The organism is Kosakonia oryziphila, from assembly GCF_900094795.1.
GTDB lineage: Bacteria > Pseudomonadota > Gammaproteobacteria > Enterobacterales > Enterobacteriaceae > Kosakonia > Kosakonia oryziphila.
On the sequence record NZ_FMBC01000014.1, the window covers coordinates 45,284 to 101,391 of the forward strand.

The following is a 56,108-nucleotide window of genomic DNA, read 5'->3' on the forward strand; positions in this document are numbered from 1 at the left end:
GGTTGCCGGGTAGTGGCAGGGTATACGCTGGGGATCATGCTCGGTATGGGTGTGATCGGCGTCTGGCTCGGGATGTTCCTCGACTGGGCGGTACGCGGCGTCTTCTTCTACTGGCGTATGGCGAGCGGCAGGTGGTTGTGGAAGTATCCCAGGCCGCAGAAAAGCGCCATTTCTGCGCAACCTGGAGAATAATTCGGCAAACGCGCCGAAAAACGCAAATCAGACTTTGACAAGGGCCAGGGGCATCGCTAATATTCGCCCCGTTCACACGATTCCTCTGTAGTTCAGTCGGTAGAACGGCGGACTGTTAATCCGTATGTCACTGGTTCGAGTCCAGTCAGAGGAGCCAGATTTAGAAAAGCCCGCTCAGGGAAACCCGAGCGGGCTTTTTGCTTTTATTGCACTGCGCATAAGAAGCATCAGGTGTATTAGCTCAGACTTGATCTGACGGTTTTCACTGGCAGCACACAATCAAATCTGGCAGTCTGCTTTGAGCGCAGGCTGTGTGAAAACTCATAGCTTTGAGTAGCCAAACAATATTTCTCATCTGTGTTTTGAGAATGCTGTTTAGTTAGCAGTCATCCACTCTGCAAGAGAATCGAGTGGCCGGAGTGACTTGTCAGCAGCGGTAACGTATTCACCGCCGCTGACATTCCTTTTTTAGCGATGCAGGCGTAATGCACTGGCAATAGAGGATATTGCCGCAATGGCGCAGGCAAGACCAAACACAAAAACAGCAAATTGTGCGCCGGCGAGACCGGTTAAACCGTTCAACAGCGCGATGACCATCGCCACCAGCGCCGCGCCAATGGACTGTCCTGCCGTCCTGGCCGTGGATAGCACGCCGGAGGCCGTTACGGTGCGATTTGCTGAGACATTGGCAAACATCTCCTTGTTGTTTGGCGGCAGGAATAAGCCATACCCCACCCCGCAAACGGCGACGCGCCACAGGAAATCATTCACCGTCGCGGCGTGCGGCAATAGCGCCAACGACCCTAAGCCAAGACAAAAGATAACCACCCCGGCGGTAGAAATTTGCGTCGGATTAAAACGGTTTGACAGTCTTCCCGCCACCGGGGCGCAGAAGGCGACAGCCACCGGCCACGGCGTAAAGATAAACGCCGATTCAAGCACTGAATAGTGATAGCTATGTTGCAACACAAACGGTAAGCCGACCAGCGCCATTCCCTGAGCCACGAACATAGAGACGGATGAAAGCACCGCAAAGGTATATTGACGTGAGCGAAATATATCCAGCGGCAATAACGGGTGCTTTGCTCGCGTCTGGGCGATAAAAAAGAAGGCAAATAATGCCACTGACGCCACCGCGCAATAGATCAGCGTACGGCTCTCCCAACGGCCAATTTGATCCACAGCCACCACCATTAAACCTAATGCCGCTGCCGAACTCAGAGCCCCTGCCCAATCAAAGCCCTTCTCCTTTTCGTTATCCACCCCTAATGAAATCAAGGAGAAGATAATCGCAGTGCCGCCAAGCGGGATATTGATATAGAAAAGCCACGGCCAGGAAAGATACGAGATGATAAGTCCGCCCAACGCCGGACCGATAGCCGTACCAACCGCGAAGGCCAGCGCATTCAGACCGAATATCGTTCCTAGCGCGTGGGGTGGAAAAATAACCCGATACAAGCCCAGCCCCACGCTTATCATGACTGCATAGCTTACCCCTTGCAGTATCCGCATGGTAACCAGTACACCAAAGGTCGGCGCAAGGCTACAGCCCAGCGAAGAGAGCGTAAATAACACCATTCCCGCCGTGTAAAAACGCTTCTCACCGATTCTGGTGCCCAGCGACGCGCAAATCAGCATCGTCGCCGCGCTGGCTACCTGATAGCCGTTGGTGATCCAGATACTGGACGCCGAATCGACCTGTAACGCACTGGCAATTGTGGGCAATGAGATATTGACAATAGAGCTATCCAGCGCCGCCATCAGCACGCCAATTAATATGGCCGCGGCGGCTAAATAGCGCCTCGGCGCCTCAAAGCCTTGATCAAGAGTACTACTACTTACCAACGACATATCCGCAGGTCCTTTATTAGAATGAAATTACGCGTACAGACTTTCGCTCGCGACGCTCGCCCCTTCGAGATAGGTCAACATCCCAAGCATCAGTACCTCCTCAGGCCGGGCGATAACCGGCGAGCGCGGCGTTTTCCACGGCTGCTTGCTGCCGTTTATACGGATGCTCCGCAGGAAGCAGTAAGCGGTGAGTACATAAAAGCGATTTCGCATATTTTCGCCCATTAGCGGCAGCAGTCCGGAAATGCCGCCAATTTCCGGAATTTCACTGAGAATATTGCCGTAATCTTGTTTCGCCAGAACAAACATGAGCGCGTCAGACATCGGCACCATTTTCACCGCGTCTTCAACTTCGGCCGCCAGCTCATGCCAGAACGAAAATGCAAAGCGCGAAAAGCCGAAAAGCGGATCGAGGCCACTGACGGAAAAATCAGGATCGATGAAGTGAGTCAATGAACGTTCTTCGTCATAAAGCACGTTGCCAAAATGAAAATTGAAATGAGCCTTTTCAACCGATCGGAATGCTTCACCGCGCGCCATCTCGATTGCTTTTTCGATAACCTCTCTGGCGGTAATGCTAAAACGGACGCCATTCAGTAAAACCGGCTTATCAAACAGATCGTGCGCAAATCGCGTAGCTTCCCACTCCTCCTGCAACCTGGCTGGCATATCGCTGACCTGTGCAGGTTGGTTTTCTATCTCCAGTCCAATCGCGGTTTGGATGTTCTCCAGGGCATTCAGAACGATTTTGCGCCGCGCCGCGAGCGTTCTTTGTTCATCAAGCACGATAGCCGATAGCGGAAGAGAGGCTTTCTTTTCCAGAACATAAAACTGACGTCCGGCGGCTAACCCCTCGTGTAAAACCGGCACCATCAGTTCCGGGTAAAGAGCATGTAACTCGCCTATTTGCTCAACCTCGGCCTTTAGCTTGCTATTAAAATCAGGGGACATGGCGGTTTTCACCACAAAACCAGAATTTAAAAAATCAACGGTATGGGAACGTGTCATTTTTCAATCTCCTGAAAGGTCGCCACTGGTAGCCCTTGGGCAATATTGCGCGCAACGGCGCGAACAACTGCGGTATACCCCACCGAATTGTTAACAAAGGACTGGATAATCACTTCGCTCAGATTCTGCTTCGCCAGATATGCGGGGCGAAGAATGAGTAAATGGTTGGCGTCAGAGAGAATTGTCGAACAGCGGCGCTCATAGGCATAAGCGCGTCCCCCGAGGGGCGACCGCGAGGCCATCACCACATGAGGATGCAGCTTGTTCACGCGCTCAATGGCAGCTTCAATTAAACCTGTCGTTAAAGCGCCGTTATCTTCCACGATAAAGCGGTTAATCTGATAACCAGGCGCATGAACTGGCGCGCGAAGCGACACCGTATTCACCAACGGCGCCCACGGCATAACTTTTTTCTGGCTCATGGCAATTTGCGAGAAGCTGGGTCGCAGATTGTCGCGGGCATCCTGCATACGGCCTTCAAACGAGCGAGTGCCAAGCACGCCATTCGGCGTATCTGGATGCACAATATCGGTTTCAACCGACACAATTTGCGAAGCGTTGCCATGGATAGCATTTAGTGCCTCAACCACAACACGTAATGAAGCATGCATCCCGTTGGTCTGGCAGGAACCCAAACAGTACATACCAGAACTTACTACCTTACGCTGAATCGTACTGATATCGTCACTCGTCAGATCGCCAAGGCAGCCATAGATACTTTTTAGGCTATCGGCCTCAGCGACGCCCAGTACTACATTGGCCAGCTCCTGCATATTGCGAGCCACAGGACTGTTCTGATCCATATCCTGTTTGCTGGTGGCAATAAAACCGATATCAAAGCGCCCGTCTACGGGTGGGCAGACTTTGGCTAAATCGCCAAAGAAAAAATGAATTTCACGACCGTCAATTTGCAGCGTATCGTCATTGATTATCTCGACCCGGGATTGGATGCCAGGTTGCGCCATCGCCAGACGCGCCACAATGCCATCAATCGGACGTAACTCCGGATAGTGTTTATCAGTAGCAGGCGGATTCGTCACTACGGTCTGCACCACGAAACCATCATTCTGCGGATCGTTTTGAATCAACAGGTTTGCGCCAATCTCTGCACCACAGCCAACCAGTATTGCCTTTTTCACTTCATTCACCTTTAGTGTTATAAATTTATGTCAATGATTCAGAAATGGATTAATGCCAGGAAAAAAGTTTCAGGAACTCATTAACAGACATAGTGTCAAACGCCGAGTCAGAGGTCAGGATATCGGCCAGTCTGTCCGCCCGATCGCGTAGCGGGCTGTCGGAAAGATTCAGATGGAATTTGGTTAGCAGTGCGTCAAAACATTCCTCACGGCGGCGGACGTGGCCCAGCGGATATTCAATAAGCTCGGCAATCTCCTCCGTCATTCCACGACATTTAATGTACAGCGCATTCGGGATCGCGCGTTTTTCCGGGGCGTAGTAGCTTTCGGTAAACGAAGGACGTTCAGTGCAGGTAATTTTGTGGCGTAAAGCTTCCAGTTGCGGATCGCAGGCCAATGGCTCATGGAAATCCCTAATCGTCAGATTTCCAGTTTGTAGCCCTACCGCTACCATATATTGCAGGCAGTGATCGCGATCGGCTGAGTTATTCAGCACACCTGATTTATCAATAATTTGAATCGCCGGACGCGTCGTTTCCACGCGAACATATTCGATTGATTCAGGTGAATAACCGGAAGCAAGTATTTTTTCACGCAGGTTAATTGCCGCCTCTACCGCGGTCTGAGCATGATATTCAGCAGGATTGGGAACTTTAAACAAAATATTATTGATGACGAAGTCTGAGAGATCTCGTGTCAGGTTGAACGACTGACCGCGTAGCACCGCATCATCAAATCCCCAGCGTTTAGCCGTTAACGCCGTCGGATACCCCATCTCATCGGCCTGGGCAAACAGCGCAAATTGCAGGCCACGAGCGGTGGCATCGCCGGCAGCCCATGATTTACGGGTGCCCGCATTAGGTGCATGACGGTAAGTTCTGAGCGCATGGCCATCAATTATCACGTTGGAAAGCGCACTCAGCGCCTGATCCTTAGATAATCCTATGATTTGTGCGGCTGCAATCGCCGAAGCCACCTTGACCAGCACGACATGATCAATACCTAGCGCATTAAAACAGTTCGACAGGCACAGTACGCCATGAATTTCATACGCCCTGACCATGGTGTTCAGGACCGCCGCCATACTCACCTCTGGCTGGGCGCTATCGGAGAGGCTCCGCCACGCGGCAGCGGCCAGGATTGCCCCAAGGTTATCGGACGGATGTCCCCACTCTTGCGCCAGCCAGGTATCGTTAAACTCAAGCCAGCGGATCATCGAACCAATTTGAAAAGCCGCTTCGATTGGCCCTAACCGCAATGGCGTCCCCATCACCGGGACCCCCTGAGGGTTGCGACTGAATTGCGCGCTGCGCATGAGTCTGGAACAGTCGGTATCTGTAGAGGCGGCTATCGCGCAGCCTATTGAATCCAGCAAACAAAAACGCGCCATCCAGAGCGTCTCATTATTAAAGGCTGTTTGCTCGTAGGCATAATCAACCAAATCGATCATTATTTTATCAAACTCAGCGTGCGCCATGTTTTATCCCATAAACGAAAAGAAGGTTTCATCAATACGAGTAATAAAGGCCAGAAAAGCGAGATAACCGAATACAAGTAGCTATGTAACCAATTGATTATAAAATAGATAATTGGCCTTACTGATGAAATCGTAATTGGCGTGGCAATAAAAAACCAGCGAATAAAATCGAGGTATTCATCGAAAAGGTTGATACCTTAATGATATTCAGCAGAGCATGGCTCATTGCAATGGAGATTCAGGGCATGCGAATTGATATACGAATAAGCTTATTGATGTCGAACGCCTTCGCTGTGACGCTCTCTGGCCAGCACTACCAACACTGGCAATTAGAAACATGATGACAAAACAAACGTTACAAATTATAAATGCGATTGCAACATTAAACCAACTTTTAGCATAAGGTCTCAAATGAAGCTAAGTGAACTTCTTGCGTTCGTGACGGTGGTGGAGACAGGGAATATAACCCAAGCCGCAGAGCGCCTGAATCGAGTGCAATCAAGCATTTCCCACCGAATTCGAAGTCTCGAGGACAACCTGGATGTCACCCTGTTAGACAGGAAAACCGAAGGATGCACCCCCACAGCGCAAGGCCAGATACTTTATGAGTATGCACTCAAAATTCTGAACCTGGCGGACGATTGCAAAAACAACATTTCCTACTCTAAAAGCAGTCAGTTGACGATAAGAGTTGGAATAATTGAATGTTTACCCCCCTATATTATTAGTTCCTTGATTGATTTAGGCCAGGAGCTGGGCTGGAACATCGACATATCAATCGGCAACACAATTAGTTTACTCAGCGCCTTTGATAAAAACGAATTTGATGCGGTAATTATTGGCGCCGGGTTTTCCAATACGCAACATGCACGTTCCACATTGCTCTCAAGTGAGCTGGTAATTATCACCGAGAAAAATCAACCTCCCATTACTGATATCTCCAGTCTGGATGGCGAAGTCTTTTTGCTCAGTAGCAAAAAATGTGCAACTTCTACGCGCAACTTCAATGTGCTGTTCAATGAAGGCAATATCACGCCAAAACGTGTCGTTGAATGCGGATCTTATCCAGTGCTTTTCTCAAGCATTGCTGCGGGTAAAGGGGTATCGTTGGTGTTGCGCTGTTCTATTAGTAGTGAAGTTAAGAGCAAGATTAAGATTCATCAGCTCCCCGGGCAGTTCAATGACTTCAAAATAGAGTTGGTGTACCGAACAGACTGTGCCTATCTGGATATCGCCAAATTCACCGGTATGATGACCTCTGTGTTCCAGGATCCCCGGCTGCGCGATATCGGTTATTAACTAACTCATATGAACTGCAAGAATTATGCTCGCACCATATTATAAAATACACCAACCTATTGAAGACGAGCGGTAAGGGTGATTAGTGGGGATATGTTGTCATTCAAGGAAAATCTCGTAGAAAGCTGCGGCTTTCATACTGATTAAGCAGTGAAGCGTGGGAGTGCATCTCATTGACGCATGCCTCCCACCAGAAATGCTGAATATTCAATCTGTCATCACGAGGGTTCGCGCAGGCTGACCAACCTTCTTTCCCGAAACTTTGCCAGGATCGTTTTCATCATTGGTACTTCGAAGTATTTGTATAAAAAAGCGGCGAAAGCAATTGACAGAACCAGCGCAACAGCGATGAGCCCAATCCCTTCAGCTAAATCAAATTTTCTTCCTGCCGTTAAATTCAAAAAATAAAACAGTACTAAGAAATGAACCATATAGAATGCATAAGAAATATCTCCTAACCAAACCGAGGTTGGCGAATTCAATGCAGTTTTTCTGGTTTTCAAGTCATCGCCAGCAAAAGAGGTAATTAACAAGCAAACAGGAATGATAAATACGACACTCATACTGAATTGGTATGGAATATACATAGAAGCAATATACGTTACCACCAGTAAGGCAAGTGATGCCGTTTTCGACAACATAATTGCCCGTCCATTGATGAGCAGTCGTGCAGCAAACATACCGGCCAGAAACTCAAAAATACGCGCCGGAGGGAAAATATACGAAAACCAGAAATGGTGTTGAGAAATAGGGAATGCTCCCATCATTTTATTCGGTTCAGCCCACAGATAGATCGCTATCTGTACTGCTAACGATGCCGTGGTGACCAACAACAGGGCCAGTAAATCATGCTTTGCCGGGATCGTCTTCATGATCCGGTAAAGGAATGGAAAAGAGAGATAAAACATCGCTTCGATGCACAAAGACCAACTCGGCCGGTTACCGACAAAAAAGTAATGTACATCGTTAAACCAGGTATTCACCAACAGCAGATTGGTCGACCATAATTTATATTGATAAATACTGACTGCACCAATTAAAAATGCAACCAGCCATGTCAGGAAATGCGTTGGATAAATTTTAGCAAAACGCCGCAGATAAAAATCACCAACGGTATCTGTATCTTTCGCGGACCATACCATGATAAACCCGCTCAAAATAAAGAAATATGACACTCCCAGCCAACCAGCTTTACCGACAATAACGGTATAGATATGTTGAATCGTCGGATTGGCGAATGGGGCGAGATCGCTGGGCAATGATGCATGAAATAAAAAAACTAAAAAAGCAGCCCAAAACCTGCTTCCGGTGATGGAAGGAAGCTTAGGCCGCACTGAAAATGCTCCTGCCGCTATTGATTGCATCCCAGGCGCAGGATGTGCTTCACCGTAAAGCTCATCACTACTCATTTTTTTTGTTATTATAGCACTCATTACACTCCTCCACAGATGGTATTTTTATATCGCCAAGTTATTCTGAAATAGAAATATGATTACTGGTATAAAAATTAATAACGGCAAAGCAGTATCGACTCGGATTAATGTCTATTACTTATCGGCAATAATACTATATCCTGAGTTAAGCTTTTTAATATAACCAAAACCTTGCTGACCAAAATGCATACCGCCGACAAGAATATGATCGGAACAGGCCATCTCAAGGATGCGCACTCGCGTCTCCGCTGCCAACTGTGGAGCATAATCAAAGGCGATAGTGACTTCCGGTTTTAATAGCTGAATATGTGGGAAATGCACAATATCCCCCCAAATCAATAGACTGTTATGACTGCCGACAATGCTATAGCCGGTATGTCCCGGAGTATGGCCTTTCAAGGGAATAGCACGTATGCCGGTAAGCACTTCACCGTCATCAATTAGCTGAAGCCGATCTTGATACTGTTTAAAAACGCTGCGCGCCAACAGGAAATTACCTTTAACGCGATCGCTGACCGTCGCAAACTGGTTATCGTCTTGCAGATAATCATATTCATCACGGCTGATGAATAGCTCCGCGCGAGGAAATATAGCTTCTCCCTGAGCATTGACCAGGCCACCAATATGATCGGGATGAGCATGAGTGAGTAGAACGGTATCAATATCATCTGGTTGCAAGCCCAGTTTAGCTAAATTATTAACTAAACCGCCCCCCCAACCTTTAATGCCACCTGCACCACTATCAATGAGGATATTCTTCCCCTGCTGTTGCACTAAAAAGGTATTGATATGAACTGAATTTGGTTCCTCAGGACAGGCTTTTTGCTGAATGGCCCTGCACTCCGCTTCATCTACATTTGCCAGTAGCCCGAAGTCAACCTGCAAGTAGCCATCGCTAACCGCAGTCACTAAGACATCCCCAAGGTCCTTCATTGGCAATTTTTCATTCATATTTTATCCTTTAATTTTTAGCGAAAATATTATTGGCTTGATAAATGAAACAGCGAATTCTCGCCACCACGCCGATCCTTTCTTTAATTAACAAATCAACCTGATGTAAAAATTCATTCATCACCGGCTCGCTACGAAATATTTCTTGTCTGAGTTTTGCCTCGACATAAACCGGCGTACCATAACCGATGTCAGCAGTGAGATAAGTAATGTGGATATTATTGTCTTTAGCCTGCAGTATCTCTTTGGCTAGATTTGCCAGGGCAGTCGAAAATTCAGCAAAGGCGGCGGAATCCAACCGATATTTTGCTGATGTAGATACAGTAATGCTGGGCATTTAGAAACTACTCCTGTGATAGGTATTTTAGCAACGTGGAACTACACGGTATGGGTGGTCACCAGACGCATGCGTTTAATCACATCTGGATTAACTACCGTGCCCAACTCGGCATCGCCTCGGCGGAGTTTATCCACCCATTCCATTCCTTTGGTGACCTGGCCAAAGACGGTATAGTTTTGATCTAAATATCGAGCACGGGTTGAGGTGATAAAAAATTGATGGCAAGCACTGTGCGGATTTCGCGATCTGGCCATGCCAATAGTGCCGCGTTCAAACGGCAGATCATTAATCTCGGCAGCCAGTTTTGGCATTACGCGGGGATCAAACCGCGTATTTTGTAGCGGCTCACCAGTTTGCGCCATAAACCCATCAATAACCCGAGCAAAAGGCATACCATCATAAAATTTAGACTGTACCAGTGTCTTAACCCGCGCCACGTGATTAGGGGCAATATCAGAAAATAACTTTATCGTGACGATGCCACTATTCAACTCCATCTCAATAGTATCATCTGCAGAACCTAGCCATTTTAATGCGGCAGGCAGCGCGACGGCGCCCGCACATAATCCCAGGCAGCCGCCAATAAATAACCGACGATTCATATCATTTACTCCATTCTGGCGACAGAAATTACCGCCTGCCGCTGCATTTGCTCATTAGCCGCGCTGATTGGCCCCTTATCGGGGCATTGATTCATTAATGCGTTTGCGCTTTCTCAATAAATGTAATGATCTCCTCGGTAAGCGCATCCGGTTTTTCTAAATTAGGTAAATGTGAAGCACCGGGGATAACATGTAATTCGGCATTACGCTTTTGCGCCAGACGTTGCGCGTAGTCTTGCGGGGTCAGCTTATCTTCCGCTCCTCTGACTATAACCGCGCTGACGCCGGGGATATTCATATTCGTCAAATCAGTATCGGCAATAGCTAAAGAACACCCCGAGAAAGCTTCGACCGTTGTATTGCGCAGCATTTTCCTCAGGCCATCAGCTTCAGGCGAGTCGATAAATTGCGGCGTGACCCAATTACTGATAATTCCTCTCTCAAGATGCTCAAGACCATGCTGGAAAACATCCTCCGCCCTTGCGCGCCATAGCGATGGCGGAGCGGCATTCACCAGCGAAGTATCAATAATCACCATCCCCTGTACGCGTTGTGGTAATTTGAAGCCAATCCATTGTGCTATCGTGCCGCCAATTGAAACACCTACGACATAGAATTTATTGATTTTCAGATGATCGACGACAGCAATAACATCATTGGTAAGATCTTCCATTGAAAAAGGTAACGCGTCGACCGCACTTAGCCCATGACCGCGAATATCCAGGCGGACTACTCGATAACGCTCGGTTAATCGCGGCATTTGCAGATCCCAAAGATGCATATCCGTTCCTAACGAGTGAAGAAGAATCACTGTCGTCGCATTTTCCGGGCCCTGTACATCGACGTGCTGAGTTAATTTCAGTGGTCGGATAAACATTTAAAATCTCCGTATGCTTATTTTTACTTTTATCATTTACTCCGGATGTCGATACACAGCCTCAGGTGCGCTGTTATATCAATGGAATCTTTATCTGTTTAAGCTATCCTGCAAGCGCACTTTTCAGGAGAATCGCAAAGATATTTCCCGCATTAACATCGGATAAATGTTCTTATCTTGTTAGCACTAATAATATTATTAGAGTAATTTTATCCTGTGCTCTAACGGATAATTTCGATATCGCTATCGAATTTATTGATGCGTAAAAGAAACGTATCCCATTCCCATTCCCATTCCCCTTCCTACTACGCTTAACGCTCGATCTCATAAAAAAGGCTCAACCATGAATATTGATTTATCAGGGAGAATCACGCTGGTGACGGCATCTTTGGGGCTGTTTTTCATGCAATGGGCTACACGCCAACGGTGGCCTGCATCGCTGCATGGCGGGCTACTTTACGAGGATTACAGTCGGCGTGGGCAACTGAACTGAAAAACGCGATGAACATGAGTACAAACAAACCTGTTTTCATTGCAAGCCCCTCAGTTGATAACAACACGTCACAAGTCAAATGTAGCCACTCTCACCGCATTCTATGCGGAGGCGGATCCCGGCCCGGACAGGATCCGGGCCAGCGCAATACAGTAGCGACAAAGTTCAGTGCATTCAGGATCAAAACGTGGAGAACTAACAGGAAGTCTGTCAACGGTCAGGCTTTCGACAAGATGGGGGGGAACGGGCTCTAACATATCGGGCCGGCTTTTTGGTGTTCAGCAATAATCAGCGCCAGGTTGCCCCGGCGCTTTTAATTAGTTTGCCTGCACGCACAGCGGTGCAGTGGCAGCAATCAGCCACTCGCGGGCGTTGCTGCTGACCCGCGGTAACAGCGTTTCACGCACCTGCTGGTGATAATCATCCAGCCACTGCTTCTCCTGTTCGCTCAGCAGGCTCCACTCCACCTGGCTTAAATCGATGGGGATCAGCGTCAGGGACGAGAAGCGGCAGAAACCGGGCTGGCTTTCCACCACTTCCGCCTGATTTTCGATACGAATACCATAGCGATCCGCCAGATAGTAACCCGGTTCGATGGTCAAAATATTACCGGCGCTGAGCGGCCACGGGTTGACCTTTTTCGCAATGCGCTGCGGCTGTTCGTGGATCAGCAACTGGTGGCCGACGCCGTGTCCGGTGCCGTGATCGAAATCCAGCCCCAGATCCCAGAGCGCGCGGCGGGCAAAGGCGTCAAGCTGATGGCCGTGCGTACCGGCAGGGAATTGCAGGGTAAACATCGACAGAAAGCCTTTCAGCACGGCGGTGTAGTGCAGGCGCTGTTGCGCATCCAGCGGGCCAAACGACAGGGTACGCGTGGCGTCAGTGGTGCCGTTCTGGTACTGGCCGCCGGAATCGTTCAGGTAGAAGTTCGCGCCAGTGATGGCTTTGTTGGTTTTTTCGCTGCTGTGGTAGTGGCACATGGCAGCATTACTGGCTGAAGCCGAAATGGTACTGAAACTCTGCTCGATAAACCCGGCCTGTTGCTGGCGAAATTCCAGTTGCTTCTGCTGGGCTTCCAGTTCGGTGACCGGGTTACCCGCAGCTTCACGCGCCGGAACTTCCTGCGCCAGCCACGCCAGAAAATTCACCCACGCCGCGCCATCCTGCTGGTGGCTTTCACGGTAGCCCGCCAGCTCAATGGGATTTTTATGCGCTTTGATAAAGGTGATCGGATCCGCGCTCCACAGCACTTCGCCACCCTGTTGTTCGATGGCAAAACGCAGTGCGACGGGGGCAAAATCACCGTCGAGCAGGATCCGTTTACCTGGCGCAACCTGCTGGCAGCGCGGCAGAAAGGCGTCGAAATCACTCAGCGTCAGCGTGGCCTTCACTTCAGCAGACAGCGCCGTTGTTTTTCGCGGATCGACAAACCACTCCACCGCGCCATCATGGCTCAATAGGGCAAAAGAGTGTGCTACCGGGTTCATCGCAATGTCGGAGCCACGAATATTCAACAGCCAGGCAATGTTATCCGGCAGGGTGATAGCAAGAAAATCCGCCCCTTTTTCTGCCAGCACTTGCGCAATGCGTGCGCGTTTATCGGCACTGCTTTCGCCGCTGATGGCGACGGGCATTTCACGGATCACACCGCAGGGTGCCGCCGGGCGATCGCGCCAGATGGCATCGAACGGATCGCGCGTCAGCGCCACCAGTTCGCAGTGGGTTGCGTCAAGGGCGGTAAACTGGCTGTTGACCATCAGCAGCGGTTCGAAACCGATACGGCTTCCGGCGGGCAACGCAGCAAGAACTTGATCCAGCGGCTCGTTGTGCAGGTGATGAATTTCAAAGGCGTGCAGATCCACTTCGCTGCGTACCTGTACCTGGTAGCGACCATCGACAAACATTAACGCGCGATCGCGCAGTACCAGCGCCAGCCCGGCTGAGCCAGTAAAACCGGTGAGCCACTGCAATTTATTATCGTGTGGGGCGCAGTCTTCGCTCTGATGCGCATCGGCACGCGGCACAATGATACCGTCAAGCTCCAGCGCGACGAGCTGATCGCGTAACGCCTGTAACGGTGTTGCGGTTTGCATAGTTAATCCTTTTTCTTATCTGAACGGCGGTTCGTTAAAGGTGCGCAGCTTACGGGAGTGCAGGCGATCGCCCTCCGCCCGCAGCAGGTCAATCGCCCGAATGCCAATTTGCAGGTGCTCGGAAATGGCCCCTTCATAAAAACGGTTCGCCTGGCCGGGCAGTTTGATCTCGCCGTGCAGCGGTTTATCCGATACGCACAGCAGCGTGCCGTAAGGAACACGGAAGCGGTAACCCTGTGCGGCGATGGTGGCGCTTTCCATATCAATCGCCACGGCGCGGCTCAGGTTAAAACGCAGCGCCGAGGCGGAATAGCGCAGTTCCCAGTTACGATCATCGGTAGTGACTACCGTACCGGTACGCAGGCGCTGTTTGACCTCTTCGCCTGGCATATCGCTTACCTCTTTGGTGGCGTCATACAGTGCGCGCTGTACTTCGGCGATGCTCGGGATCGGGATATCCGGCGGCAGTACCGCATCCAGCACATGGTCGTCGCGCAGGTAGGCGTGCGCCAGCACGTAATCGCCAATCTCCTGGCTTTCACGTAATCCGCCACAGTGGCCAATCATCAGCCAGACATCCGGGCGCAGCACAGCGAGGTGATCGCAGATGGTTTTGGCGTTTGACGGCCCGACGCCAATATTCACCAGCGTGATCCCCTGGCCGTCTGCGGTTACCAGGTGCCAGGCGGGCATCTGATGCTTTTTCCACGCCAGATCGGAAATTGCCTGCTCCGGCGCTTCGGTATCGGCGGTGATCCAGTGCCCGCCCGCGCAAGAGAGCGCGACATAGGGGCTTTCTGGATCGAGGATCTGGCTGCAACCCCAGCGCACAAACTCATCCACATAGCGGGTGTAGTTGGTGAACAGAACAAATGGCTGGAAATGCTCGGCCGGGGTGCCGGTGTAGTGGCGCAGGCGCGCCAGCGAAAAATCCACACGGCGGGCATCAAAATGCGAAAGCGGATACAACTCAGTCGGGTGGAACAAGCCATCAGCGGTTTCATCGCCAATTTGCGCCAGTTCGGTGGTCGGGAAGTGGCGCGTCAGACCAGCGCTCATCGAGCGATCCAGCGTCAGCTCGGAACCATCAATCACATACGGGTAGGGGATCTCATGGGCTGAGAGGCCAACTTCGATCTGCGCCCCGTAGTCCTGGCACAGTAACGTCAATTGTTCGAGTAAATAGGTGCGAAACAGTGCAGGGCGGGTGATGGTAGTGGTATAGCAGCCGGAGTGGGTGAAGCGGGCATAAGCGCGGGTTTTTGGCGGTTTCGTCGCGCTGCCGTTCCAGCTTACTGACAGCGACGGGTAGACGAACAACCCCTGTGCGCGGACGTCTGCTGCCGGGAGTTCACCATTTTCAATATAGCGGCCAATGGCGTGGCGCAGTGCATTGACCGAACGGTCATACAGCGCCTCCAGTTGATCCAGCGCTTGCTCCGGTGTCAGGTGTGCGCCTTTATTCATCGTTATCTCCTTGTCTGCTTCTACGGCGGTTCCCGATAGTATGTCACAGGAGTGTGAAACAAAAGCCGCGCGGGCGGGGGATTCAGAGGAAACGGGGGCAGCGCCCGGCGCAACAGTGCGCGCCGGGAAAGGGATTAGCCGCTGATTTTCACCAGCGTGCGGCCCTGGATTTTATTTTGCAGGAAATCGGCAGCGGTTGCTGGTACCTGTTCCAGCGCGATTTCCGTTGCCGCTTGCTGGTAGTAGCTCTGTGGCAGGATGCGGGCGAGGTTTTCCCATACTGCCGGACGTTGCGCCGTCGGCACCATTACCGAATCCACGCCTTGCAGGCGGACGTTGCGCAGGATAAACGGCATGACGGTGGTCGGCAGATCGAAACCGCCCGCCAGGCCACAGGCCGCCACGCAACCGCCATAGTTAGTCTGCGCCAGCACTTTCGCCAGCACATGGCTGCCAACAGTATCGACCGCGCCGACCCACAGTTGTGTCTCCAGCGGACGCGTCTGTTCGAAATCGCTGCGCGGCAGGATCTCGTCAGCACCCAACTGGCGCAGGAAATCGTGGGTGGATTCGCGGCCAGTGACGGCGGCAACGCGATAACCCAGCGCTTTCAGCAGTACCACGGCGGTGCTGCCCACGCCGCCGCTGGCGCCGGTGACAAGCACTGTGCCGTCCTGCGGTTTCACTCCGGCTTTCTGCAATGCCATGACGCACAGCATGGCAGTAAAACCGGCGGTGCCGATGATCATCGCATGACGTGCGCTTAAACTTTCCGGCAGAGGAACCAGCCAGTCACCTTTCACGCAGGCTTGCGCCGCAAGGCCGCCCCAATGGTTTTCACCCACGCCCCAGCCGGTCAGAATAACCGCCTGGCCCGGCACAAAGCGCGGGTCGCGGCTTTCGCTGACGCGGCCCGAAAAATCGATGCCCGGCACCATCGGGAACTGGCGAATGATTTTGCCTTTACCGGTGATGGCCAGCGCGTCTTTATAGTTGAGACTGGACCAGTCAATATCGACCCGGACATCGCCCTCGGCCAGCGCGGGCAGCGCCACGTCTTTGATTTCTGCCAGGGTTTTATTCTCAAGCTGTTCCAGAACTAATGCTTTCATGACTGCGTTTTCCTCGTCGGATAACGTTGATTATTCGGCAGTTTTGCCGTTCTGTGCAGGTGTTATTTTGCTGTAATGCTGTGCCGGAAGAACGCCCAGAACTGGTTGAGGGGATCCACAGAGCGGAACAGTTTGGCGCGCATCACTGCACCTTCCCAGCCAGACCAGAACTGGCGCGCCAGTTCACGGGGCTGTGCGTCTGTTGCCAGCTCGCCGCGCAGTTTTGCCTCGTTCAGGCAGCTTGCGACACGGCTTTCCCACGCGTCGAGGATCGCCCGCAGGCGTTCGGGGAAGGTTTCTGGTAAAAGTGGTGTTTCCTGTAGCAGGTTGCCGACCAGGCAGCCGCGACGGAAATCGTATTTCGCCATCCCCTGGCCGGCATGCAGCACAAAGGCTTCTATCCGTTGCAGCGGGGCGTGTTGTGTATCGAGTAAAAACGTGTCGAGTTTATGCGCGAAGAAGCAGCCATAGGCGTCGATCACCGCCATACCGAATTCATGCTTGCTCTTGAAGCAGTGGTAGAACGAGCCTTTTGGCACGGCGATGTTTTTGATCACCGCATCAATTCCGGCTGCTAAATAGCCGGTTTCGGTGATCACTTCGAGACCGGAACGAATCAACTCCTGGCGAGTATCTGTGAAGTCACGTTCCACCTTTGGCGGACGCCCGCGACGGGGTTTTTCCAGCGCTGCCGTTTCGTTACTCATAATTTAGACCGATTGGTTTTAATTCGCTACAGGCTACGCCGATGATAAATGCTAAGCAAGCTAAGGGCATGAAAAAAAGCCCGCAAAAAATCGCGGGCCTTGCAGAGGTATGTTACCGACGGGCGTAGTGGCTTCCCTTGCGCACCCGTGGGTAGACCGGACTAGGCCGTCGTATTGATATTACGACCAATTGCCGGGTTGGACGGTAACTGAGGGATCTGCTGAATGATATCGGAAGCCATCGACTTCTGAGCATCCAGCGCCTTTTTGAGCACCAGCGTACTGACCTGCCCATCAAGCTGCCAGGAGTCCAGGCTGCTGGCCAGAGAGGCTATTTGTATCGGGTCCATTTCGATCATCCTGTGTTGTAGAACAAACAACCAAAGAACAGTTATGAATATAACTGCACAGAATTTATCGGCAGCAGGTGATGAATCTTTAGGCGGAGCACGGGGATCTCCTCAGAGGACAAAATCAGTATGTCGGAAGGTCTCTAAAAGTGAATGGTTCGTTTTGCAGGGATGCTTACAGAACGAGCTTTACCAGTATTTTTACCAGCAAATGAGGATGGCTTTGAGTGGTTTTGAATGAATGAGTGTGAAACTAAAAAAGGGTGATAACCAATTGATCAAAAGCAAAAAGCCCGCTCGTAAGCAGGCTTCTTAAATCTGGCTCCTCTGACTGGACTCGAACCAGTGACATACGGATTAACAGTCCGCCGTTCTACCGACTGAACTACAGAGGAATCGTGTGAACGGGGCGCATAGTACTGGCCCCGTACTGGTGTGTCAATACTAAATTTAACCTGCTGATTCAATTGGCTAATTAAAGCGCAATGTGCAGTTTTAATGTATCTGATTTATCCCTTCGGTGTAACCACCGGCCTGGCCGCGCAAGCGGTTGAGCGGATCCTGCTGGTAGAAGTGGCAGAAGCGCTGCCATAATGCCGGGAAACGCGGGGCGAAGAGTTCGGGAGCGCTAAAGAAATACTCCGACAGCACGGCGAAACATTCTGCGGGATCGGTTGCGGCATAGGCATCAATGCTGGCTGCGCTTTCTCCTACCAGATCGATTTCATCCTGAATATTACCCATGGCGGCGCGTAAATCATGCTCCCAGCCGGCCACTTCACGCAGTGGGATCAGCGGGATGCCGCTTGCTCTGTCGCCGTTACGTGTATCCAGCTTATGCGCCACTTCGTGGATAATCAGATTAAAGCCGGAAGCATCAAACGAATCCTGAATGTCGAGCCAGTTAAGGATGATCGGCCCCTGTTGCCAGCTCTGACCGGATTGCACCATGCGCTGGTTATGCACGAGGCCGATATCGTCTTGCCACTCATCGTCCACCACGAACGGTGCCGGGTAAATTAACACTTCGTGAAAACCATCCAGCCATTCAAGGCCCAGTTCCAGCACGGGCAGACAAAAGAGCAGACTAATGCGCGCGCTCTTTAAGGCATCCAGATCGAATCCTTGTAGCGGAACCAGCCGCTTTTGCTGTAAAAAGCGATCCGCAAGCTGAACAAGTTTAACCTGCTCATCAGGCGATAGATTTGCTAATACCGGGGCGTTTAGTGCTTCTTCCCACGGGAACGCCGTCTCATCAGCGGAGTCTTTTGTTTTCCAGGGCCACTTAATCATCGTTTTGCTCGCAAACTCGCCACTTGAACCAAATTAACGGGACAGGGTCTGTTAAAATGCCAAATTACCTGGCATCATGGCAGCCATCTGAACGGAGAGATGCCGGAGCGGCTGAACGGACCGGTCTCGAAAACCGGAGTAGGGGCAACTCTACCGGGGGTTCAAATCCCCCTCTCTCCGCCACTTCACCCAATCGGTTGTTTCTTACTGATTTCCTTCCTAAAATGCCTCACTTGTACTGCATGAATGTTACACATCATGGACAAACCTGTCATGTGCACACATCTCATAAAACGTAATGCGATTAATTATTTTTTACTCTCGGATTTCTCTCGCTCTGATAGCGCATTTTAGCAGACGCAAGCGCTTGTACTGCCCGCTGATCATCGCGAAGAGAGCCGTTGGCGTCGGGCGTCTTTTACGCTAAAACATGGTTGTATCGTTGAATATACCACGGAGCTTCTAAGAAAATGACTTTAAAACAGAGGTTAATTGTGGTGAACAATCGTAGCAAGATACAATAATCATTAATTTGTAATGTTGTTATTACTTGTGCCCGATTAACTATTAATAATAGGGAACTTCCAGCAACGCGATACGTAAGTAAGCATATTTCTCTTCGACCAAAATAAATGAAATTCGTACTGTCATTACATTAATATGTACTCGTTACTGAGAGGGTGTGAGCGAATCCCATGTCTGTTGATTCTGCGGTTAACCGCCAGTCCCGAACGATACATGTTAATAAATGCTGTGGCAACGTAACCGGCAGGTTATATTGCCACCGGATCAGAAACGACGCTCATTATTTGTTTACCATGCGTCATTTAAGGATGTGATACAACGCTACGAGTGCGAGTAGCGCTTTTGCGGGCTGGTGCAGTCATTCTCTTTGTTCAGCCGCTGGATGATGTCCTGGCGCAACAGGAACTTTTTGATCTTACCGGATGATGTTCTGGGCAGCTTATCGACAATGACGATGTGCTCTGGATATTTATACTTCGCCATCCGCTTACGGCTGAAAAAGGCTACCACATCCTCCAGGCGTACTGCTGGCTCCCGCGTTTTCAGCACCAGGTAAGCACATGATCGTTCTCCCAGACGCTCGTCGGGCATCGCCACCACGCAGGCATCCTCAATAGCCGGATGCTGTAACAGCACATCTTCCACTTCACGGCTGCTGATGTTCTCGCCGCCGCGAACGATGATATCTTTTTTACGCCCGGTAATGCTGATATAGCCCGCGTCGTCCATCCGGCAGAGATCGCCACTGTAGTACCAGCCTTCGTTATCCAGCGCCCGGGCGGTCAGTTCCGGCTCATCCAGATAGCCCATAAACACATTCGGGCCGCGCGAGGCCTCTTCTCCTTCCATACCGCGCGGCAGCGTTTTGCGCGACTCATCCACCACCTTAATTTCCACGCCAGCAGCGGCATAGCCATCGGTATTCATCATGCGCGGCAGCGGATCATTGAGATTCACCACCGCGTGCGGCGAACTCTCCGTCGAACCGTAAATGCTTAACAGCTTGATCCCAAGCTGTTGGCAGCCCTGCGCCACTTTTTTGGGGATAGTCGTTCCACCGCAAAGAAAGAAACGTAGCGATGACAGATCGGTGGGCTGTTTGCCGACGGCGCACAGGATGTCATACACAAACGGCGTGGCGCCGAGTATACAGGTGCAGCGCTGTTGCTCCAGCAGTGCCAGACAGGCCTGCGGGGTGAAAATATCCAGCAATACGCTGCGAGCACCGATCAGAAAAGGCGCGGTGACACCGTGCAAAAAGCCGGTTGCATGGCCGAGTGGTGCAGGCATCAGAAACACATCCTGCCAGGTGAGATTCAACCGCGCGCAGTAAGCCCGTTCACTGGCGAGAATATTGTTGTGGGTTAGCATCACGCCTTTCGGCATTCCCTCGGTGCCGGAGGTAAACAGCACGGCGGCCAGTTCATCACCGTGAACGTCGCGCGGTGCGAGCAGTGGGGCGTTCTCCTGCATCAGTTGGCGGAAGCCAAGCGACGTGGTTGCCGGTGCCAGCTTATCCACGCCGACAATGCGTTGTAGCCAGGGCAACTGGTTTTGTAGTGGCAGGATCAAATCGACCAGACGCGTTTGCTTAAACAGCGTCGGAGCAAAGAAGATTTTTGCCTGGCATTTATTTAATACCCATACCAGTTCCGCTTCACGCCAGGCGGGCAGCAGCGGCACAGACACCGCGCCGGTTTTCAGGCAGGCCAGATAAATCACCGTGAATTCACACCAGCCTGGTAGCTGAAACGCGACGCGATCGCCCGGTTGAATACCGCTGCTAAGCAACCATGTCGCCAGGCAACTTGCCGCGTGATCAAGCGCCGCATAGGTGTATGAATCACCATGATTATCCACCACGGCGAGTTTGTCCGGCATCGCGCGCAGGGTCTGGTGCCAATAATCACCCAGCGATGCATCGCCCCAATATCCTTGCCGCCGGTACGCTTCCCGACGTTCAGCATTAAACGTTATCGTGACACTCATGGACTCTTCCTGGCCAATAAACCGTTAAACGTAGTGGATGTCTTTGCATGAATTTCAGACGGATTAGGCGTTAGCCGTAGCGGTAGTCAACGCCAAAGGTGCCTGCCGGGTAGTCCCAGTGTTCGAGAATGCTTTCCCCGCACAGCACACGGCAGGTGCCGCATTCAAGGCAACCTGCGCAGTCGAAATGGATATTGCCCTGCGCATCCTGCTTGTAGAGGTTGGCAGGGCAGGCGTTCAGCAGTTTGCGAAACTCATTAATGTTGGGGTTATCGGCCAGAATAATGTGCGGATGGCCTTCATCAACATGGAATTTATTGACGCCCAGCTTGACGTCAACGTTAACGCTATTTTCCTGGCTCATAGTGCGGTCGCCCCTTTGATGCCGTCTTTCAGTAAATTCAGCAGGCCGATTTTCTTCATGTGGGACATCATCATTTTGCGCACTGGCTGATTCGGGCTACCGTCAACCGTGAACATATCATTCATGATGCCTGCCACCATTTGCGGATACTGGGTAAACAGACGCGGGTTTTCCATCAGGGCAGGAAGCTTGCGGAAATGCTGCATATCGCGCATCACGAAGCTCTGCTCCAGCGCGCGTTTATAGGCCGAAAGTGCGTGAGCCGAAAAATCCTGTTGCTGTCTGGTGGCAATCACGGTATTGGCCGCCGCTTCCGCCGAAGCGATGGCTAAGTCCATACCGCGTACCGTATAGCCCAGATTGAGGCACAACCCGGCAGCATCGCCGACGATAATCACCCCATCGCTGACCAGTTGCGGGATCATCGCCAGACCGCCTTCCGGCACCATATGCGCCGAGTATTCCAGCAATTGACCGCCCTGAATCAGCGGGCGAATGGCTGGATGCTGTTTAAAGTCCTCCAGCATTTGCGGCACGCTTTTCCGGGCCAGACCCATTTCTCCCAGCCCGCAAACCAGACCAATCGATACCGACTCACGATTAGTATAGAGAAAACCACCGCCCATCAGGCCATTTGACGGCGAACCGGCAAACAGCCAGGCTGCGCCTTCGTTCCCGCAGAGATTAAAGCGATCGTCGATTTGTGTGGAGGACAGGCCAATCAGCTCCTTCACGCCCACGGCATAATGGTGCGGCGAGGGCACCGGCACCATTCCCAGCGAGCGTCCCAGCAGTGAATTGACGCCGTCAGCGAGGATCACCACATTGGCCTCAAGAATGTCGTCACCTGCCTGCACACCGGTAACCTGATTGCCTTCACGGATCAACGCATCCACCCGGACACCCGGAATAAATTGCGCGCCCGCTTCTTCGGCTTGTTCCATCAGCCACGGATCGAGTCGGCTACGCAGCACGGTATAAGAGGCCTGTTCCGCGCGCTCAGATTTCTCGCGTTGAAAATCGAGGGTGACGGCGTTGTCATCGGTTAAAAAGGAGATTTTCTCCCGCGTGACCGTGCGCTCAATGGGCGCGTGTTGTGCGAATCCAGGCATGATGCGCTCAATACTGTGCGCGTAGAGCCGGCCTCCGGTCATATTCTTACTGCCTGCGTTGTTGCCGCGTTCAATAACCAGTACATCCAGTCCGGCTTTGGCCATCACATAAGCCGCCACCGTTCCCGCCACGCCCGCGCCCACCACGATGGCGTCAAATTTTTCATCCGACATGCGTTATGCTCCCTTCCCGCAGCGCCTGCGGAATATGTACCTTAGTGGCTCAATTCACCTATCAGGGCCGGGACGACTTTGTAGATATCGCCCACCAGACCGTAATCGGCGTAATTGAAGATCGGCGCATTTTTATCTTTGTTGATGGCGACGATCACTTTGGCGCCATTGCCGCCGACCATATGCTGGATCTGCCCGGAAATCCCCAGTGTCAGGTAGAGATCGGATTTCAGCAGTACGCCGGAGACGCCAACATAACGTTCGCGCTCCATCCAGTTTTCACCTTCGGCAATCGGGCGCGAGCAACCCACTTCCGCACCAAGCACGCTGGCCAGTTCTCGTACCATCGCAAGGTCTTCTTTCGCCGCCAGGCCACGGCCAACGCCCACCACGCGCTTCGCTTTACTTAGATCCACACTACTCAGCGTTTTCGCGCGGCGTTCCAGGCAACGGATCTCGTGGCGCGGAGCAATATAGTCCGCAGTGACAACCGGGCAGGTGTGTGACGCATCTGCGGCGGCAGGCTCCAGCGCGCCAGAGGCGAGGGTAATGATGGCGAGCGGGCCGTTGAGTTTTTCTTTGCCAAACGCCAGACCACCGTACATACGGTGTTCCGCCCAGACGCTGCCGTCGGCAATGGTGATCGCCGTGGCGTCGTTAACCATCGCCGCGTTCAATTGCACGCTCAGCCGTGCGCCCAGCGCTTTGCAACGTTTTGTCGCCGCCATCAGTAGTAATGATGGCTGACCTGCGGCGTCCTGCTCGATCCGCGCGGCAAGGGTCTCTGCGAAATTTTCAATGCATTGCAGTTCGGAGTGGGGTTCAAGCACTATCACGCTGTCGGCGCCAAGAGACTGGACTCGCTTGACCTGTTCTGCGCCATAGACGATGGCATGTACTTGCTGGCCCCAAAGGCGTGCGCCGGACAGTAATTCGGCATAGCGTTCTGCGTTATCGCTCAGTACCCATACGTGGGTTAATTGACTCATGGTGTTCTTCTCCGTTGAGCTTAATTGAGGGCTTTTTTCACGAGTTCAGCCAGTTCGGCAATCGCTTCGGGTGAATCATTGTCGAGGATGATGTGTTTGCGCGTGGTGGCTGGTGGTACGGTGATTTCCATCAGCTCCGCCTGCGGTGAGGACGGGTTCCAGCTAATGTCGCTGGCCTGCCACTGGTTGACTGGTTTTTTGCCCGCGCCAAGGATGGCTTTCATCGAAGGAATACGTGGGACGTTAATATCAGATGTGACACAGAGAACGGCGGGTGGCGTCAGTTCGATCACTTCGACCTCCTCTTCTAGCGTGCGCTCAACGCTGAGTTTGTCGCCGTTACGCTGGATGTTGCTGACGGCGTTAATCACCGGCAGTTGCAGGATCTCACCCACCAGCAAGCCAACCTGTTGGGCGTAGAGATCCCCTGAACCTTCGCCAAACAGCATCAGGTCAAAGCTCATTTTCTCTGCCGCCACCGCCAGCGCTTGTGCAATTTCTTTCGGCAGGGCACGCTCCAGGCGTGCATCCTGCAACATAAACAGGCTGTCCGGGCCGCGAGACAGTACGTCTTTACGTACTTTTGAATTTTGCAGCAGCGAACCGCCAACGGTCAGGGCGGCAATCTCATCACCATCGCTGACGAGCTGCATCGCTGCTTCGATAGCATTGAGATCGAACTGGCTGATCTTCGCTGCCGCATTGTCAAAGCTGAGCGAGTGGTCGGGCGTGACCACGATGTCCTGTTCCTCAGGTACCAGTTTGAAGCAGGTTATTATTTTCATGGCATCTCCTGTAAGTCGCGAGCGAATATTGGGCGTAGTGTCAATATCGACGGAAAGTAAAAAGTCACTGGAAATAGTGTGCGATAGCGGGATGCGCTTTTCGACGGGACAAGCTGTTTTCGTTGCTAACAATCTTGCAAAAAAAAGTGAGATAGCCATGGCAAAATAAAAGTAAGGGAAATTAATTTTCAGGCGTAAATATATTATCTTGCATGCCGGGGAAATAATCTTGTTCTGCAACAGCGGAGAAGTATTGAATAACCGCAGTAGTCGCTCTATTTTACCCTTATTATTTTGTTCAGACTTATTCTTAACATGTGAGGTTGTCATGTATCAGCGATGCTTTGATAATGCCATGGAACCCCCCTTTGTGCAGGGGGAAACGCCCCGATTTTCGCGTTTTGTCATCAGCGATGACCCGACCTGGGAATCCGGGCATCATGTTCACGATAATGAAACTGAGCTTATTTTCGTCAAAAAAGGGGTGGCACGATTAATTATTGATTCGTCGCTGTATGTCGCGCACGAGAACGATATTGTGGTGATTGAGCGAGGTCGGTTACACGCTGTCACCTCCGATGCAAATGCACCTGCGACTACCTATACCTGCGCGCTGTATGGCTTTCGTTTTCACGGCTGGGAAGAGAGTCAACTATTGCAACCGCATTCGTGTCCGGTCATTTCTATCGGGCAGGCAAAAGAGGTGATTACCAGCATTTTTAATGAATTGAGCGTAATGTTGCCGCAAAGTAAAAATACATTAACATCTTCTGTCTATGATGCATTTGCTTATGCGCTGACGGTGTTATACTTCGAAAACTTTAAAAATGCTTACCGATCGGAGCAGGGGTATATTAAAAAAGATGCATTAATTAAAGATATTCTGCTTTATCTGAATAACAATTACCGTAAAAAAATAACGCTCGAACAGTTGTCAAAACAATTTCGCGCCAGTGTCAGTTATATCTGTCACGAATTTACTAAAGAATACCGTATTTCTCCTATCAACTATGTGATTCAGCGGCGGATGACGGAAGCTAAATTTGCACTGACCAATACCGATAATTCACTGGCCGAAATCTCTTTGCGCGTGGGATACGAAAACGTCGATCATTTTGCCAAGCTTTTTCTGCGTCATGGCGGTTGCTCACCCAGCGACTATCGTCGGCAATTTAAAAATAACGTGGTTGAATCAGAGTATCTGTCCGATTTTTACGTGCCGGAAAAAATGCTGTATTAATTTATCTGTAGCTCCCGGTGTCCCGGGAGCTACAGCATAGTTTTAATCCTGGTAGTCCTTCAGAATCTGGCGTCCGGCGATGTAAATCATAATCTCGTCAGTGCCGCCACCGATGCGTTCACAACGTACATCCCGCCAGAAACGAGAGACGCGCGCTTCATCGGTATAACCCAGTCCGCCCATAATCTGGATGGCATCATCAATCACCTCCAGTGCGGTACGGGCGCAGTACAGCTTCGCCAGTGCAGCGCTGGTGCGCAGGGACTGCTGCTGATCGGCCTGCCAGGCTACTTTCAGTACCATATTGCGCATGTTCTCAACTTTTACCGCCATTAGCGCCAGTTTTTCCTGAATCATCTGGTTATGGCCAATCGGTTTACCGAAAGCAATGCGTTGATTGGCATAGCGCGCAGCATCTTCAAACGCGCACTCGGCAAAGCCGGTACTGCGGGCGGCGTTGATCAGACGTTCCATCTCAAAGTTATACATCACGTTGAGAAAACCCATTCCTTCTTCGCCTACCATATCGCTCTCTTCAACTTCGACATTGTCGAGATACACTTCGCAGGTGCTGAGCATATGCCAGCCGATTTTGTGCAACGGGTTAACTTTAATCCCTGGTTTTTTCGCGTCCACCCACCACAGCGTAAAGGCTCTTTTCGGATCTTTAGGCTGCGGATCGCGCGCCAGCACCAGCATGTAAGGGTATTCCTTTGCCCCGGTAATAAAGGTTTTCTGCCCGTTCAGGTAAACCTTACCGTTTTTGCGTGTGTAGCTGGTGGTAGCACTGTTGTTATCGGAACCTGCTCCCGGCTCGGTTAATGCCAGCGCATACGCCGGATCGCCGGTTTCCATCGTACTTTCCGCCGTTTTCCGTAGCTGCTCAGCGGAGCCGAAACGACGCATGCTATGGATGCACTGGCCGTTGGTTATAAGGAATGCCGGTGCACCGCATTTTGATACTTCCATCAGCGCCAACATCTGCGTGACATAATCTGCCGGGATGCCGCCGAACTCTTCCGGCACGCCGAGCATGGAGATGCCGTTATCGGCGAGTGCACGCATAAATTCGCGTGGGTAAGTTGCTGTCAGATCGCAGGTACGGAAATATTCTTCCGGGAAGTTGCTGGTAATGAGTTCCCGGATGCTGGCAAGCAGCAGTTCCTGCTCTTCGGTTAAAGAGAAATCCATTATTGTACTCCTGTTAATTGGCCGCTTCGGGTAACACAAATCCCATGGTGGCATCGATAAATAAGCGTGGATCCATCGGTTTCAGGTCGGGAGAAATCACCGGCGTGAACGCCATTTTGTCCAGAATGTCTTTTTGCAGATCGATGCCCGGCGCAATCTCTATTAAATGGAGACCGTCCTCTTTCAGGGTAAATACTGCGCGTTCGGTGATATAACGGACGTCCAGCCCGCGTTCGAGGGCAATTTTCCCGCTGAAGGTAATTTCAGGCAGCGTGCTAATGAATTTTTTCACCCGTCCTTCCTGCACAATGCATAACTGGCCGTCGGTAATCTCGGTTTTCAATCCGGCGGCAGTCAGTGTGCCGCAGAACACAATTTTTCGTGAGGTGGCGCTAATATCAATAAACCCGCCGGTGCCCATGATCTTGCCATTGAACTTATGCACGCTGACGTTACCGTATTGATCCACTTCGGCAAAGCTCAGGTAACACACATCAAGGCCGCCGCCGTGGTAGAAATCAAACTGCGAGGTCATATCGAGAATGGCGCGGGTATTGACGTTGGCGCCAAACGCTACACCTTGTGAGGTGATGCCGCCGACTGGCCCGGTTTCCACCGTCAGAACGAAATCATCGGCACAGCCTTCTTCACGCGCCACCAGCCCGATGCAGTCGGCAATACCGACACCCACATTCCCCACCGCGCCTTTGCGCATCTCAAATAAGGCGCGGCGCGCCACCAGCTTGCGCTGATTGAGGGGCAGGGTAAGCTGTGTACTGTCGTCGAGCGTGAAATCACCAGAGATAAAGCGGTTCACCGGTGCGCCGCCGTACAACTGCGTCTGATTGGGATCCACCACCACGATATCCACCAGATAACCCGGAATACGCACTGATTTCGGATGCAGCGTGGCTTTTTTCACCATTTTCTGCACCTGCATCATCACAATCCCGCCGTTGTTATGTACTGCCTGCGCCAGCACCAGTGCATCCAGATACATCACCTCATCTTCAAACGAGGCGTATCCTTCGCTATCGCAGGTGGTGGCGCGGATAAACGCGATGTCCGGGGCAATGGCTTTGTAGTAGAGGTACTCTTTGTTATCGATCTCTACCAGTTTGATCAGATCTTCCTTGGTGACTTCATTCAGCTTGCCGCCTTGCTGACGGGGGTCAACGAAGGTGCCCAGTCCGATATCGCTAAGGATACCGGGCTGATGGGCCGCAGCGGCGCGAAGTGTCTGTGTTAATACGCCTTGCGGGTAGTTATAGGCGGCAATTTTACCTTGTTCTGCTAGATCGGAGATGCGCGGCGATTGTCCCCAGTGTCCGCACAGCGCCCATTTCACCAGGCCTTCCTGTGCCAGCGGGCTGATCCCGCGATCGGCACGGTCGCCAAGCCCGGTTGGGCTGATAATGGAAAGGTTTCGCGGTGTTTGCGTCTGTTTATATTTGTCGGCTAACGCGGTGATCAATGTGGTGGCTTCGAGAATGCCACCACCTGCGCCTAAGATGCACAGTGTGGCTTCGTCGGGAATATAGTCCACCGCTTCCTGTGCTGACAGTACAGTCACGCGCCCATTGAGGCGTGAGGGTCTTTCAGGTTTCATAATGACTCCAGGGATGCCCGTGTGATGCGGATATCCGGCTTTATTCGCCGGTGTTCAACCGTGAATTAAAGCCGAGCGCGTCCGCTGAATATTTGAAAATATTCATCTCCGGGCATTATTTAATGTAGGGCGAAAACGTTTAGTTCCGCCTGAATATACTCTCTCAGGCCTGATGTAATATCGTTAAGGCAATACGCAGATCGCTAACGGATATTTGTCCTGGTGCCGAGGCCTTTTTCACCGCGCCAAATGTTGCGGCCGAACCGAATACTTCACCTGCCAGCCGTGAAATGACCCCGGTTTTTGCCATCGACATGGTGATAAGCGGGCGGTCGGCATAGTGCTCGTGCATCTCAAGTGTTGCGGTAAGCAGGGTTAGCACATCGGTTTTGTTCTGCGGCATCAGCGCGATTTTGGGAATATCGGCACCCAGTTGCTGCATTTTGCGCAGGCGCCGCACAATCTCCTCCGCCGGTGGCGTGTTATGGAAATCGTGGCTGGACATGATTACTTTCACGTTTTTCGTGTGTGCATGTTCCACCATGGCTTTGACCAGCGCCTCGCCGGTAAACAGCTCAAGATCGATCATGTCGACCAGACCACTATCCACTGCCGCGCGGTTGAGCGCCATATACTGCTCTGCCGATAGCGCCTGTTCGCCGCCTTCTTTGGCGCTGCGGAAGGTAAACAGCAGGGGTTTATCCGCCATCGCATTGCGGATGACAAATACCGCTTCCAGCACGGCATCAATGGAGGCGACATCGCTGAAATGGTCAACACGCCACTCCAGGATATCGAAGTCCGCGTCACGATAGGCCTGCGCTTCCGATTTAACACTGGCGATATCTTTCCCCATCAGCGAGACGATGATTTTGGGAGCCCCTTCGCCAATCACGAGATTTTTTACGCTTACCGTTTTCATTCAGTACCTCTTATTCAACGGTCTTTCAGGCTTCGAAGCCCATGACGTGTTTCACGTATTCCAGCGGAAACTCTTTACCGGTCCACAGTTTGAACTGTTCAGCCCCTTGCCACAGCAACATGCCGTAACCATCAATGGTTTTGCACCCGGCTTGCTGCGCCTGCTGCAACAGTTTGGTGATATGCGGGTTATACACGCATTCGGTGACCAGCAGATCCGGACGAAGTAGGCTGATATCGCTGATGAGGCTTTGATCCTCCAGCGGTTTCATGCCGATTTTGGTACCGTTGGTGAGGATGTCGGCGGTAGCAAGGGCATCAGCAAACGCTTTCTGATCCGCAAGGTCTGTCACTGTTACCACGCAATCGGTGTTTTCGTTGACGCGGCGGGCAAAGGCGACGGCTTTTTCGAAGAAATCATCCCGGCGGTTAAAAATCTTAATCTCTTTCAACCCTTCAATGGCACCTTGTGCGGCAATGGCAGTTGATGCCCCTCCGGCACCCAGCAGTACCATGGTTTTGCCTTTGATGTCGAAACCGCTCTCTTTGATGGCGCGGATATGTCCGGTACCGTCGGTGTTGTAGCCGCGCAAATAACCATCATCGTTGACAATGGTATTGATAGCGCCAACCAGTTTTGCCGCTGGGGTTAATTCATCCACATACTCGCACGCCAGTTGTTTATTCGGCATGGAGACACCGGTGCCGCGCATTTTTAAGGCTTTCAGCCCCGCAATAGCGTTGGCGAATGTCGAATTATCGACTTCAAATGCCATATAGGCAAAAGGCAGTCCTGCTTTCTCCAGCGCTTTATTTTGCATTTCCGGAGAGAGACTGTGTCGGATAGGGTAGGCCATCAGGCCAATCAGTTCATATTTTGCAGTTACATCCATCATAGACTCCTTGAATATTTATCGTGACCGGAAGCTGTTTTTTGAAAATACCGTTCGCCGAACCGCACATCGTTTTTAGGAATATTGAAGACGCGGTAATAACGGACGAAGACAATAGCGGCGGTGAGGAAGGCCAGTAATGCGAAGGAGAAATCCAGCAAGATGATGTACTGTAGGCCAATGTTAGAGAGATACCCGGTAATCAGCGGAATAATAAAATTCGCCAGTCCGCCCATCATCATGTAGATGCTGGTGACTTTGGCTTTGCTCTTCGGGAAGAACTCTGACATCACCGACACACCCAGTTGCAGGATGCCGCCCGCAGCGGAAAAGCCGATAACAAACGCGCCGGCATTACACACCAGTGGCGACGGGAACAAATAGATAACGGCTGCTGTAATAGCCGCCAGCCCAGCGTTAAAGACATTTGCCCAGACAGGGCGTACTTTTGCCTTCAACAGTGCGGCAAAGATGAACACGCACAGCAGTGATCCCATACTGTAGTAAGAGATGGTTTTTAGGGCGTCGGCTTCCGCCATTCCGGCAAACGCCATGGCATATTTCGGCATCCATACCACGATGACGTAAAAGGTGGAGAAGGCTGCAACGCCGAACAATACCGAGGCAACGCCTTCCAGCCACGGCAACGGCTTGCTGTTCATTTGCGGCAGCGCTTTGGCGACGCTGGCATCAACCTGCTGGCCAGGGAAGCGGCTTTTCAACAGCATCAACGTGATCAGGACAAACAGGACGCCGGGAATAATGACGCTATAGCCGTACCAGATATGATTAAGCAGCATGTAGCTGACGATCATTGGGTAGAGTATCTGCCCGAAAGAGATCATCGCTTTTACCAGAATCACTGCTGAGCCGGACGCTGTCGGAAAACACTCCATCAAAGCCGGGTAGCCTCCGGTATCGAGCGCCGAGTTGGCGACACCGACGCAGACAGCCAGAACAAAAGCCACCATCAGGTTCGGGCTGGAGGGGATGCCAAAGAAAAAGAGCATATACAATACGACGCCCAATAAAATAACAGTTCGGCGACCGAACTTGTCGGAAATAACGCCAAAGAGCAAAATGCTGACCAGACGACCCAGACCGATACCCGAAATTAAATAGGCAATACCCGCGTTGTCGGTGGAAAATTTCGTCGCCAGAGAGGTCATATTTTGCGCCAGCGTAATAACGCTAATTCCGTGCAGGAAATAACTAAGATAGATACAGATTACCGCCAGGATAAATGGGGTGCTGAAAGCCTTATTTTGAGACATTTTTCACGGCTCCGTGCAGATTTAAAATTTTTTCTCCCGCAGCAGTTACTGTGATATCTGGCTGCGAGCTTAGAGCCTATCCCATTAGGCTATTTTATTTGCCATTTTGGTCTTGGGCAGTGCTCACAATCCTCACGTACTACATGTACGCTCCGGTTGTTGCGCGCTGTCCGTGCCCAAACTGGCTGCAACAATATACACCTACTGGGATAGGCTCTTAGTAATTACTTTACGTTCTTTTAGCATTCGGTCATACATAGTATGGCGCTTAATTTGCCAGGTTTATTGCATGATAAAATGTGAGGCGAAGTGGTTTTTATATCGTTTTGAACGCTATTAACGGTGTCGCTAAATAACGTTCGTGTTATTTTGCATAAGTGCATCAACAATATTGCATAGGAGTAAATTATTCGGCAATAGGTGCCATATTTACTGATCGCCTGGATGCCATACGGTTGCGTAAACCAATAAAAAGTGCCAGCAGAAAACCGATAGCCGCAATGGCAGTATCAAACCACATAATATCGGCAATACTGCGCTCAGAGAGGCGTGCCGTTATTAATGGGATGGTAAAAGTGGCAATGCTTCCCGCGCTGTAATAAATACCGGTCGCTTTTCCTTTGGCGTAGGGAAAACGGGAGGCCATCAATGTCAGGCCAATTTGTACGACGCCACCTGCGGAGGAGAAACCAATAACAAACGAAAAAATCACCACCATCTCTACGCTGGGATGCAGACATACCGTCAGCAATGCAACAAACGAGATAAAGGTGTACAGCATCAATAACGTCATGGTTCTGGCAGTTTTTCGTACCAGTGGAGCGGTAATGAAAACGCAGAGCAGCGAACCGCAGGTGTAAACGCTGAGCAGTTTGATAGACTCGGTATACGACATGCCGACAACAAACTGGCCGTACTGCGCAAGCCATTGACTTATAATGTAAAATGTGGTCATCGAGGTATAGCCATACAACGTGTAGCTGGCCAGATCAATAACGGAGCAGTGGTGTTTAACCTTACTGTCTGCAACCGGGGGCGATTTGTGCGCACGGTGAGGGGGAAAGGTGCAGTGGAGCAAAAACAGGCCGTTGAGGATCATAATGGCGGCGGCAACCAGAAAGGACCAGCCGAACCAGATTTCCGCCCACACCAGCAGGCTGATGATCATCGGTAATAAAAACTGTCCCATAGAAATAAACGCTTTGATCAGTATATTCGCCGTGCCGGGGGAACGCGGAAACGCCTCCATCAGGCTGGGGTAGGTTCCGGCGTCGAGAAAACTGTTGGCGATCCCGGCTAAAAAGCCAAACGCATAAGCCACAACAATGTTGTGTGTGTTGATGATACCGAAAAAAAATGCGAGATAGCAAAGCATGCCGAGAATAATAAATGGTCGACGGCCAAATTTGTCCGACAATATTCCGGAGAAAAGCAAAACGCTTAGTCGGCCAATACCAAGTGAGGAAATAACAACAGAAACTCCCGCTGCATTGGTCTGCCACTGGAGTTCGAGTGAGGACATATTGAGGCTCATTAAAATGACCCCCATTCCGTGCACCAGGTAATTCAGATAAAGACCCAGTGCAGTCGAGAGATAGGTATTTTTCATTTTATTTACGGCGTGAAGGTGAAATGAATCGTCGGCGTTGTCAGCAGACAAACGGCTTTAACACAGATGTTCCAGATCACGTGCATAGAGTTCGGCGGCCACTGACTGATAAACCTTCCAGTCCAGATAATTTCCATCATGATATACCGTCCGAAACGTAGCCAAATCCACGAAAAAACGCATCGTATTATTACCAATGCGATTGTTTATTCGTTGGATGAGAGCGTTAATATGCGATTGTCTTTTTTTTCTCAGCGCCTGTAATTTTTCAACAATATTCTCCGGGATAGCGGTTTCTCCATTTTCCCACGCCTGCCATTCTGCTGTCGTATTATCCGGTGCTATCCAGGTTGCACACTCTTCAATACTCATCGCGAGAATATGGCGTAATGCTTGTAATTCATATGCGTTCATAATTTAATTGCTTCATATAAAAAATAAAAACGATTGAGCATAAATAACACTATTGCGCAGATTGCGGATTGAACAGAGTCACACTATTTTGTGCAATATTATTTGTTATCGGTCTGTAAATCTCCGACCTGAATTCGGCTTACTTTACATATTTTTTTGCACCAAAATAGGGCGCTCTGGCATGTGATGGAGAATATATAAATAACGCTGATATATCTTTAAAATTCATATTCTGAGGATATGATGTGAAGGTAGTCACATTCGTCTTGAAAGAAGCTGTTCCTTCTCACACTTAGAGCCTAATGGATAGGTTCTTAACCGCGCGGAAAATGACATTATGGAAGATAAAGCGAAACGAAGCCTGGGGGGAAAGCTGGCGTTATGGGTTTTCTGGATTTTTTGTGTCTGGTTTATCTGGAGCCTACTGAATGATATCTGGCTATCCTGGTCGCCCTCGGGCAACGCGATTGGGGCGAGGGGCGCAACCAGCGCGGATGGGTTCAATAGTTTCAGCAGCGTACTGGTGCTCGGTGTGGTAGGCGCGATACTCGGCGCGATTGCCTGGTACACTCGCCAGCGCGATCCGGATGCCTGAAGATGTTATGGTAATGGCTTTTCATCGACAGGACGCACAATGAACTTATCTGACTGGCAGCACTGTTTCGATAAATGGATGACGCAACACTTTAATCATGCTGATGCAGCTCATGATCTGTCGCACTTTCGCCGGGTGTGGAAAACGGCGCAGACGCTGATGCAGGGGCAGCAGGTTGATGGGCTGGTGGTGCTGGCCGCCTGCTATTTCCATGACATTGTCAGCTTTGCGAAAAACCACCCGCAACGCCATCAATCCTCGGTACTGGCGGCGCAAAAAACCGCCGAAATTCTGGTCGACGACTTCCCCGATTTTCCCGCAGATGCAGTGCCTGCCGTGTGTCATGCGATTGAAGCGCACAGCTTTAGCGCAGGTATTGCACCACTCACTCTGGAAGCCAAAATCGTTCAGGACGCAGACAGGCTGGAATCGCTTGGCGCGATTGGTCTGGCTCGCGTGTTTGCCGTCTCCGGCTCGATGGGCGCGGCACTCTTTGACGGCAACGATCCCTTTGCCGCAGAGCGGGAACTGGACGACAAAGCTTACGCTCTCGATCATTTCCGCTGTAAGTTACTGAAACTGCCTGCCACCATGCAGACGGCAAAAGGGCGGGAGCTGGCAGCGCATAACGCCGATTTTCTGGTGCATTACATGGCGAAACTGAGCGCGGAACTTCAGGGCGATCACCAACGGATTGATGATGAGGTGCTGCGGCGCTTTCGTACCTCAGCATCTTAAGTGAGAAAACAGATGGCGGATGTTCATGATAAAGCGACGCGCAGTAAGAATATGCGGGCGATCGCTACGCGCGATACGGCCATCGAAAAGCGGCTGGCCGCCTGCCTGCAATCGCTGGAGCTGGCGTTTCGCGTACAGGATGCCGCGTTACCAGGCCGCCCGGACTTTGTGCTGGATGCCTATCGCTGCGTGATCTTCACCCACGGCTGCTACTGGCATCACCACGACTGTTATCTGTTCAAAATTCCGGCCACGCGTACGGATTTCTGGCTGGAAAAAATCGGCAAAAATGTGGCGCGTGATGCGCGTGACTGTTCATTGCTGCTTGAACAGGGCTGGCGGGTGCTGGTGGTGTGGGAGTGTGCATTGCGTGGCAAGCTGAAATTAAGCGATCAGGCGCTAAGTGAGCGGCTGGAAGAGTGGATCTGCGAGGGGCAACAAACCGCGCAGATCGACACTCAGGGGATTCATGCAATGACGATTACTCTTCCGCGCAAGGCGTAACAACCGGGCGTTGCGGGAAGAGATATTTGCCCAACGTCACCAGTACCACAGCCAGAATAATGATCCCCAACGCCAGCCATTCAACGGAAGAGAGATGTTCACCGGCAAAGCCCGTACCCAGCAGTACCGCTACGACCGGGTTCACATAGGCGTAGCTGGTTGCTAATGCCGGTGACACGTTGCGGATCAGAAACATATAGGCATTAATGGCGATGATAGAGCCAAACAGCGCCAGATAGCCGACGGCGAAAAAACCGGACAGTGGCGGTACGGCGCTAAGATGTTCGCCGCTCAGGGCAGAGGCGGCCAGCAATACGATCCCGGCGGCCAGCATCTCAATCGCACCCGCCATCATCCCACCCGGTAGTTCAATCCGCGAACCGTACACCGACCCAAATGCCCAGCTTAGCGAACCGATAAGGATCATGACCGCGCCCCACGGATTACCGCTCAGGTTTCCACCGCTATTCAGCAAAATGATCCCCGCCAGGCCAATAGCAATTCCAGCCCATTCAAGCTTTCTCGTGGCGATACCGAAAAAATGACTAAAACACAGTGTAAACAACGGTACGGTCGCCACCACGACCGCAGCGATGCCGGAGGGTACATTCTGATGTTCCGCCACCGTGACAAAACCGTTACCGACAGCGAGCAGCAATACGCCAATCAGCGCCGCATTGCACATTGGGCGCAGCGGCGGCAGTTTATGGCCGCTCAGCAACAGGATGGTTATCAGCACGATGCCAGCGGATAAAAAGCGGATGCCAGCCATCATGAAAGGTGGCCAGCTTTCGACGCCGACGCGGATAACAAAATAGGTAGAACCCCAAATGATGTAGAGCGCAAACAGCGCGCCAATAAGCGGTAAAACTTGCCTGAAACGCATAACTCACCACGAAAAAAGATATGAGGCTTATAGTAAACGTCAAAACTATACGTCTTGCGAGTGGTTAATTTTGCAGAAGCTGTTAAATTTTTGTTGACACTATGAGGTGGTTTTCGCCATCGATGTTTTACTGCATACTGCACTTTATTGAGTGATAATACTGAAAAGGAAGAAATTTTGGCAGGAAGTAGTTTATTAACATTGCTTGACGATATTGCCACCTTACTGGATGATATTTCCGTGATGGGCAAGCTGGCTGCAAAGAAAACCGCTGGTGTGCTGGGAGACGATCTTTCGCTAAACGCGCAACAGGTAACTGGTGTTCGTGCTAACCGTGAACTGCCTGTCGTGTGGGGTGTGGCGCGCGGATCGCTGCTCAACAAGGTTATTCTTGTTCCTCTGGCTTTACTGATCAGCGCATTTATCCCGTGGGCCATTACACCGCTGTTGATGGTCGGCGGTGCGTTTTTGTGTTTCGAAGGTGTGGAAAAAGTGCTGCACACCCTGGCTGCGCGTAAGCATAAAGAGAACCCGGAAGCCCGGCAGCAACGGCTGGAGGCGCTGGCCACACAGGATCCTCAGCAGTTTGAAAAAGACAAAATCAAAGGCGCTGTTCGCACCGATTTTATTTTGTCAGCCGAGATTGTCGCCATCACGCTCGGTATCGTAGCTGACGCGCCATTGCTCAACCAGGTACTGATTTTATCGGGTATTGCGCTGCTGGTGACCATCGGCGTTTATGGCCTGGTGGGCATTATCGTCAAGCTTGATGACATGGGTTACTGGCTGGCAGAACGGAAAGGCGTATTAGCGCAGGGAATGGGCAAAGGGCTGCTTGTTCTGGCACCCTGGCTGATGAAAACGTTAAGTGTGGTCGGCACGCTGGCAATGTTCCTCGTTGGCGGCGGTATTGTGGTGCATGGTGTAACGCCGCTGCACCATGCGATCGCGCATTTCGTGGCTGGCCAGCACGCGCTAATGCAGATGTTGATACCGGTTGTCGCTAATTTGTTTTTGGGGTTTGTCATTGGCGCGCTGGTTGTAGCTGTTGTCAAAGGGGTTACGCTTTTGCGCGGTACGGCTAAGTAAAATCTCGCCGCAGCGATTATGCAAAACCCACAAATTTCGTCTAAGTTGAAAAAGTTTCGCCCTGATACTGGAGGCAGTGATGGTCTTTTTGGTCAGCGATGAAGTCATACCAAAAGAAGGTGGTCCACGCATGATTGTTACCGGCTATTCCAGCGGTATGGTGGAGTGCCGCTGGTATGATGGCTACGGGGTCAAACGGGAGGCCTTTCGTGAAGATGAACTGATGCCTGGCGACAGGCAAAGGGCGCACGAGCAGGTGTAACCCTGTGGAACCGCCCGGCTATTGCCGGGCATTTTTTATTACTGTTCTTCATTCGACGCCAGTACTGAAGACCGACTGCGGCAATATATACAAGAAGAGATCATTTCGGCCTATTAACGCCTGCTGATGCGTTCCTGGTCTCGGGGACAGCAACAACAGGAAAATCGGGACCGTGGTGTTCACTGGTATACCGATCAGGCGCGCCAGGGCAGCGAAATACATGGGTATGTTGCTGCCAGCATACCGCCGGGTGCGTCGGCGGGGAGCGTTCTATATTCTGCTACCGGGTTGCAGGCTGGAGCAGGTTTTGCGCACGAATCCGGGGAAAAGAGATTCTGGTACAAAAAGACACCACGCTGCACATTACGCTGTCGCCTGGCGTCAGCGATGCTACAGAGAATGGTGATTACGATTTCGAATCCCTACAGTCTGTTGCTGATCGTCGCCTGTACCGTGTGAAAAACAACGGCCGCAATCAGGTGTGTTTTACGGACGACGTGCCGAAGAAATGATCCATACCTTCGCGCCAGCCTGCCGCGCCTTCCTGCATTGTGTGATAAACCCGTTTAGGTGAATCCTGAAGCAATTGTACACCCTGGCGATTGAGGCCTTTCACCACGATAGCGTAATCAACGCTATCTAACAGCGGTGCATCGTTAGGGCCATCGCCGAGGCCGAGCGTTAGCGCGCGATGGCCCCGGTAGTGGTGATACTGACGCGTGAGCCAGTTAACGGCCTGATCTTTTCCACTGCGTTCATCCAGAACGTGCCAGAAGCGCGCGCCCTGCACAAAGCGCAGACCGAGTTGCTGAAGGGTTTTATCGAAGGCGGACATCGCCTCGTCGCTGTCACGCCAGATCAGCGTTTCTGACGCTTCCTGCAGACGTGCAAGATTTGCTTGCGCCAGGGGTAAACCGGTCACTTCTGCCAGCACATGCGCATCCAACTCGCCAAAAGTGGTGAATTTCCAGCCATGCTGCTGACGTAACCGGGCCAGTATGCTGGCAATATCAGCATGGGGCGAACCGTTGATAATACGCGGGTAATCCTCATGATCCTGCCACTGCTCATCAAGCTGAATGACGGCGCCGTTTTCAGCTATAAACGGCAGTCCTTGCAGTTGCAGCAATTTCTGAATGGCCATCATCTCTGCGGCCGTTTTGCTGCTGCATAAAATGACCGGGATTGACTGCTCGCGAAGGCGAACAAGCCATTCTGCTGCGGCTTGCCAGTCGCCGGTATGGTTATCGAACAGCGTGCCATCGACATCGGTAAATACCAGTAGGGGATCGTCCAGACTCGGCATGTTCAGCTCCTTATCATTCGGAAAAGGGCAGGCGGCAGGTATTACGTCCAACAGAATACAGTTGTATTTCTAATTATTCGCCTGATCAATAGTTCTTGTCATCGTCCGTTTTTGTCGATACAGTTTCGCGACATCAGATTCCCTGATGTACGAATTTTAAGTGCTTCTTGCGAAAGCAAGGTTTATCCCGGCCATTGTACGGCCGGGATGTTTCTTCAGCGATTCGCTTCCGTGATGCTGAAATCATGGACATCCAGTTCAAACGCCTCCGCCAGCTCCCGCCAGGTATGGTACTCGCGACCATCAACGCTGACGCGCTGACCCTCTTCATCTTCAATCCGATGAACTTCGCTTTCGCTAATTTCATTAATGGCCGCCAGTAGCGCATCAACGTCAATATCGACGTCTCGCTTGACGGTATTGCTGTACTCTTTTGCCGTTTTCATGTCGTCACCTCGTTGCAATGCCATTGTTAAGTATAGACGGTTGAAAAAATCGCCAGCTAAACGCCGGGACGCTGCCAGCACCGGCGTTTTGTTCTACACTGGCGTAAATGCGACAGGAGGGTAAATATGAAGGTCAACGATCGGGTTACAGTCAAAACGGACGGAGGTCCACGCCGTCCGGGTGTGGTATTGGCTGTTGAAGCATTCAATGAAGGTACGATGTACCTTGTATCACTTGAAGATTACCCGCTCGGTATTTGGTTTTTTAACGAAAAGGACCACCCTGATGGGACTTTTGTCGAGCGAGTAGAATAATATTTCGCCCTCCAGCCAGGGAGGGTGAAAAGAGTACTACTTTTCTAACGCATATTAACAAATATACCCGTCGTGACATTGTCGGTAAGGCGTACAACATGGTAAATAACTTGTTTATTATGCGTTTTTATTTTTCTTTTTATATTACCTTTATGTGAAGATACCGTCTTGGCTTTAATATTCATCTGATCCGATATTTGAATCGTATCTTTCCCTGACATCCACATTTTCAACATGCTGGACTCTGTACGGCTCAATGAAAGCGTGGGTAAATTAATGGTTTCAACGCTTTTTTTCTTCTTGCTAAGATAATCTCCCAGAATATTGTCCAGTGACTCAGGTTTGATTGATTTAGAACTAATCAATAAATTTTTACGAACCAAAAGATATTCATCGAAATGAATGTTGGCTATCGCCATAAACACGATAAACAGTGTTCGGGGATGTTGGTTAATGACTTGCTTTATGTGTTGACTGCTGCTTGGGTCATGTATAAAGCAGTCCTCATTAATAAATACCACAGATGGCTGAAATGTGGCGCAAGCTGATTCGAGCTCATCAACGGTTTGTACATCGTTGATTTCTCGCTTTTTAACCCCCCGACTTGTCAGATACCCTGTTAGTCCCAACCGGGTATAACTGCATAAATCCATAATAATCGTTGACATGGCAGACCCTCACTCAATGCGTAACGATAATTCACCACCCGCCAGAAGCTTCCGAAGCCATACAGGAACAACATATATTACTGAAGTGCAGGGTGAAGACTTCAGGCGAATCCACTATCCAGTAAAGTTCTGTATAATTTGCCAGGAATCATCTTAAAGTAAAGTAAATGTTATGTTCTGTGAGACGGATAAAAACAAATAAGCCGCGCCAGATATATGTTGGAGGATGTTTTGCAAATTTCACTTTAGGATTATCCTCAAAAAGACAACACCAAAGTTACGGGTTAATATTCTGCGGCAGCTCGCTGACAATTTCGGCTAACAAATTGAAAAACTCACTGAATAAGTGTTCACAGAAAGGTGCAATCAACGGCATCATCACCGCCATCAGCAAAATACCTACGCTTAATGTCACCGGAAAGCCAATAACAAATACCGATAACTGAGGAGCCATACGGTTTAGCAAACCGAGTGACAGGTTAATGGTCAGCAGCAGGGTAATAACCGGTAATGCCAGCATCAGGCCATTGAGGAAAATCATTCCCGCCGATCGGGTGATCGCCAGATACGCATTACTGTTTACCGGATTACCGCCGATAGGCAGTGTGTGGAAGGTGTCCACCAGCATGGAAATCAACCATAGATGTCCGTTGAAGGTGAGGAACAGCAGCATCGCCAGCATATCCAGAATGCGCGCCAGCACTGGCATGTTTAAATGGCTGGCAGGATCGACAAAGGTGGCGAAGGAGAGACCCATTTGCAGGCCAATCAATTCACCGGCGGTACGGATGGTGGCAAAAGCAAACTGCATGGTAAAACCGAGTGCGATACCAATCAGAATTTGCTGCAACGCCAGCCACAGCGCTGGTGGTGAAAAAATGGCGACATCGGGCGTTGGCGGCAACGTCGGGGCGATGACCACGGTAATGACGATCCCAAGCCCAACTTTAATGCGACGTGGGATACGTGTTTCACTAAGGATCGGCGCGGTCATAATCAGCGCCATCACACGCAGCAGCGGCCAGAAATATATACTGATCCAGTGGAGCCACTGGTCGCTGGTGACGTTCAGCATAAGCGGGTTTACCCGATGATATAAGGAATGTTGTTGAACAGAGTACGCACATAATCAAGCAGCAAATTCAGCATCCACGGCCCGGCAACCACAATCGCGATAAACACGGCGATGATTTTCGGGATAAAGGAGAGCGTCATTTCGTTGATCTGCGTTGCAGCCTGCAAAATACTGATCACCAGACCCGTGATCAGCGCAACCAGCAGCAATGGGGCAGCAAGCGCGAGAGCCACTTTCATCGCTTCGGTGCCCATCATCATGACCGATTCGGGTGTCATGCTTTACTCCTAACTGTAAAAGCTTTGCGCCAGCGAACCGACGAGTAATTGCCAGCCATCTACCAGCACGAAGAGCATCAGCTTGAACGGCAGGGCAATGGTCGCGGGCGGCACCATCATCATCCCGAGTGCCATCAGCACGCTGGCGATTACCAGGTCAATAATCAGGAACGGAATAAAAATCGTAAAACCGATCTGGAAAGCCGTTTTCAACTCGCTGGTCACATACGCGGGCAGTAAAATCCGCATTGGTACGGCTTCCGGCCCCTGAATGGGCGGTTCATTGGCGAGTCGGGCGAATAGTGCCAGATCGGCTTCCCGGGTCTGGCGCAGCATAAATTCACGCAGTGGCTTTGCGCCACGATCCAGCGCCACATCCACGGAAATTTTGTTTTCACTGAACGGCTGATAGGCGTCGGTATTAATCTTGTCAATAACCGGCGACATAATGAAAAAGGTCAAAAACAGTGCCAGTCCAAGCAGCACCTGGTTTGGCGGCGCGGAGGGCGTACCCAATGCATTTCGCAGCAGACCAAACACAATGATGATGCGGGTGAAGCTGGTCATCATCAATAGTATTGCCGGCAGGAAGGTGAGGGAGGTGATAAATACCAGCGTCTGCACCGGCAGCGACCAGCTCTGGCCACCGTTTGTCAGTGGCTGGCTGATAAGGCCAGGAAGTTGAGCAAAAGCGGCAGGCGCAACTAGCCATAAACCAGCCAGCACAAGGGGTAACAAACGGCGCATCAGGATCTCCCGGAACGCTTAAGCAAATTCTTCATCACGGACTGGAAATCCGCATTTTTGTCGTTCACGTCTTCACTTTCAGCAGGCGCAGGAGGAAGTTTGTGCAACAGATTTATTTGGGTGGGAGTCACGCCGAGTACCAGACGTGCATCTTCAACATCGACAATCACCACGCGTTCACGCGTACCGACAGAGGCGCTGGCCGTCACTTTTAACCCCCTGGCTCCGGCGGTTTTGCCGCCAAAGCCGAGGCGTTTTGCCAGCCACGCGGCGACAAGGATCACCGCGATAATGCCAAGCAGTGCACCGCTGACTTGCAACAGTGGCGAACCGGAAATGGCAGACGGTTGGGAAACCGTGGCCTGTGTTTTCATGCTCGGCTCAACGGCTCAGACGACGCATACGCTCAGACGGGGTGATGATATCGGTAATACGCACGCCGTATTTATCGGCGACGACAACCACTTCACCCTGCGCAATCAGATAGCCGTTAATCAGGATATCCAGCGGCTCGCCTGCCAGCCCATCGAGGGCGACTACGGAACCCTGCGTCAGACGCAGTAGCTCTTTAATGGTCATCCGCGTACGGCCCAGTTCGACCGTCAGCTTGACCGGGATATCCATAATCAGGTCAATATCCTGGAGAGTGCCGCCTACTTCACCACCGCCAAGCTGCTGGAACACGGCATCAGCCGCGCTTTTACTGCCAGTCGAGGTCTTTTGTTCGTTTAACGCGTCAGCCCACAGATCGTCCATTGCGCCGTTGTTGTCATCGGACGGATTGTTCATATCACTCATTTGGGCTGTTCCTCATTCAGCGAATTCAAAATCGGGTTTATCAGGTGCTCTACACGTAATGCATATTGTCCATTGACTGTACCGTACTGGCTGGTAAGAACCGGCACGCCGTCCACATGAGCGATAATGCGATCGGGTTTATCAATCGGCAACACATCGCCGGGCTGGAGCTTAAGTATCTGCGACAGTCGCAGGGGAATATCCGCGAAATTGGCAATCAAATTCAGTTCAGAGTGCTGAACCTGACGCACTAAATTGTCACGCCAGTTCTGGTCTTCGGTACGTGAGTTTTCCAGCGGCGGGTTCACCAGCATCTCGCGCAGTGGCTCAATCATGCTGAAAGGCAGACAGATATTGAATTCACCGGTCAGGTTGCCGATTTCCACGTGGAACGGCGTATTGACGACGATATCATTCGGCGACGTAGTAATGTTGGTGAACTTAACCTGCATTTCTGAACGTACATACTCGACGTCCAGCGGGTTAATGGCCTTCCATGCATCGCTGTACGCTTCGAGCGCCAGCTTGAGCATGCGGTTGATCACGCGCTGTTCAGTGTGCGTGAATTCACGGCCTTCCACTTTCGTCGGGAAGCGTCCATCACCACCGAAAAGGTTATCCACGGCGATAAACACCAGACTTGGCGAGAATACAAACAGGCCGGTGCCGCGCAGCGGTTTCAGATGGATCAGGTTAAGGTTGGTCGGAACGGGTAAGTTACGTGCAAACTCGTGATAGGGCTGAATGCGGATCGCACCAACGGTGATATCCGGGCTACGACGCAGCAAGTTGAACAACCCCATGCGAAACTGACGCGCAAAACGTTCATTGATGATCTCCAGTGCTTGCAGGCGTTCACGCACCACGCGGCGCTGGGTATTCGGGTCATAGGGGCGAATATCACTATCGCCGCCCATACCCGGTTTCGGATCATCGCTCTTATCGCTGTCGCCATTGAGCAGCGCATCGATTTCGGCCTGAGAAAGAATACTATCGCCCATGTCTTTACCGCAAAATGAAAGCTGTATAAAGAACGTCAGTGACTTCCTGCTTCGGCTGTCCTGGCACTAACGGCGTTGCAAGCGTCTCTTTAATCGCGGTAGCAAGCGCCTGTTTACCCTCGTTAGTTGCAAGTTGTTGTGCATTCTGACGAGATAACAACAGTAACAAGCGGCTACGCACTTCCGGCAAATATTCACTCAGTCTTGCGCGCGTTGCGTCATCATGCAGGCGCAGTGTAATGCCCACATACAGTACACGATCGGCATCGCCCAGATTCACAGTAAAGGTGTCCAGCGCGAAGAAAACCGGTGCTGGTGGGGGCGGAGCTTCCGCTTTTGCGCCTGCCGTAGGTTTCTGTTGCATACGCCAGTAACTATAGCCAGCTGTGGCGCATGCTGCGAGGGTGATTAACACCAGCAGCGGGATCCATATAGAGCGCTTACGTTTTTTATTAATTGCGGAGTCAGTCATTAGATACGGGCTTCCTGTTAGTACTGCTTATGAGGTGATTATCCCGTGTCCTGCTCGCGTCAAAGCGCGGAAAAGACGGGGATAATCATGCTACCTCTGGCGTTTAGGCAAAGATGTCAACAGCGCCGTTACCGCGAGCCACCGACTGTAAGCTTGCTGGCGTCACGAGTGCTGTATCATCATCGGAACCAAAAACATCGCCGGAACCCGAACGTGAAGTGTGTTGCTGCTGCGAGGCCTGCTGTTGCTGCTGGCCGGTGAAGCTTTCGCTGCTGATGCTGCTCTGTCCAAGCTGAATACCGCTTTCAGCCAGAGACGTGCGCAGTGTCGGTAAGGCGGCTTCCAGTGCCTGACGAACGTGGCTGTGCGCCGAAACCATTTGCAGTTGCGCCTGGTTATCTTCCAGCTTGATGGAGATCTGCACCTGGCCCAAATCTTCCGGATGCAAACGCAGTTCAGCCGTCTGCTGACCCTGGCGGGTGAAGAGCGTGACGTGCTGGCTGATATTCTGCTGCCATTCATGGCTACCAAGCGGTGCGCTGACAACCGGCGCTGCCACAGGTGCGCTGGCCTGAGCCGCGCTGGCGCTGGTGGTCACTGGCGCCATACTAACCGTGGTGTTGGTTGTTTGCAGCGCGTTGTCGCTATCTTTCTTTGTGGCGCTGGCAGCGGCCAGTACCGCAGCCTGTTGTGAATTGTCAGCCACCTGGAACGGGGTGTTAGTGCCCGGATCATTTTTCACGGCGCTACGCGAGGTATCGGTATCGGCTGCGGTCGAAAGTGTGTTGCTGTTTAGCGCACGGTTAGCGGCTGCGGCAACATCTTGCGTACTGATGCTGGTCGATTTGGTGGTCGTGGGTGCGCTCAGTTGCGCGGTTTGCTGATGCGGCAGCATCGCCATCAGCGCGCTGAGACCTGCCAGTTCGTCATCTGTTGTATCACTCTTCTCATCGCCGCTTTGCGCTGTTTTGTTCAGCGCGGCGAGAACATTGCTTTTCGCGGCAGGTGTCAGGCCAGAAAAGAGTTTTTGCATGTCAGCGGTGGTGGTTGTACTTTCCGTCGCGCCAGCAGTGTTGTCACGTTTGGCAATCTGACGCGCAAGCAGGTCCGCGAGTTTCTGCGCAGGTGTTTGTGCATCTTCACCGGTGGCGGCGGCCGAGGTCAGGTTACCTTTCGCCAGCTTGCCGCTTACTACCGCAGCCTGTAAATCGGCAAGTGTCAGCGGTTCACCGTTCTGCTGGGTTTGCCCCTGCGTGCTGGACATCGCGCCAGTAAGCAGAGCGAGGAAATCTTGTGCCGAATCGCCGCCCGCTTTGCCTGTCTGCGCGCTGGTGGTGGTATCGGATTCAGTTACTACCAGTTTTGGCAAGGTGATCATTCTATTTTCCTCAGGGATGCGCGTTGTGCAAACTCATCCATTTTTTTCTGATCGAGGCGGTTTTCCGCCAGTAATGCTGCTGCGCTTTGCCGCTCTTGCAGCGTTTGCCAGGCTTGTAAACGCTGTTTCTTTTCTCGCCAGCAACTCAGAGCAATATCGACTTTCTCGTTCCATTGCATCAGTTGCTTACGATGCTGATCGATGGCTTTTTCCAGCGTCTGAATAAACTGCTGATAGTTTTGCCAGCGCTGATTATCAATGCCCTGGCTCATGTTGTTATTCAGACTGTTGCGATATTCATGCTGATAGTCGATCAGCATTTTTAACTGCTCTTCCGCCTGCTGGCAGTTGCGACGCATCTCACCCAGCTTCAGTGCCGCGTCTTCAACCTCTTTCTCCGCCAGATCTTTTAGCGTCGTTAATGCGCTGTTTTGCGCCATAAAGTCAGCTCTCCACTACCTTATACTGTCGGGAAGATCAGCTCTAAAGCGTGTATAGAATCTTCCCACCCGGCACGTTCAAAGATGCCTTGTTGCAGAAAGGCTTCAAGCTGCGGCCACAATGCAATAGCTTTATCCAGCATTGGGTCACTGCCTCGCGCATATGCGCCAACGCTCACCAAATCGCGATTTCGTTGGAAGCTAGACAGCAACTGTTTGAAATTCCGGACTCTTGCGTAATGTTGTTCAGTAATTAGCGCGGTCATAGCACGGCTGATGGAGGCTTCAATATCAATCGCCGGATAGTGACCGGCTTCCGCCAGACGGCGGGAAAGCACAATGTGTCCATCAAGGATCGCGCGCGCAGAATCCGCGATAGGATCTTGCTGGTCATCCCCTTCGGTGAGGACGGTATAGAAAGCGGTGATCGAGCCGCCGCCGTGAATACCATTCCCCGCACGTTCCACCAGCGCCGGTAATTTGGCGAAGACAGAAGGAGGATAACCTTTGGTTGCTGGCGGTTCGCCGATCGCCAGCGCAATTTCACGCTGCGCCATGGCATAACGCGTCAGAGAGTCCATAATCAGAAGCACATGCTGACCGCGATCGCGGAAATCTTCAGCAATGCGCGTAGCGTAGGCAGCGCCCTGCATACGCAACAATGGAGAAACATCCGCCGGGGCGGCGATCACTACGGAACGGGCGCGACCGTCTGCTCCAAGGATGTTCTCGATAAAATCTTTAACTTCACGGCCACGTTCGCCAATAAGTCCCACGACAATCACGTCGGCCTGGGTATAGCGCGCCATCATACCAAGCAGCACACTCTTACCGACGCCGGAACCGGCAAACAGCCCCATACGTTGACCTCGGCCGACCGTCAGCAGGGCGTTAATGGCGCGTACGCCGGTATCAAGCACATGCTCAATCGCCGTACGTTGCAACGGGTTAAACGGTGGCGTCATCAATGCGCCCGTTTCCCCGGTGTCGGGCGCAGGCAGGCCGTCGAGCGGTTTACCCGCGCCGTCAAGCACACGTCCCAGCAGGGCAGGGCCGAGCGGCAACTGTTTGCTGCTTTGTAAACCATCGCCCACCGCGCCGCGTGCATAAACGCGCGCGCCAGGCAAAATCCCTTCGACTTCTTCCAGCGGCATCAGAAACAGACGTTGACCGTTAAAGCCGACCACTTCACTTTCCACTTCGTGGGTTTCGACACCCTCCTGGCGTTCAATGATGCAGGTCGCGCCCAGCGGCAACTGCAAGCCAGTGGCCTCCAGCACCAGTCCGGTGGCGCGGGTCAGTCGCCCGTAACGACGCACAGAAGGAAGCTGCATCATTTTTGCTTCAAAGTTATCGAGGGTTGTCAGCCAGCGGGTCAAACGCGCAGTCATCAAATCACTCCCGGCGCCGCCAGACGGCACAGTTCCTGCCAGCGCGTTGCAACACTGGCATCAAGATCGCCTTCATCGGCGGAAACTTTACAGCCGCCCGGATGCAGCGTTGGGTCGCCACGCAGACGCCAGCCATGCAGGCTTAACGTCGCGCCGAGCATCTCTTCTACGCGTTGCAGATCGTCCGGGTGAACGCGCAACTGCGGTTTGCCGCTGAAAAGCGGCTCCTGCTGCAACAGTTGTTGAATCTGTTTGATCAGCGCGCTGTTATCGACACAGGGTGTTTGCCCCAGCACCTGGCGCGCGGCTTCCAGCGCCATCTGCATCAGACGGGAGGCAATTACACTGTCGAGCGCATCCAGGGTGTACTGGAATTCGCTGACCAGTTGTTGCATCCGCGCGTGCAGTGGAGCTTGCTGCTGGCGAGCCAGATTCAGCCCTTGCTCCTGGCCCTGTGCCAGTCCTTCCTGGTAACCGATATCGTGCCCGGCTTTGCGTCCTTCCGCGAGGCCAGCGTTGTAACCTGCCTCGTGAGCCTGCATCTGGATCTGTGCCAGTTGCTGCTGCTGTTTTTGCTCCTCGGATAAAGCGTCTTCTTCCTCGTCGGCTTTTTCTGATGCACTTTCGTTCATCAGCAAGGGAGCAAACTCGGCAGCCTGCGGAAGTACCAGATCATCAGGCTTCCAGACTTTCCAGGGCAATTCGTTAGACATAGGTATCCTCGCCGCTGCCAATTACCATCTCGCCGGTTTCCGCCAGACGACGAACAATAAGCAGGATCGCTTTCTGTTCGTTTTCCACCTGAGACATACGCACCGGGCCACGGTTGGCAAGGTCGTCGCGCAGGATATCGGCAGCACGTTGGGACATGTTGCGCAGGAACTTCTCGCGCAGCGGCTGCTCGGCGCCTTTGAGCGCGATAAGCAGGGATTCGGAGTCCACTTCCTGTAGCAGGCGCTGGATACTGCGGTCGTCCACGTCCACCAGGTTTTCGAACAGGAACATCTCGTCGATAATTTTTTGTGCCAGCTCGCCGTCGAACTCGCGAACCGCAGTAATAACCGCTTCTTCCTGCTGGGTTTTCATCAGGTTGATGATCTCGGCCGCCGTTCTCACGCCGCCCATTTTGCTGCGTTTGAGATTCTGGCCGTCGAGCAGGCTATTCAGTACTTCGGTCAGTTCCGCCAGCGCGGCAGGCTGTACGCCGCCGAAAGTGGCGATACGCAGCATCACGTCATGGCGCATGCGCTCGTCAAACAGCGCCAGAATATCTGCCGCCTGAGAACGTTTGAGGTGCACAAGAATGGTGGCAATGATCTGCGGATGTTCGTCGCGAATAAGGTCGGCGGCGCTCTGCGGTTCCATAAAGTTGAGCGTTTCGATGCCACTGGTGGTATCGCGGGTTTCGAGAATATCTTCCAGCAGGCTGGAAGCACGCTCTTCGCCCAGCGCTTTGACCAGCACCGAGCGCAGATAGTCGTTGGCGTTGATATTCAGCGCCGCGAATTGTTCCGCTTCGTTCTCGAACTCCTGCAATACGTCCATCAACTGTTTGTTGGAGATTTGACGTACGCTGGCCATCGCGGTACTCAAATGCTGAACTTCGCGGGCAGAGAGGTGTTTAAACACCTCAGCTGCGCGGTCTTCGCCGATGGTCATCAGCAAGATGACGCTTTTGTCCGTTCCGGAAAGATTATTGCTCATGTTCGTTATTCATCCACTGGCGAATGACCAGCGCCACGACGCGCGGATCGTTATCTGACATTTCGCGAATACGCTGGCTCATCACTTCTGCGCTCAGGCGCTGGTTAGAACGACGCTGCTGGTTCATTTCGTCTTTACTCAGGCGAACTTCCACCGATTCTTCAATTTCGGCTCGTGCCTGTGCTGCTTCCTGTGCGGCTTTCGCTTCTTCCTGGCGGCGTACCAGTTGCGGACGTACCGCTTTACGCCACAACAGCCAGGCGACAATCAGTACCAGTAACCAGCGGCCTGCGGACATCAACTGGTCGATAAACGACTGCTGCTGCCAGAACGGGAGTTGACCACCGATATCGTCCGTTGCGTTGAACGGCGAGTTGACGACGTTGACGGTATCACCGCGTTTTTCGGTATAACCCATCGCCTCACGGGTTAAATCTTCAATCTGTTTCAGTTGATCGGCGGTCAGCGCGGCGGTTTTACCATCTGCCAGCGTGCGGTAGTTCACCACCACGGCGACGGAGAGACGCTCAATATCACCGACATTCATCTTGATATGACGAATGGTGCGATCAACTTCGTAGTTATTGGTTTCGCTATGTGTGGTGTTGCGCGGCCCCGCGGTGTTGCTGTTTGCAGTGGAGGTATTGGTGCCTTGCTGACCCTGTGTATTCTGCTGGTTATTCTGCGTGGTGATCGGCGCACTGTTAGCTGGCGCTGGCTGGTTAGAGAGCGCACCTGGAACACCACCAGGATACTGACCGCCAATCTGTTCGCTGCTGTTCACCTGACGTGAACGCAGAACTGCTTGCGCCGGATCGCCGCCATTCGGGCTGTACTGCTCTTCCGTTTGCTCTTTATTCGCGAAATCGAGTTGCGCGGTAACCTGCGCGTGTACGTTGCCGTTACCGACGATGGGGCCAAGGATGGCTTCGATACGGCGCTGGATACGGCTTTCAACGTCAGCGGTATATTTCAGTTGGGCATCGTTCAGATCGCGCCCGGCTGTTCCCGCCTGTGTCAACAGACGACCGCCCTGATCAACGACGGTTACGTTACCCGGCGGCAAACCTGCCACCGCGCTGGAAACTAGATGTACCATCGCGCTGATCTGGCCGTCATCCAGGGCGCGGCCCGGTTGCAGATTAACGGTGACGGACGCGGAAGGGGATTTTTGTTCGCGAACAAACAGCGATGGTTTCGGCATGGCGAGGTGCACACGGGCACTTTTAACCGGGCCAAGCGTTTCGATGGTGCGGGCCAGTTCACCTTCCAGCGCACGCTGGTAGTTCACTTGCTCGCTAAATTGGCTGATACCGAATTTTTCCTGATCCAGCAGTTCAAAACCTACTGCGCCGCCTTTCGGCAGACCCTGTTGCGCAAGACGCAAACGCAGTTCGTGAACTTTATCCGCCGGAACTTCAATCGCTCCGTTGCCATCGGCGAAGCGGTAAGGAATATTCATTTGGGTCAACTGGGTAACAATTGCTCCGCCATCCTGGTCGGATAAGTTGCTGAATAACGTCCGATAATCCGGGCTCCTGGCCCACAGTACCATAGCAACAACGATGGCCACGGCTGCGGCCGCTGCCACCATTAATGGGATTTTGGGGTTCGCGCGTAAGCGGTTAAGCCACTCAAGAGATTTATTCTGCGGTGCAGTTGTTGCAGTCGCACTCATTGCGCACCTCGTAACTCTGGGTGGATGTAGTTATTTGAGTTGAGAAACAAAACAGACTCCCGGGTCGGCAAACTCGACATTTATCCATTAACATGGCCATGCCATTATTTGATGATTCCCAATTTTCTATGCGCCAAATAACCTGGTTTTTTGTCGCTATTTACTGCCATTATCCGATTGACAAGCTGTTAACCTTGTCCGGTATCAAATCATCCGGGGAAAAACAATGGCTATACAGGGCATTGAAAGCGTCATCAGCCAGTTGCAGGCCACTGCCGGCGTTGCGCACAATCAGAGCGTGGAGAGCGAACCGACAATCAGCTTTGCCGGACAGTTGCATGCTGCGCTGGATCGTATCAGCGATACGCAAAACGCAGCACGTGTGCAGGCAGAGAAATTCACACTCGGCGAACCGGGTGTGGCGCTGAATGACGTGATGACCGATTTGCAAAAATCGTCCATTTCGCTGCAAATGGGCGTTCAGGTGCGTAATAAACTGGTGTCTGCCTATCAGGACATCATGAATATGCAGGTTTAAGCCTGACTGATTTTGCATTTTGCCACCGATCTGCGCTTTCGCGTGGGTATTGAGTGCAACATCAAAACCTCGCGGCTGCGGGGTTTTTCTTTGTGAAAGGTGTGAGGGTTTGGAGCAGGTGTTAAAACCGGCCGTTAAATGCTGACCGGTATCCAGTGAGGTTGCTGATTTCAGGCGTAAGCGGGTTTGTCTTGTTTGAAGATCTTGCTGCAATGGGGGCACATCAGTGCTGAACCTTTCTGGACTCGGGTAAAGCTATGTTCTGACTGCATAGCGCAGTGAGGGCAGGTACATTTGGTAAGATAGTTGCGACCGTTTTTTGAATCTTTCCGTTGTGGCATAGAGTATTTCCTGATAAATGGACTGCAACGATACACTATCTCAATACATATAGCCCGTAATGAATTTCCCTGCGGTCACGTTATTACCCTCCACCTTAGTGCCAGAAAAAGCGATAAAAAATGGTCAGTGAAGGCCCTGTATCGCGCTAAACAGAGCTGCTGCATGTTTATTGATGATTGGGGGCGAGATCCACTATTTCATCGGTGAGCGTCATCGGCTATTGGCTCACCGTTTACGGGTGAGCCAGCCTGTTACGTCACTTCTGAATCAAGTAGCGGATGGTTGGGCCATCCTGCTGGATATCCAGCACTGTATAACCATGGTTGCGGGCATCCAGCGGAATGTTATTGATCGACTGCGGGCAGTCGCTCACCACCTCCAGAATCTCCCCTTTTTTGAGCTGCGGCATCGCTTCGAGTGTGGCTACCGCCGGATAAGGACAGGGTTCACCGCTCATATCGAGGCGGTAATCGGGCACAATCTTCATGCAGTCTCCTTCACAGGCGCAGGCGTATTACGGCGAAAGAAATGTTTTTCCCAGCCGATGACAAACAGCAGTGCGGCCAGCAACAACGCATAGGTCACCAGCAGGCCGCCGAGCGGGCCAAAGGTGTTCAGTAAGTTGATTTTATCCCAGTGGGTGGCGAGGGAAGGGGATAGGTCATCCCAGAAGTATGCCAGGATCGTCGAGCCGATAACGTTGCCCAGCCCGACCCACCAGTAATGCACCTGACCTTCGACTGCACGGTACATCCAGCCGGTTTCACAGCCGCCTGCCAGCACAATGCCGAAGCCAAACAGCAGCCCGCCGAGTACCGCATTTGGTCCGGCCCACATGATTTTTGGCTCCATCCCTAGTTGTACATAGCTGAAAATGCCGATTGCGCTCGCCGCCATGCCGAAAATAATGGCTTTTGCCATCATGGTACGCCCGGTGATCCACATATCGCGGAATGCGGAGGTGAAGCAGATTTGCGCCCGCTCAATCAGTAAACCAAAACCGACGCCAAACAACATCGCCAGCCCCAGTTTTGGCTGGTTCATGGCCGTCAGCAGCGCCCAACCTACCATGCCGATAAACACCAGCATACCGATGCGGAAGCGGCGTTTTGCCTGATCCGGCTTTTGCGTTAGCGGCGAAGCGGCGGTGACCTTCTGCATCTTTACCGCAATGCGGAACATGGGCAGCAGCGTAAAGCGTGCGCCAAACCATGAGCCTATCGCCGTGGCAACGGCAAAGAACCAGGCATGCAGCGAAAATTGCGGAATGCCGGTGAAGAAGGCGGCAAGATTACACCCCATCGCCAGCCGGGCGCCGAAACCGGCAATGATGCCGCCAGCAATAGCCTGCGCGATGCGAATGCGGCTGTGCGGAAAACGCAGCTTGACGTTATTCGCCCACAGCGCGGCGGCAAAACAGCCGCCAAACATACCGATGATCATCATGCCATCAATACGCGTCAGCGGTGTGCCGTCCAGATGGATCAGTTTGAAATATCCCCACTCTTCGGTATGGACACCCGCCAGTTGCAATAACTGGCCGCCCCAGCGAGTGAATTCGCCGGTCACCGCCCAGAAGGTACCGGTGATGCCGAAATAGTAGGTAGAGAGAATACCGGCGGCGATCACGGCCGGAATCGGGGACCAGAAGCGAATCAGGAAACGCTCCTTAAAGTATTGCCATGACATAGTAAAAACCTCTGAACTCAGAAGGCAGAAATTGAAAGAAGGCGAATAATACACGTGACAAATGACAAACTGATGCAAAAAGAGTGTAAACCCTGGTGCAGATCAAACTTCTTCGCACCGGAGAAGTGTGGCGATGATAATGCTTTAATGCCACAATATTTTTTTTCTTCGCGATCGGAATAAATAATGAAAAAGCGAGTGATTATTGGCGCGGTGCTACTGCTCAGTGGCTGCGTACAGGTGGATGATTACAACGCGGTGGTAAAACAGCCTGCACCGGCAGGTTTGGCGGGTTATTGGCAGTCGGCAGGCCCGCAGAGCAAACTGGTCAGCCCGGAAGCAATAGCCAGCCTGATCGTCACGCCCAAAGGGGACACGCTGGATTGCCGTCAGTGGCAGCGGGTCATTGCCGTCCCGGGCAAACTGATGCGTGACGGTAGTACGTTATATAACGTGACGCAAAAGCGAGATATTTACCCGCTCGACCACGAAGGTAATACGCTGGAATTTGATGGTATGACTCTTAAGCGCGTCGATAAACCGACGGTTGAGTGCCAGAACGCGCTGACCGCCGCCGGGTTGGACATCAGCAAATAAGCGTGGCGCCGGGTACTGTTGCCCGGTAATCACATATCCTTCCTTTTTCTTCTATTCGTAGATATCGCGGATGCTTGTGTATTTTATGCACGGGATTACGCCTGCATTTTTCGCAAAATGTAGAACAGAGGGGTAACAAAGAAAACCTGTTGTCATGTTCCTGAGACTTGAGATACAGGGATAACAGTGCGGGCGCGGTGTTAAAAATCTCACCCGCCTGTTCTGAGATTAGATCTCATTTGGGAAGAGTATGTTTCCAGAGAGGCGTCCATATGTCGAATGCAGGTTATGTTGTCGAGATGTTTGTCTAACCAATGTCCGCAGTTCGTCCATTCGCTGGTTTAACAGTGTTTTCAGCACAACTTCGTTATCGAGAATTTGCTTCAGCAAAGGCCGAATTTGCGCCTGCAACTGAGGCGCAATTTCTCCGGTATCCTGGGACAGTGCTATCTTCTCCACAGCGTTTACATACTTCACTTCATGTTCGATGAGTTCGTCCCAACGCCCTTCCTCCGCGAGGTTAAGCATGGTGCGGCTGATGACCAACAGCTGCTGATAGTGGTGGAGCAACCCGAGATTTGCTTCCATTAGTAAGTGTCCCGCGCATTTTGATTATTGGGGCCAATTTCTTTCCAGGCATCAGCGATGTTGCTCAACAACTTCGATACTTCATCAATGGCGGAGAGGTCATTGTGGAGATTTGCCTGTAAAAGACGTCGTGTCATGTAGTCATAAAGACTATCCAGATTTGCAGAGATCTCCCCACCGGCTTCGTGATTAAGACCGGCCCGTAGGCCGTTGTTAATGATATTAATCGCATGTGAAAGCGCGCGTCCTTTACCGGGAATATCTCCCTGTTCAATCAGGATCGCAGCCTTTTTCATGGCGCTCAAGGCGCCATCAAAAAGTAACACCACGAGTTGATGTGGACTGGCACTCAGAACGGCACTTTCCACACCGACCTGGGCATAAGCCTGAGTCCCCGATTTCATATACATATCAAACCTCAACTGATGGTTTATTTAAACTGCTGGGTCAAATAATTACCGGTTGTTGTCAGAGAAGAAACCAGCTGACTTAAACTGGTGAACTGTGTCTTATAGCGCGCCATGGTTGCAGTGATCTGATTATTCACTGAATCATACTGGTCGGACAACTGTTTCAGCGTTTTGTTGATTCCATCGGTCGCATTTTGCACGGTACCATTAGTACCTAAAAAATCGTCCAGCAGGTTGCTTGCCTGAGTGGCGAACCCGGTGGTTTTACCGTCGCCGGACAGGAAAGAGATCACGTCCGCTGACTTTTCATTCAACGCATTATTAAGTTTAGTGCTGTCAACGGTCAGCTTGCCGGTCGTATCCTGAGTCACACCCAATTGCGACAGAATAGAGAAACTTC

At 51.8% G+C, this 56,108-nt stretch carries 60 protein-coding genes, 3 tRNA genes and 2 pseudogenes (1 of these 65 cut by a window edge); 14 read left to right on the forward strand and 51 right to left on the reverse strand.

Annotated features, from left to right (window positions below; translation table 11 throughout):
- Positions 1-192, forward strand: a pseudogene (locus GA0061070_RS08680) (FMN/FAD transporter); the annotation flags it as partial.
- Between the two features lie 81 nt (positions 193-273).
- Positions 274-349: transfer RNA gene (locus GA0061070_RS08685), tRNA-Asn, on the forward strand.
- A 311-nt stretch (positions 350-660) separates the two neighbouring features.
- Here GA0061070_RS08685 and GA0061070_RS08690 read toward each other — a convergent pair.
- The 4 genes from GA0061070_RS08690 to GA0061070_RS08705 are packed head-to-tail and all read right to left on the reverse strand — an operon-like array spanning position 661 to position 5,667.
- Complete coding sequence (locus GA0061070_RS08690; RefSeq protein ID WP_090135339.1) at positions 661-2,043, reverse strand: MFS transporter; 1,383 nt, start codon at positions 2,041-2,043, stop codon at positions 661-663.
- A 27-nt stretch (positions 2,044-2,070) separates the two neighbouring features.
- A complete protein-coding gene (locus GA0061070_RS08695) occupies positions 2,071-3,051 on the reverse strand; it encodes an aminoglycoside phosphotransferase family protein (RefSeq protein ID WP_090135341.1) in 981 nt (326 codons plus the stop codon).
- The gene (locus tag GA0061070_RS08700; protein ID WP_090135343.1) at positions 3,048-4,190 is read right to left on the reverse strand and encodes a hypothetical protein; all 1,143 of its coding nucleotides are present in this window, start codon (positions 4,188-4,190) and stop codon (positions 3,048-3,050) included. Before GA0061070_RS08700 ends, GA0061070_RS08695 begins: the two co-directional genes overlap by 4 nt.
- 49 nt (positions 4,191-4,239) lie before the next feature.
- Positions 4,240-5,667 (reverse strand): bifunctional 2-methylcitrate dehydratase/aconitate hydratase, encoded by a 1,428-nt coding sequence (locus GA0061070_RS08705; protein WP_090135345.1) that lies wholly within the window; start codon positions 5,665-5,667, stop codon positions 4,240-4,242.
- A 411-nt stretch (positions 5,668-6,078) separates the two neighbouring features.
- Between GA0061070_RS08705 and GA0061070_RS08710 the strand changes: the two genes are divergently transcribed.
- Positions 6,079-6,966, forward strand: coding sequence for a LysR family transcriptional regulator (locus GA0061070_RS08710; RefSeq protein WP_090135347.1), 888 nt, complete (start codon positions 6,079-6,081; stop codon positions 6,964-6,966).
- Between the two features lie 218 nt (positions 6,967-7,184).
- Here GA0061070_RS08710 and GA0061070_RS08715 read toward each other — a convergent pair whose 3' ends face one another.
- The 12 genes and pseudogenes from GA0061070_RS08715 to mtfA form a co-directional block, all read right to left on the reverse strand.
- A complete protein-coding gene (locus GA0061070_RS08715; RefSeq protein WP_090135349.1) occupies positions 7,185-8,399 on the reverse strand; it encodes an acyltransferase family protein in 1,215 nt (404 codons plus the stop codon).
- Positions 8,400-8,513: 114 nt separating this feature from the next.
- The gene (locus GA0061070_RS08720) at positions 8,514-9,350 is read right to left on the reverse strand and encodes an MBL fold metallo-hydrolase (protein WP_090135351.1); all 837 of its coding nucleotides are present in this window, start codon (positions 9,348-9,350) and stop codon (positions 8,514-8,516) included.
- A 10-nt stretch (positions 9,351-9,360) separates the two neighbouring features.
- Positions 9,361-9,687, reverse strand: coding sequence for a hypothetical protein (locus tag GA0061070_RS08725; RefSeq protein WP_090135353.1), 327 nt, complete (start codon positions 9,685-9,687; stop codon positions 9,361-9,363).
- Positions 9,688-9,728: 41 nt separating this feature from the next.
- Complete coding sequence (locus tag GA0061070_RS08730) at positions 9,729-10,292, reverse strand: peptidylprolyl isomerase (protein WP_090135354.1); 564 nt, start codon at positions 10,290-10,292, stop codon at positions 9,729-9,731.
- 94 nt (positions 10,293-10,386) lie between these two features.
- Positions 10,387-11,169: an alpha/beta fold hydrolase gene (locus GA0061070_RS08735; RefSeq protein ID WP_090135356.1), complete on the reverse strand. Its 783-nt coding sequence runs from the start codon at positions 11,167-11,169 to the stop codon at positions 10,387-10,389.
- An 810-nt stretch (positions 11,170-11,979) separates the two neighbouring features.
- Positions 11,980-13,755: an aminopeptidase P family protein gene (locus GA0061070_RS08745; RefSeq protein WP_090135358.1), complete on the reverse strand. Its 1,776-nt coding sequence runs from the start codon at positions 13,753-13,755 to the stop codon at positions 11,980-11,982.
- 15 nt (positions 13,756-13,770) lie between these two features.
- On the reverse strand, positions 13,771-15,222 hold the full coding sequence (locus GA0061070_RS08750; protein ID WP_090135360.1) for an AMP nucleosidase: 1,452 nt from the start codon (positions 15,220-15,222) through the stop codon (positions 13,771-13,773).
- Between the two features lie 134 nt (positions 15,223-15,356).
- A complete protein-coding gene (gene acuI / locus GA0061070_RS08755; RefSeq protein WP_090135362.1) occupies positions 15,357-16,334 on the reverse strand; it encodes an acrylyl-CoA reductase (NADPH) in 978 nt (325 codons plus the stop codon).
- Between the two features lie 30 nt (positions 16,335-16,364).
- Positions 16,365-17,041, reverse strand: a pseudogene (acuR, locus tag GA0061070_RS08760) (acrylate utilization transcriptional regulator AcuR).
- A 161-nt stretch (positions 17,042-17,202) separates the two neighbouring features.
- The gene (locus GA0061070_RS08765) at positions 17,203-17,391 is read right to left on the reverse strand and encodes a YjfB family protein (RefSeq protein ID WP_090135366.1); all 189 of its coding nucleotides are present in this window, start codon (positions 17,389-17,391) and stop codon (positions 17,203-17,205) included.
- A gap of 319 nt (positions 17,392-17,710) precedes the next feature.
- Positions 17,711-17,786: transfer RNA gene (locus GA0061070_RS08770), tRNA-Asn, on the reverse strand.
- 100 nt (positions 17,787-17,886) lie between these two features.
- Complete coding sequence (gene mtfA / locus GA0061070_RS08775) at positions 17,887-18,684, reverse strand: DgsA anti-repressor MtfA (RefSeq protein ID WP_090135368.1); 798 nt, start codon at positions 18,682-18,684, stop codon at positions 17,887-17,889.
- Between the two features lie 93 nt (positions 18,685-18,777).
- Between mtfA and GA0061070_RS08780 the strand changes: the two genes are divergently transcribed.
- Positions 18,778-18,867, forward strand: a tRNA-Ser gene (locus GA0061070_RS08780).
- A gap of 663 nt (positions 18,868-19,530) precedes the next feature.
- Here the strand turns inward: GA0061070_RS08780 and fadK are convergent.
- From fadK to GA0061070_RS08805, 5 genes are all read right to left on the reverse strand, one after another.
- Entirely contained in the window at positions 19,531-21,198 is a 1,668-nt protein-coding gene (fadK, locus tag GA0061070_RS08785) for a medium-chain fatty-acid--CoA ligase (protein ID WP_090135370.1), read from the reverse strand.
- A 70-nt stretch (positions 21,199-21,268) separates the two neighbouring features.
- Positions 21,269-21,562, reverse strand: a complete 294-nt coding sequence (locus tag GA0061070_RS08790) for a ferredoxin family protein (RefSeq protein WP_090135372.1) — start codon at positions 21,560-21,562, stop codon at positions 21,269-21,271.
- Positions 21,559-22,848, reverse strand: coding sequence for an FAD-dependent oxidoreductase (locus GA0061070_RS08795; protein ID WP_090135373.1), 1,290 nt, complete (start codon positions 22,846-22,848; stop codon positions 21,559-21,561). Before GA0061070_RS08795 ends, GA0061070_RS08790 begins: the two co-directional genes overlap by 4 nt.
- 41 nt (positions 22,849-22,889) lie before the next feature.
- Positions 22,890-23,837 (reverse strand): electron transfer flavoprotein subunit alpha, encoded by a 948-nt coding sequence (locus GA0061070_RS08800; protein ID WP_090135376.1) that lies wholly within the window; start codon positions 23,835-23,837, stop codon positions 22,890-22,892.
- A gap of 20 nt (positions 23,838-23,857) precedes the next feature.
- On the reverse strand, positions 23,858-24,622 hold the full coding sequence (locus GA0061070_RS08805; RefSeq protein WP_090135378.1) for an electron transfer flavoprotein: 765 nt from the start codon (positions 24,620-24,622) through the stop codon (positions 23,858-23,860).
- Between the two features lie 328 nt (positions 24,623-24,950).
- Between GA0061070_RS08805 and GA0061070_RS08810 the strand changes: the two genes are divergently transcribed.
- Positions 24,951-25,862, forward strand: a complete 912-nt coding sequence (locus GA0061070_RS08810; RefSeq protein WP_090135380.1) for an AraC family transcriptional regulator — start codon at positions 24,951-24,953, stop codon at positions 25,860-25,862.
- 42 nt (positions 25,863-25,904) lie between these two features.
- Here the strand turns inward: GA0061070_RS08810 and GA0061070_RS08815 are convergent, their stop codons facing one another.
- From GA0061070_RS08815 to GA0061070_RS08850, 7 genes are all read right to left on the reverse strand, one after another.
- Entirely contained in the window at positions 25,905-27,053 is a 1,149-nt protein-coding gene (locus GA0061070_RS08815) for an acyl-CoA dehydrogenase (RefSeq protein ID WP_090135382.1), read from the reverse strand.
- A 13-nt stretch (positions 27,054-27,066) separates the two neighbouring features.
- The gene (locus GA0061070_RS08820) at positions 27,067-28,662 is read right to left on the reverse strand and encodes an acyl CoA:acetate/3-ketoacid CoA transferase (RefSeq protein WP_090135383.1); all 1,596 of its coding nucleotides are present in this window, start codon (positions 28,660-28,662) and stop codon (positions 27,067-27,069) included.
- Between the two features lie 163 nt (positions 28,663-28,825).
- Positions 28,826-29,584 (reverse strand): type I 3-dehydroquinate dehydratase, encoded by a 759-nt coding sequence (gene aroD, locus GA0061070_RS08825; protein WP_090135385.1) that lies wholly within the window; start codon positions 29,582-29,584, stop codon positions 28,826-28,828.
- Between the two features lie 25 nt (positions 29,585-29,609).
- On the reverse strand, positions 29,610-30,476 hold the full coding sequence (gene ydiB, locus GA0061070_RS08830; RefSeq protein WP_090135387.1) for a quinate/shikimate dehydrogenase: 867 nt from the start codon (positions 30,474-30,476) through the stop codon (positions 29,610-29,612).
- Positions 30,476-31,750 carry an MFS transporter gene (locus GA0061070_RS08835; RefSeq protein WP_090135388.1) on the reverse strand — a complete coding sequence of 425 codons (1,275 nt, stop codon included), beginning with the start codon at positions 31,748-31,750 and terminating at the stop codon, positions 30,476-30,478. Before GA0061070_RS08835 ends, ydiB begins: the two co-directional genes overlap by 1 nt.
- Before the next feature lie 406 nt (positions 31,751-32,156).
- The gene (locus GA0061070_RS08845) at positions 32,157-33,359 is read right to left on the reverse strand and encodes an MFS transporter (RefSeq protein WP_090135447.1); all 1,203 of its coding nucleotides are present in this window, start codon (positions 33,357-33,359) and stop codon (positions 32,157-32,159) included.
- A gap of 57 nt (positions 33,360-33,416) precedes the next feature.
- Complete coding sequence (locus GA0061070_RS08850) at positions 33,417-33,773, reverse strand: YdiL family protein (protein WP_090135392.1); 357 nt, start codon at positions 33,771-33,773, stop codon at positions 33,417-33,419.
- Between the two features lie 337 nt (positions 33,774-34,110).
- Here GA0061070_RS08850 and drpB point away from each other — a divergent pair, with 337 nt between their 5' ends.
- Genes drpB through GA0061070_RS08865 form a run of 3 tightly spaced genes read left to right on the forward strand, consistent with a single transcriptional unit; the run spans position 34,111 to position 35,610 of the window.
- Complete coding sequence (drpB, locus tag GA0061070_RS08855) at positions 34,111-34,368, forward strand: cell division protein DrpB (RefSeq protein WP_090135394.1); 258 nt, start codon at positions 34,111-34,113, stop codon at positions 34,366-34,368.
- A gap of 39 nt (positions 34,369-34,407) precedes the next feature.
- Positions 34,408-35,106 (forward strand): phosphohydrolase, encoded by a 699-nt coding sequence (locus tag GA0061070_RS08860; RefSeq protein WP_090135396.1) that lies wholly within the window; start codon positions 34,408-34,410, stop codon positions 35,104-35,106.
- A 12-nt stretch (positions 35,107-35,118) separates the two neighbouring features.
- Entirely contained in the window at positions 35,119-35,610 is a 492-nt protein-coding gene (locus GA0061070_RS08865) for a very short patch repair endonuclease (protein WP_090135398.1), read from the forward strand.
- Here GA0061070_RS08865 and yedA read toward each other — a convergent pair.
- On the reverse strand, positions 35,588-36,496 hold the full coding sequence (yedA, locus tag GA0061070_RS08870) for a drug/metabolite exporter YedA (RefSeq protein WP_090135400.1): 909 nt from the start codon (positions 36,494-36,496) through the stop codon (positions 35,588-35,590). The two genes, GA0061070_RS08865 and yedA, sit on opposite strands and share 23 nt — an antisense overlap.
- A 177-nt stretch (positions 36,497-36,673) precedes the next feature.
- Here yedA and GA0061070_RS08875 point away from each other — a divergent pair, with 177 nt between their 5' ends.
- From GA0061070_RS08875 to GA0061070_RS25495, 3 genes are all read left to right on the forward strand, one after another.
- Positions 36,674-37,585, forward strand: a complete 912-nt coding sequence (locus tag GA0061070_RS08875; protein ID WP_090135402.1) for a DUF808 family protein — start codon at positions 36,674-36,676, stop codon at positions 37,583-37,585.
- Positions 37,586-37,664: 79 nt separating this feature from the next.
- Entirely contained in the window at positions 37,665-37,847 is a 183-nt protein-coding gene (locus tag GA0061070_RS08880; RefSeq protein WP_007371481.1) for a YodC family protein, read from the forward strand.
- Between the two features lie 368 nt (positions 37,848-38,215).
- Positions 38,216-38,359, forward strand: a complete 144-nt coding sequence (locus GA0061070_RS25495; protein ID WP_425256045.1) for a hypothetical protein — start codon at positions 38,216-38,218, stop codon at positions 38,357-38,359.
- Here the strand turns inward: GA0061070_RS25495 and GA0061070_RS08890 are convergent.
- Together GA0061070_RS08890 and yodD are read right to left on the reverse strand one after the other, a co-directional pair.
- On the reverse strand, positions 38,323-39,153 hold the full coding sequence (locus tag GA0061070_RS08890; RefSeq protein WP_090135404.1) for a mannosyl-3-phosphoglycerate phosphatase-related protein: 831 nt from the start codon (positions 39,151-39,153) through the stop codon (positions 38,323-38,325). The genes GA0061070_RS25495 and GA0061070_RS08890 overlap by 37 nt on opposite strands.
- Before the next feature lie 215 nt (positions 39,154-39,368).
- Complete coding sequence (gene yodD, locus GA0061070_RS08895) at positions 39,369-39,599, reverse strand: YodD family peroxide/acid resistance protein (protein WP_090135406.1); 231 nt, start codon at positions 39,597-39,599, stop codon at positions 39,369-39,371.
- A 126-nt stretch (positions 39,600-39,725) separates the two neighbouring features.
- On the opposite strand from yodD, the gene dsrB reads away from it, so the two are divergent.
- Positions 39,726-39,914 (forward strand): protein DsrB, encoded by a 189-nt coding sequence (dsrB, locus tag GA0061070_RS08900; protein ID WP_090135408.1) that lies wholly within the window; start codon positions 39,726-39,728, stop codon positions 39,912-39,914.
- A gap of 44 nt (positions 39,915-39,958) precedes the next feature.
- Here dsrB and rcsA read toward each other — a convergent pair whose 3' ends face one another.
- The 14 genes from rcsA to fliF all read right to left on the reverse strand — a co-directional run bounded on the left by rcsA (position 39,959) and on the right by fliF (position 51,544).
- The gene (rcsA, locus tag GA0061070_RS08905) at positions 39,959-40,582 is read right to left on the reverse strand and encodes a transcriptional regulator RcsA (protein ID WP_090135410.1); all 624 of its coding nucleotides are present in this window, start codon (positions 40,580-40,582) and stop codon (positions 39,959-39,961) included.
- Positions 40,583-40,859: 277 nt separating this feature from the next.
- Positions 40,860-41,657 (reverse strand): flagellar biosynthetic protein FliR, encoded by a 798-nt coding sequence (gene fliR / locus GA0061070_RS08910; RefSeq protein WP_090135412.1) that lies wholly within the window; start codon positions 41,655-41,657, stop codon positions 40,860-40,862.
- 8 nt (positions 41,658-41,665) lie between these two features.
- Positions 41,666-41,935, reverse strand: a complete 270-nt coding sequence (gene fliQ / locus GA0061070_RS08915) for a flagellar biosynthesis protein FliQ (protein WP_007371488.1) — start codon at positions 41,933-41,935, stop codon at positions 41,666-41,668.
- A gap of 9 nt (positions 41,936-41,944) precedes the next feature.
- The gene (gene fliP, locus GA0061070_RS08920; RefSeq protein WP_090135414.1) at positions 41,945-42,682 is read right to left on the reverse strand and encodes a flagellar type III secretion system pore protein FliP; all 738 of its coding nucleotides are present in this window, start codon (positions 42,680-42,682) and stop codon (positions 41,945-41,947) included.
- Entirely contained in the window at positions 42,682-43,056 is a 375-nt protein-coding gene (gene fliO / locus GA0061070_RS08925) for a flagellar biosynthetic protein FliO (protein WP_090123514.1), read from the reverse strand. The genes fliP and fliO overlap by 1 nt, the downstream gene beginning before the upstream one ends.
- A gap of 7 nt (positions 43,057-43,063) precedes the next feature.
- Positions 43,064-43,480 (reverse strand): flagellar motor switch protein FliN, encoded by a 417-nt coding sequence (fliN, locus tag GA0061070_RS08930; RefSeq protein WP_090135416.1) that lies wholly within the window; start codon positions 43,478-43,480, stop codon positions 43,064-43,066.
- A complete protein-coding gene (gene fliM, locus GA0061070_RS08935; RefSeq protein WP_043953148.1) occupies positions 43,477-44,481 on the reverse strand; it encodes a flagellar motor switch protein FliM in 1,005 nt (334 codons plus the stop codon). The genes fliN and fliM overlap by 4 nt, the downstream gene beginning before the upstream one ends.
- Before the next feature lie 4 nt (positions 44,482-44,485).
- A complete protein-coding gene (gene fliL / locus GA0061070_RS08940) occupies positions 44,486-44,953 on the reverse strand; it encodes a flagellar basal body-associated protein FliL (protein WP_090135418.1) in 468 nt (155 codons plus the stop codon).
- Positions 44,954-45,056: 103 nt separating this feature from the next.
- Positions 45,057-46,331 carry a flagellar hook length control protein FliK gene (gene fliK / locus GA0061070_RS08945; protein ID WP_090135421.1) on the reverse strand — a complete coding sequence of 425 codons (1,275 nt, stop codon included), beginning with the start codon at positions 46,329-46,331 and terminating at the stop codon, positions 45,057-45,059.
- Entirely contained in the window at positions 46,328-46,771 is a 444-nt protein-coding gene (gene fliJ, locus GA0061070_RS08950; RefSeq protein ID WP_090135423.1) for a flagellar export protein FliJ, read from the reverse strand. Before fliJ ends, fliK begins: the two co-directional genes overlap by 4 nt.
- A 20-nt stretch (positions 46,772-46,791) precedes the next feature.
- Positions 46,792-48,162 (reverse strand): flagellar protein export ATPase FliI, encoded by a 1,371-nt coding sequence (gene fliI / locus GA0061070_RS08955; protein WP_090135425.1) that lies wholly within the window; start codon positions 48,160-48,162, stop codon positions 46,792-46,794.
- A complete protein-coding gene (fliH, locus tag GA0061070_RS08960) occupies positions 48,162-48,875 on the reverse strand; it encodes a flagellar assembly protein FliH (protein WP_090135427.1) in 714 nt (237 codons plus the stop codon). The genes fliI and fliH overlap by 1 nt, the downstream gene beginning before the upstream one ends.
- Positions 48,868-49,866: a flagellar motor switch protein FliG gene (gene fliG, locus GA0061070_RS08965; protein ID WP_090135429.1), complete on the reverse strand. Its 999-nt coding sequence runs from the start codon at positions 49,864-49,866 to the stop codon at positions 48,868-48,870. The genes fliH and fliG overlap by 8 nt, the downstream gene beginning before the upstream one ends.
- On the reverse strand, positions 49,856-51,544 hold the full coding sequence (fliF, locus tag GA0061070_RS08970) for a flagellar basal-body MS-ring/collar protein FliF (RefSeq protein ID WP_090135431.1): 1,689 nt from the start codon (positions 51,542-51,544) through the stop codon (positions 49,856-49,858). Before fliF ends, fliG begins: the two co-directional genes overlap by 11 nt.
- A 226-nt stretch (positions 51,545-51,770) precedes the next feature.
- Here fliF and fliE point away from each other — a divergent pair, with 226 nt between their 5' ends.
- Entirely contained in the window at positions 51,771-52,082 is a 312-nt protein-coding gene (fliE, locus tag GA0061070_RS08975) for a flagellar hook-basal body complex protein FliE (RefSeq protein WP_090135432.1), read from the forward strand.
- A 170-nt stretch (positions 52,083-52,252) separates the two neighbouring features.
- Here fliE and GA0061070_RS25500 read toward each other — a convergent pair whose 3' ends face one another.
- The 3 genes from GA0061070_RS25500 to yedE all read right to left on the reverse strand — a co-directional run bounded on the left by GA0061070_RS25500 (position 52,253) and on the right by yedE (position 54,113).
- Positions 52,253-52,423: a YnfU family zinc-binding protein gene (locus tag GA0061070_RS25500; RefSeq protein WP_244153070.1), complete on the reverse strand. Its 171-nt coding sequence runs from the start codon at positions 52,421-52,423 to the stop codon at positions 52,253-52,255.
- A gap of 257 nt (positions 52,424-52,680) precedes the next feature.
- Positions 52,681-52,911 carry a sulfurtransferase-like selenium metabolism protein YedF gene (gene yedF, locus GA0061070_RS08980; protein ID WP_090123539.1) on the reverse strand — a complete coding sequence of 77 codons (231 nt, stop codon included), beginning with the start codon at positions 52,909-52,911 and terminating at the stop codon, positions 52,681-52,683.
- Entirely contained in the window at positions 52,908-54,113 is a 1,206-nt protein-coding gene (yedE, locus tag GA0061070_RS08985; RefSeq protein WP_090135435.1) for a selenium metabolism membrane protein YedE/FdhT, read from the reverse strand. Before yedE ends, yedF begins: the two co-directional genes overlap by 4 nt.
- A 186-nt stretch (positions 54,114-54,299) precedes the next feature.
- Between yedE and yedD the strand changes: the two genes are divergently transcribed.
- Positions 54,300-54,710 carry a lipoprotein YedD gene (gene yedD / locus GA0061070_RS08990; protein WP_090135436.1) on the forward strand — a complete coding sequence of 137 codons (411 nt, stop codon included), beginning with the start codon at positions 54,300-54,302 and terminating at the stop codon, positions 54,708-54,710.
- 228 nt (positions 54,711-54,938) lie between these two features.
- Here yedD and fliT read toward each other — a convergent pair whose 3' ends face one another.
- The 3 genes in view from fliT to fliD are tightly spaced (at most 20 nt apart) and all read right to left on the reverse strand, a layout consistent with a single transcriptional unit that may run on beyond the window.
- Positions 54,939-55,298, reverse strand: coding sequence for a flagella biosynthesis regulatory protein FliT (gene fliT / locus GA0061070_RS08995; RefSeq protein ID WP_090135438.1), 360 nt, complete (start codon positions 55,296-55,298; stop codon positions 54,939-54,941).
- Entirely contained in the window at positions 55,298-55,708 is a 411-nt protein-coding gene (gene fliS / locus GA0061070_RS09000; RefSeq protein ID WP_090135440.1) for a flagellar export chaperone FliS, read from the reverse strand. Before fliS ends, fliT begins: the two co-directional genes overlap by 1 nt.
- Positions 55,709-55,728: 20 nt before the next feature.
- Positions 55,729-56,108: the final stretch of a flagellar filament capping protein FliD gene (gene fliD, locus GA0061070_RS09005; RefSeq protein ID WP_090135442.1), read on the reverse strand. The gene runs 1,024 nt beyond the window's last position; the window shows 380 of its 1,404 coding nt (coding positions 1,025-1,404); the start codon falls outside the window, past its right edge — the gene reads right to left on this strand; it ends in the stop codon at positions 55,729-55,731.

Bases quoted from the DNA above. Each gene is read 5' to 3' on its own strand.
- GA0061070_RS08690 (WP_090135339.1), bottom strand. From the start codon at position 2,043: ATGTCGTTGGTAAGTAGTAGTACTCTTGATCAAGGCTTTGAGGCGCCG.
- GA0061070_RS08695 (WP_090135341.1), bottom strand. From the start codon at position 3,051: ATGACACGTTCCCATACCGTTGATTTTTTAAATTCTGGTTTTGTGGTG.
- GA0061070_RS08705 (WP_090135345.1), bottom strand. From the start codon at position 5,667: ATGGCGCACGCTGAGTTTGATAAAATAATGATCGATTTGGTTGATTAT.
- GA0061070_RS08710 (WP_090135347.1), top strand. From the start codon at position 6,079: ATGAAGCTAAGTGAACTTCTTGCGTTCGTGACGGTGGTGGAGACAGGG.
- GA0061070_RS08715 (WP_090135349.1), bottom strand. From the start codon at position 8,399: ATGAGTGCTATAATAACAAAAAAAATGAGTAGTGATGAGCTTTACGGT.
- GA0061070_RS08720 (WP_090135351.1), bottom strand. From the start codon at position 9,350: ATGAATGAAAAATTGCCAATGAAGGACCTTGGGGATGTCTTAGTGACT.
- GA0061070_RS08725 (WP_090135353.1), bottom strand. From the start codon at position 9,687: ATGCCCAGCATTACTGTATCTACATCAGCAAAATATCGGTTGGATTCC.
- GA0061070_RS08730 (WP_090135354.1), bottom strand. From the start codon at position 10,292: ATGAATCGTCGGTTATTTATTGGCGGCTGCCTGGGATTATGTGCGGGC.
- GA0061070_RS08735 (WP_090135356.1), bottom strand. From the start codon at position 11,169: ATGTTTATCCGACCACTGAAATTAACTCAGCACGTCGATGTACAGGGC.
- GA0061070_RS08745 (WP_090135358.1), bottom strand. From the start codon at position 13,755: ATGCAAACCGCAACACCGTTACAGGCGTTACGCGATCAGCTCGTCGCG.
- GA0061070_RS08750 (WP_090135360.1), bottom strand. From the start codon at position 15,222: ATGAATAAAGGCGCACACCTGACACCGGAGCAAGCGCTGGATCAACTG.
- acuI (WP_090135362.1), bottom strand. From the start codon at position 16,334: ATGAAAGCATTAGTTCTGGAACAGCTTGAGAATAAAACCCTGGCAGAA.
- GA0061070_RS08765 (WP_090135366.1), bottom strand. From the start codon at position 17,391: ATGGACCCGATACAAATAGCCTCTCTGGCCAGCAGCCTGGACTCCTGG.
- mtfA (WP_090135368.1), bottom strand. From the start codon at position 18,684: ATGATTAAGTGGCCCTGGAAAACAAAAGACTCCGCTGATGAGACGGCG.
- fadK (WP_090135370.1), bottom strand. From the start codon at position 21,198: ATGAGTGTCACGATAACGTTTAATGCTGAACGTCGGGAAGCGTACCGG.
- GA0061070_RS08790 (WP_090135372.1), bottom strand. From the start codon at position 21,562: ATGAGCCAGGAAAATAGCGTTAACGTTGACGTCAAGCTGGGCGTCAAT.
- GA0061070_RS08795 (WP_090135373.1), bottom strand. From the start codon at position 22,848: ATGTCGGATGAAAAATTTGACGCCATCGTGGTGGGCGCGGGCGTGGCG.
- GA0061070_RS08800 (WP_090135376.1), bottom strand. From the start codon at position 23,837: ATGAGTCAATTAACCCACGTATGGGTACTGAGCGATAACGCAGAACGC.
- GA0061070_RS08805 (WP_090135378.1), bottom strand. From the start codon at position 24,622: ATGAAAATAATAACCTGCTTCAAACTGGTACCTGAGGAACAGGACATC.
- GA0061070_RS08810 (WP_090135380.1), top strand. From the start codon at position 24,951: ATGTATCAGCGATGCTTTGATAATGCCATGGAACCCCCCTTTGTGCAG.
- GA0061070_RS08815 (WP_090135382.1), bottom strand. From the start codon at position 27,053: ATGGATTTCTCTTTAACCGAAGAGCAGGAACTGCTGCTTGCCAGCATC.
- GA0061070_RS08820 (WP_090135383.1), bottom strand. From the start codon at position 28,662: ATGAAACCTGAAAGACCCTCACGCCTCAATGGGCGCGTGACTGTACTG.
- aroD (WP_090135385.1), bottom strand. From the start codon at position 29,584: ATGAAAACGGTAAGCGTAAAAAATCTCGTGATTGGCGAAGGGGCTCCC.
- ydiB (WP_090135387.1), bottom strand. From the start codon at position 30,476: ATGGATGTAACTGCAAAATATGAACTGATTGGCCTGATGGCCTACCCT.
- GA0061070_RS08835 (WP_090135388.1), bottom strand. From the start codon at position 31,750: ATGTCTCAAAATAAGGCTTTCAGCACCCCATTTATCCTGGCGGTAATC.
- GA0061070_RS08845 (WP_090135447.1), bottom strand. From the start codon at position 33,359: ATGAAAAATACCTATCTCTCGACTGCACTGGGTCTTTATCTGAATTAC.
- GA0061070_RS08850 (WP_090135392.1), bottom strand. From the start codon at position 33,773: ATGAACGCATATGAATTACAAGCATTACGCCATATTCTCGCGATGAGT.
- drpB (WP_090135394.1), top strand. From the start codon at position 34,111: ATGGAAGATAAAGCGAAACGAAGCCTGGGGGGAAAGCTGGCGTTATGG.
- GA0061070_RS08860 (WP_090135396.1), top strand. From the start codon at position 34,408: ATGAACTTATCTGACTGGCAGCACTGTTTCGATAAATGGATGACGCAA.
- GA0061070_RS08865 (WP_090135398.1), top strand. From the start codon at position 35,119: ATGGCGGATGTTCATGATAAAGCGACGCGCAGTAAGAATATGCGGGCG.
- yedA (WP_090135400.1), bottom strand. From the start codon at position 36,496: ATGCGTTTCAGGCAAGTTTTACCGCTTATTGGCGCGCTGTTTGCGCTC.
- GA0061070_RS08880 (WP_007371481.1), top strand. From the start codon at position 37,665: ATGGTCTTTTTGGTCAGCGATGAAGTCATACCAAAAGAAGGTGGTCCA.
- GA0061070_RS08890 (WP_090135404.1), bottom strand. From the start codon at position 39,153: ATGCCGAGTCTGGACGATCCCCTACTGGTATTTACCGATGTCGATGGC.
- yodD (WP_090135406.1), bottom strand. From the start codon at position 39,599: ATGAAAACGGCAAAAGAGTACAGCAATACCGTCAAGCGAGACGTCGAT.
- dsrB (WP_090135408.1), top strand. From the start codon at position 39,726: ATGAAGGTCAACGATCGGGTTACAGTCAAAACGGACGGAGGTCCACGC.
- rcsA (WP_090135410.1), bottom strand. From the start codon at position 40,582: ATGTCAACGATTATTATGGATTTATGCAGTTATACCCGGTTGGGACTA.
- fliR (WP_090135412.1), bottom strand. From the start codon at position 41,657: ATGCTGAACGTCACCAGCGACCAGTGGCTCCACTGGATCAGTATATAT.
- fliQ (WP_007371488.1), bottom strand. From the start codon at position 41,935: ATGACACCCGAATCGGTCATGATGATGGGCACCGAAGCGATGAAAGTG.
- fliP (WP_090135414.1), bottom strand. From the start codon at position 42,682: ATGCGCCGTTTGTTACCCCTTGTGCTGGCTGGTTTATGGCTAGTTGCG.
- fliO (WP_090123514.1), bottom strand. From the start codon at position 43,056: ATGAAAACACAGGCCACGGTTTCCCAACCGTCTGCCATTTCCGGTTCG.
- fliN (WP_090135416.1), bottom strand. From the start codon at position 43,480: ATGAGTGATATGAACAATCCGTCCGATGACAACAACGGCGCAATGGAC.
- fliM (WP_043953148.1), bottom strand. From the start codon at position 44,481: ATGGGCGATAGTATTCTTTCTCAGGCCGAAATCGATGCGCTGCTCAAT.
- fliL (WP_090135418.1), bottom strand. From the start codon at position 44,953: ATGACTGACTCCGCAATTAATAAAAAACGTAAGCGCTCTATATGGATC.
- fliK (WP_090135421.1), bottom strand. From the start codon at position 46,331: ATGATCACCTTGCCAAAACTGGTAGTAACTGAATCCGATACCACCACC.
- fliJ (WP_090135423.1), bottom strand. From the start codon at position 46,771: ATGGCGCAAAACAGCGCATTAACGACGCTAAAAGATCTGGCGGAGAAA.
- fliI (WP_090135425.1), bottom strand. From the start codon at position 48,162: ATGACTGCGCGTTTGACCCGCTGGCTGACAACCCTCGATAACTTTGAA.
- fliH (WP_090135427.1), bottom strand. From the start codon at position 48,875: ATGTCTAACGAATTGCCCTGGAAAGTCTGGAAGCCTGATGATCTGGTA.
- fliG (WP_090135429.1), bottom strand. From the start codon at position 49,866: ATGAGCAATAATCTTTCCGGAACGGACAAAAGCGTCATCTTGCTGATG.
- fliF (WP_090135431.1), bottom strand. From the start codon at position 51,544: ATGAGTGCGACTGCAACAACTGCACCGCAGAATAAATCTCTTGAGTGG.
- fliE (WP_090135432.1), top strand. From the start codon at position 51,771: ATGGCTATACAGGGCATTGAAAGCGTCATCAGCCAGTTGCAGGCCACT.
- GA0061070_RS25500 (WP_244153070.1), bottom strand. From the start codon at position 52,423: ATGCCACAACGGAAAGATTCAAAAAACGGTCGCAACTATCTTACCAAA.
- yedF (WP_090123539.1), bottom strand. From the start codon at position 52,911: ATGAAGATTGTGCCCGATTACCGCCTCGATATGAGCGGTGAACCCTGT.
- yedE (WP_090135435.1), bottom strand. From the start codon at position 54,113: ATGTCATGGCAATACTTTAAGGAGCGTTTCCTGATTCGCTTCTGGTCC.
- yedD (WP_090135436.1), top strand. From the start codon at position 54,300: ATGAAAAAGCGAGTGATTATTGGCGCGGTGCTACTGCTCAGTGGCTGC.
- fliT (WP_090135438.1), bottom strand. From the start codon at position 55,298: ATGGAAGCAAATCTCGGGTTGCTCCACCACTATCAGCAGCTGTTGGTC.
- fliS (WP_090135440.1), bottom strand. From the start codon at position 55,708: ATGTATATGAAATCGGGGACTCAGGCTTATGCCCAGGTCGGTGTGGAA.